The sequence below is a fragment of the Paenarthrobacter sp. NPDC090522 genome (genome assembly GCF_044769225.1).
In the GTDB taxonomy this organism is placed as follows: domain Bacteria; phylum Actinomycetota; class Actinomycetes; order Actinomycetales; family Micrococcaceae; genus Arthrobacter.
Map to the genome: position 1 here is coordinate 172,040 of NZ_JBIVXL010000001.1, position 56,501 is coordinate 228,540.

At 65.2% G+C, this 56,501-nt stretch carries 56 protein-coding genes (2 of these 56 running past the window's edge); 26 read left to right on the plus strand and 30 right to left on the minus strand.

From position 1 onward, the window contains the following. The 5 genes from ACIQT2_RS00770 to ACIQT2_RS00790 form a co-directional block, all read right to left on the minus strand. A protein-coding gene (locus ACIQT2_RS00770) for a hypothetical protein (protein WP_402942634.1) crosses the window boundary here: on the minus strand, positions 1–402 show its beginning. It extends 540 nt beyond the left edge of the window; only the first 402 of its 942 coding nucleotides appear in the window; its start codon is at positions 400–402; its stop codon lies off the left edge, out of view. Then, positions 399–1,385, minus strand: coding sequence for a hypothetical protein (locus tag ACIQT2_RS00775; RefSeq protein ID WP_402942637.1), 987 nt, complete (start codon positions 1,383–1,385; stop codon positions 399–401). Before ACIQT2_RS00775 ends, ACIQT2_RS00770 begins: the two co-directional genes overlap by 4 nt. A gap of 102 nt (positions 1,386–1,487) precedes the next feature. Next, positions 1,488–1,709, minus strand: a complete 222-nt coding sequence (locus ACIQT2_RS00780) for a hypothetical protein (protein WP_397321752.1) — start codon at positions 1,707–1,709, stop codon at positions 1,488–1,490. Beyond that, a complete protein-coding gene (locus tag ACIQT2_RS00785; RefSeq protein ID WP_402942640.1) occupies positions 1,706–2,893 on the minus strand; it encodes an anion permease in 1,188 nt (395 codons plus the stop codon). The genes ACIQT2_RS00780 and ACIQT2_RS00785 overlap by 4 nt, the downstream gene beginning before the upstream one ends. Before the next feature lie 175 nt (positions 2,894–3,068). Next, positions 3,069–3,572 carry an HAD domain-containing protein gene (locus ACIQT2_RS00790; protein ID WP_402942643.1) on the minus strand — a complete coding sequence of 168 codons (504 nt, stop codon included), beginning with the start codon at positions 3,570–3,572 and terminating at the stop codon, positions 3,069–3,071. 116 nt (positions 3,573–3,688) lie between these two features. Between ACIQT2_RS00790 and kynA the strand changes: the two genes are divergently transcribed. Genes kynA through ACIQT2_RS00805 form a run of 3 tightly spaced genes read left to right on the plus strand, consistent with a single transcriptional unit; the run spans position 3,689 to position 6,694 of the window. After that, positions 3,689–4,573: a tryptophan 2,3-dioxygenase gene (gene kynA, locus ACIQT2_RS00795; RefSeq protein WP_402942646.1), complete on the plus strand. Its 885-nt coding sequence runs from the start codon at positions 3,689–3,691 to the stop codon at positions 4,571–4,573. A 34-nt stretch (positions 4,574–4,607) separates the two neighbouring features. Beyond that, positions 4,608–5,846 carry a kynureninase gene (gene kynU / locus ACIQT2_RS00800; protein ID WP_402942649.1) on the plus strand — a complete coding sequence of 413 codons (1,239 nt, stop codon included), beginning with the start codon at positions 4,608–4,610 and terminating at the stop codon, positions 5,844–5,846. Further along, a complete protein-coding gene (locus ACIQT2_RS00805; RefSeq protein WP_402942652.1) occupies positions 5,843–6,694 on the plus strand; it encodes a PaaX family transcriptional regulator C-terminal domain-containing protein in 852 nt (283 codons plus the stop codon). The genes kynU and ACIQT2_RS00805 overlap by 4 nt, the downstream gene beginning before the upstream one ends. A gap of 21 nt (positions 6,695–6,715) precedes the next feature. On the opposite strand, the gene ACIQT2_RS00810 is transcribed toward ACIQT2_RS00805, so the two are convergent. After that, complete coding sequence (locus ACIQT2_RS00810) at positions 6,716–7,447, minus strand: GntR family transcriptional regulator (protein ID WP_402942655.1); 732 nt, start codon at positions 7,445–7,447, stop codon at positions 6,716–6,718. A gap of 151 nt (positions 7,448–7,598) precedes the next feature. Between ACIQT2_RS00810 and ACIQT2_RS00815 the strand changes: the two genes are divergently transcribed. From ACIQT2_RS00815 to ACIQT2_RS00835, 5 genes are all read left to right on the plus strand, one after another. Beyond that, the gene (locus ACIQT2_RS00815; RefSeq protein WP_402942657.1) at positions 7,599–8,504 is read left to right on the plus strand and encodes an N-acetylglucosamine kinase; all 906 of its coding nucleotides are present in this window, start codon (positions 7,599–7,601) and stop codon (positions 8,502–8,504) included. A 169-nt stretch (positions 8,505–8,673) separates the two neighbouring features. Continuing rightward, entirely contained in the window at positions 8,674–9,786 is a 1,113-nt protein-coding gene (locus ACIQT2_RS00820) for an outer membrane lipoprotein carrier protein LolA (RefSeq protein ID WP_402942660.1), read from the plus strand. Positions 9,787–9,790: 4 nt separating this feature from the next. Then, a complete protein-coding gene (locus tag ACIQT2_RS00825; RefSeq protein WP_402943108.1) occupies positions 9,791–10,759 on the plus strand; it encodes an ABC transporter ATP-binding protein in 969 nt (322 codons plus the stop codon). After that, on the plus strand, positions 10,743–11,606 hold the full coding sequence (locus tag ACIQT2_RS00830; RefSeq protein ID WP_402942663.1) for an ABC transporter permease: 864 nt from the start codon (positions 10,743–10,745) through the stop codon (positions 11,604–11,606). Before ACIQT2_RS00825 ends, ACIQT2_RS00830 begins: the two co-directional genes overlap by 17 nt. Before the next feature lie 20 nt (positions 11,607–11,626). Next, a complete protein-coding gene (locus ACIQT2_RS00835) occupies positions 11,627–12,247 on the plus strand; it encodes an L-threonylcarbamoyladenylate synthase (protein WP_397321741.1) in 621 nt (206 codons plus the stop codon). A 13-nt stretch (positions 12,248–12,260) separates the two neighbouring features. Here ACIQT2_RS00835 and ACIQT2_RS00840 read toward each other — a convergent pair whose 3' ends face one another. Beyond that, on the minus strand, positions 12,261–13,433 hold the full coding sequence (locus ACIQT2_RS00840) for a serine hydrolase domain-containing protein (protein ID WP_402942666.1): 1,173 nt from the start codon (positions 13,431–13,433) through the stop codon (positions 12,261–12,263). Position 13,434: 1 nt separating this feature from the next. Further along, positions 13,435–14,472: a non-homologous end-joining DNA ligase gene (gene ligD, locus ACIQT2_RS00845; protein ID WP_402942668.1), complete on the minus strand. Its 1,038-nt coding sequence runs from the start codon at positions 14,470–14,472 to the stop codon at positions 13,435–13,437. A gap of 102 nt (positions 14,473–14,574) precedes the next feature. Between ligD and ACIQT2_RS00850 the strand changes: the two genes are divergently transcribed. Then, on the plus strand, positions 14,575–15,309 hold the full coding sequence (locus ACIQT2_RS00850; RefSeq protein WP_402942671.1) for an alpha/beta family hydrolase: 735 nt from the start codon (positions 14,575–14,577) through the stop codon (positions 15,307–15,309). On the opposite strand, the gene ACIQT2_RS00855 is transcribed toward ACIQT2_RS00850, so the two are convergent. The 3 genes from ACIQT2_RS00855 to ACIQT2_RS00865 all read right to left on the minus strand — a co-directional run bounded on the left by ACIQT2_RS00855 (position 15,248) and on the right by ACIQT2_RS00865 (position 18,877). Then, positions 15,248–17,338, minus strand: coding sequence for an elongation factor G-like protein EF-G2 (locus ACIQT2_RS00855; protein ID WP_402943111.1), 2,091 nt, complete (start codon positions 17,336–17,338; stop codon positions 15,248–15,250). The genes ACIQT2_RS00850 and ACIQT2_RS00855 overlap by 62 nt on opposite strands. 124 nt (positions 17,339–17,462) lie before the next feature. Next, complete coding sequence (locus ACIQT2_RS00860) at positions 17,463–18,230, minus strand: M50 family metallopeptidase (protein WP_402942673.1); 768 nt, start codon at positions 18,228–18,230, stop codon at positions 17,463–17,465. A 29-nt stretch (positions 18,231–18,259) separates the two neighbouring features. Next, a complete protein-coding gene (locus ACIQT2_RS00865) occupies positions 18,260–18,877 on the minus strand; it encodes a TetR/AcrR family transcriptional regulator C-terminal domain-containing protein (protein ID WP_402942674.1) in 618 nt (205 codons plus the stop codon). A 162-nt stretch (positions 18,878–19,039) separates the two neighbouring features. Between ACIQT2_RS00865 and ACIQT2_RS00870 the strand changes: the two genes are divergently transcribed. Next, positions 19,040–20,497, plus strand: a complete 1,458-nt coding sequence (locus ACIQT2_RS00870) for an APC family permease (protein ID WP_402942677.1) — start codon at positions 19,040–19,042, stop codon at positions 20,495–20,497. Further along, on the plus strand, positions 20,487–22,124 hold the full coding sequence (locus ACIQT2_RS00875) for an amidohydrolase (protein WP_402942679.1): 1,638 nt from the start codon (positions 20,487–20,489) through the stop codon (positions 22,122–22,124). The genes ACIQT2_RS00870 and ACIQT2_RS00875 overlap by 11 nt, the downstream gene beginning before the upstream one ends. A 3-nt stretch (positions 22,125–22,127) precedes the next feature. Here ACIQT2_RS00875 and hrpB read toward each other — a convergent pair whose 3' ends face one another. The 6 genes from hrpB to ACIQT2_RS00905 all read right to left on the minus strand — a co-directional run bounded on the left by hrpB (position 22,128) and on the right by ACIQT2_RS00905 (position 29,510). Beyond that, positions 22,128–24,725, minus strand: a complete 2,598-nt coding sequence (gene hrpB, locus ACIQT2_RS00880) for an ATP-dependent helicase HrpB (protein WP_402942680.1) — start codon at positions 24,723–24,725, stop codon at positions 22,128–22,130. A 63-nt stretch (positions 24,726–24,788) separates the two neighbouring features. Next, positions 24,789–25,832, minus strand: a complete 1,044-nt coding sequence (locus tag ACIQT2_RS00885) for an NAD(P)-dependent alcohol dehydrogenase (protein ID WP_402942683.1) — start codon at positions 25,830–25,832, stop codon at positions 24,789–24,791. A 112-nt stretch (positions 25,833–25,944) separates the two neighbouring features. Beyond that, positions 25,945–27,195, minus strand: a complete 1,251-nt coding sequence (locus tag ACIQT2_RS00890; RefSeq protein ID WP_402942685.1) for an RNA polymerase sigma factor — start codon at positions 27,193–27,195, stop codon at positions 25,945–25,947. A gap of 33 nt (positions 27,196–27,228) precedes the next feature. Then, positions 27,229–27,648, minus strand: a complete 420-nt coding sequence (locus ACIQT2_RS00895; protein WP_400332183.1) for a YciI family protein — start codon at positions 27,646–27,648, stop codon at positions 27,229–27,231. Between the two features lie 187 nt (positions 27,649–27,835). Continuing rightward, positions 27,836–28,387 carry a hypothetical protein gene (locus tag ACIQT2_RS00900; protein ID WP_402942686.1) on the minus strand — a complete coding sequence of 184 codons (552 nt, stop codon included), beginning with the start codon at positions 28,385–28,387 and terminating at the stop codon, positions 27,836–27,838. 166 nt (positions 28,388–28,553) lie between these two features. Continuing rightward, entirely contained in the window at positions 28,554–29,510 is a 957-nt protein-coding gene (locus ACIQT2_RS00905; protein ID WP_402942687.1) for a 5'-3' exonuclease H3TH domain-containing protein, read from the minus strand. A 160-nt stretch (positions 29,511–29,670) separates the two neighbouring features. Between ACIQT2_RS00905 and ACIQT2_RS00910 the strand changes: the two genes are divergently transcribed. The 6 genes from ACIQT2_RS00910 (at position 29,671) to ACIQT2_RS00935 (ending at position 37,838) form a co-directional block, all read left to right on the plus strand. Beyond that, positions 29,671–31,584 carry an FAD-binding monooxygenase gene (locus ACIQT2_RS00910; protein WP_402942690.1) on the plus strand — a complete coding sequence of 638 codons (1,914 nt, stop codon included), beginning with the start codon at positions 29,671–29,673 and terminating at the stop codon, positions 31,582–31,584. Between the two features lie 212 nt (positions 31,585–31,796). Continuing rightward, on the plus strand, positions 31,797–32,672 hold the full coding sequence (locus tag ACIQT2_RS00915) for a MurR/RpiR family transcriptional regulator (RefSeq protein ID WP_402943113.1): 876 nt from the start codon (positions 31,797–31,799) through the stop codon (positions 32,670–32,672). Between the two features lie 46 nt (positions 32,673–32,718). Continuing rightward, a complete protein-coding gene (locus ACIQT2_RS00920; RefSeq protein ID WP_402942693.1) occupies positions 32,719–33,624 on the plus strand; it encodes an NAD(P)-dependent oxidoreductase in 906 nt (301 codons plus the stop codon). A gap of 40 nt (positions 33,625–33,664) precedes the next feature. After that, positions 33,665–35,212, plus strand: a complete 1,548-nt coding sequence (locus tag ACIQT2_RS00925; RefSeq protein WP_402942695.1) for an aldehyde dehydrogenase family protein — start codon at positions 33,665–33,667, stop codon at positions 35,210–35,212. Positions 35,213–35,238: 26 nt separating this feature from the next. Next, positions 35,239–36,465 carry an amidohydrolase gene (locus ACIQT2_RS00930; RefSeq protein ID WP_402942698.1) on the plus strand — a complete coding sequence of 409 codons (1,227 nt, stop codon included), beginning with the start codon at positions 35,239–35,241 and terminating at the stop codon, positions 36,463–36,465. Next, positions 36,462–37,838 (plus strand): DUF3100 domain-containing protein, encoded by a 1,377-nt coding sequence (locus ACIQT2_RS00935; protein WP_402942701.1) that lies wholly within the window; start codon positions 36,462–36,464, stop codon positions 37,836–37,838. Before ACIQT2_RS00930 ends, ACIQT2_RS00935 begins: the two co-directional genes overlap by 4 nt. A 15-nt stretch (positions 37,839–37,853) precedes the next feature. Here ACIQT2_RS00935 and ACIQT2_RS00940 read toward each other — a convergent pair whose 3' ends face one another. The 8 genes from ACIQT2_RS00940 to ACIQT2_RS00975 all read right to left on the minus strand — a co-directional run bounded on the left by ACIQT2_RS00940 (position 37,854) and on the right by ACIQT2_RS00975 (position 45,174). Continuing rightward, positions 37,854–38,624 (minus strand): DeoR/GlpR family DNA-binding transcription regulator, encoded by a 771-nt coding sequence (locus ACIQT2_RS00940; protein ID WP_402942704.1) that lies wholly within the window; start codon positions 38,622–38,624, stop codon positions 37,854–37,856. A gap of 82 nt (positions 38,625–38,706) precedes the next feature. After that, on the minus strand, positions 38,707–39,384 hold the full coding sequence (locus ACIQT2_RS00945; protein ID WP_402942707.1) for an SDR family NAD(P)-dependent oxidoreductase: 678 nt from the start codon (positions 39,382–39,384) through the stop codon (positions 38,707–38,709). Beyond that, positions 39,381–40,556: an exo-alpha-sialidase gene (locus tag ACIQT2_RS00950; protein WP_402943115.1), complete on the minus strand. Its 1,176-nt coding sequence runs from the start codon at positions 40,554–40,556 to the stop codon at positions 39,381–39,383. The genes ACIQT2_RS00945 and ACIQT2_RS00950 overlap by 4 nt, the downstream gene beginning before the upstream one ends. 60 nt (positions 40,557–40,616) lie before the next feature. Then, entirely contained in the window at positions 40,617–41,393 is a 777-nt protein-coding gene (locus ACIQT2_RS00955) for an HpcH/HpaI aldolase/citrate lyase family protein (RefSeq protein WP_402942710.1), read from the minus strand. Between the two features lie 47 nt (positions 41,394–41,440). Next, positions 41,441–42,430 (minus strand): aldo/keto reductase, encoded by a 990-nt coding sequence (locus ACIQT2_RS00960; protein WP_402942713.1) that lies wholly within the window; start codon positions 42,428–42,430, stop codon positions 41,441–41,443. 33 nt (positions 42,431–42,463) lie between these two features. Then, positions 42,464–43,294, minus strand: a complete 831-nt coding sequence (locus ACIQT2_RS00965) for an ATP-binding cassette domain-containing protein (protein ID WP_402942716.1) — start codon at positions 43,292–43,294, stop codon at positions 42,464–42,466. Continuing rightward, positions 43,287–44,234: an ABC transporter ATP-binding protein gene (locus ACIQT2_RS00970; RefSeq protein ID WP_402942719.1), complete on the minus strand. Its 948-nt coding sequence runs from the start codon at positions 44,232–44,234 to the stop codon at positions 43,287–43,289. Before ACIQT2_RS00970 ends, ACIQT2_RS00965 begins: the two co-directional genes overlap by 8 nt. A gap of 1 nt (position 44,235) precedes the next feature. Next, entirely contained in the window at positions 44,236–45,174 is a 939-nt protein-coding gene (locus ACIQT2_RS00975; protein WP_402942721.1) for an ABC transporter permease, read from the minus strand. 81 nt (positions 45,175–45,255) lie between these two features. Here ACIQT2_RS00975 and pdxA point away from each other — a divergent pair, with 81 nt between their 5' ends. The 3 genes from pdxA (at position 45,256) to ACIQT2_RS00990 (ending at position 49,117) form a co-directional block, all read left to right on the plus strand. Beyond that, complete coding sequence (pdxA, locus tag ACIQT2_RS00980) at positions 45,256–46,536, plus strand: 4-hydroxythreonine-4-phosphate dehydrogenase PdxA (RefSeq protein WP_402943117.1); 1,281 nt, start codon at positions 45,256–45,258, stop codon at positions 46,534–46,536. Positions 46,537–46,576: 40 nt separating this feature from the next. Continuing rightward, positions 46,577–47,737 (plus strand): serine hydrolase domain-containing protein, encoded by a 1,161-nt coding sequence (locus tag ACIQT2_RS00985; RefSeq protein ID WP_402942723.1) that lies wholly within the window; start codon positions 46,577–46,579, stop codon positions 47,735–47,737. A 78-nt stretch (positions 47,738–47,815) separates the two neighbouring features. Then, on the plus strand, positions 47,816–49,117 hold the full coding sequence (locus tag ACIQT2_RS00990; RefSeq protein ID WP_402943120.1) for an MFS transporter: 1,302 nt from the start codon (positions 47,816–47,818) through the stop codon (positions 49,115–49,117). A gap of 13 nt (positions 49,118–49,130) precedes the next feature. On the opposite strand, the gene ACIQT2_RS00995 is transcribed toward ACIQT2_RS00990, so the two are convergent. From ACIQT2_RS00995 to ACIQT2_RS01010, 4 genes are all read right to left on the minus strand, one after another. After that, entirely contained in the window at positions 49,131–49,484 is a 354-nt protein-coding gene (locus tag ACIQT2_RS00995; protein WP_400332129.1) for a TraR/DksA family transcriptional regulator, read from the minus strand. Positions 49,485–49,560: 76 nt separating this feature from the next. Continuing rightward, positions 49,561–49,989: a VOC family protein gene (locus tag ACIQT2_RS01000; protein ID WP_400332126.1), complete on the minus strand. Its 429-nt coding sequence runs from the start codon at positions 49,987–49,989 to the stop codon at positions 49,561–49,563. 89 nt (positions 49,990–50,078) lie between these two features. Next, on the minus strand, positions 50,079–50,534 hold the full coding sequence (locus ACIQT2_RS01005; RefSeq protein WP_402942727.1) for a VOC family protein: 456 nt from the start codon (positions 50,532–50,534) through the stop codon (positions 50,079–50,081). Between the two features lie 120 nt (positions 50,535–50,654). Further along, positions 50,655–51,032 carry a VOC family protein gene (locus tag ACIQT2_RS01010; RefSeq protein WP_402942729.1) on the minus strand — a complete coding sequence of 126 codons (378 nt, stop codon included), beginning with the start codon at positions 51,030–51,032 and terminating at the stop codon, positions 50,655–50,657. A 122-nt stretch (positions 51,033–51,154) separates the two neighbouring features. Here ACIQT2_RS01010 and ACIQT2_RS01015 point away from each other — a divergent pair, with 122 nt between their 5' ends. Both ACIQT2_RS01015 and ACIQT2_RS01020 read left to right on the plus strand, forming a co-directional pair. Further along, entirely contained in the window at positions 51,155–51,544 is a 390-nt protein-coding gene (locus ACIQT2_RS01015) for a DUF3054 domain-containing protein (protein ID WP_402942732.1), read from the plus strand. A gap of 73 nt (positions 51,545–51,617) precedes the next feature. Further along, positions 51,618–51,896, plus strand: coding sequence for an Lrp/AsnC family transcriptional regulator (locus ACIQT2_RS01020; protein ID WP_018777675.1), 279 nt, complete (start codon positions 51,618–51,620; stop codon positions 51,894–51,896). A 24-nt stretch (positions 51,897–51,920) separates the two neighbouring features. Here ACIQT2_RS01020 and trpD read toward each other — a convergent pair whose 3' ends face one another. Beyond that, on the minus strand, positions 51,921–52,991 hold the full coding sequence (gene trpD / locus ACIQT2_RS01025) for an anthranilate phosphoribosyltransferase (protein ID WP_402942736.1): 1,071 nt from the start codon (positions 52,989–52,991) through the stop codon (positions 51,921–51,923). A gap of 148 nt (positions 52,992–53,139) precedes the next feature. On the opposite strand from trpD, the gene ACIQT2_RS01030 reads away from it, so the two are divergent. From ACIQT2_RS01030 to ACIQT2_RS01045, 4 genes are all read left to right on the plus strand, one after another. Further along, entirely contained in the window at positions 53,140–53,778 is a 639-nt protein-coding gene (locus ACIQT2_RS01030; protein WP_397321701.1) for a heme-copper oxidase subunit III, read from the plus strand. A gap of 86 nt (positions 53,779–53,864) precedes the next feature. Beyond that, positions 53,865–54,653, plus strand: coding sequence for a c-type cytochrome (locus ACIQT2_RS01035; RefSeq protein ID WP_397321700.1), 789 nt, complete (start codon positions 53,865–53,867; stop codon positions 54,651–54,653). 97 nt (positions 54,654–54,750) lie between these two features. Then, positions 54,751–55,821, plus strand: coding sequence for a Rieske 2Fe-2S domain-containing protein (locus tag ACIQT2_RS01040; protein WP_397321699.1), 1,071 nt, complete (start codon positions 54,751–54,753; stop codon positions 55,819–55,821). Then, positions 55,799–56,501, plus strand: the 5' portion of a protein-coding gene (locus ACIQT2_RS01045; RefSeq protein ID WP_402942740.1) for a cytochrome bc complex cytochrome b subunit. Its footprint extends 971 nt past the window's final position; only the first 703 of its 1,674 coding nucleotides appear in the window; it begins with the start codon at positions 55,799–55,801; its stop codon lies beyond the right edge, outside the window. Before ACIQT2_RS01040 ends, ACIQT2_RS01045 begins: the two co-directional genes overlap by 23 nt.

Consider the following 56,501-nt stretch of genomic DNA (forward strand, 5'->3'; position numbering starts at 1 on the left):
CACCACCATGGCTGTCCGATGGAGCAGAACCCTGTGCCGGGCTGCGCCCAAAAGCCGGGAGACCGCGCGGTCCAGCATCAGCCACAGCAACCCCAGCACCACGAGCCATGCGAGGGGTTGGAACAGCGACTGGATGCTCCGCAGGATGAAATCCTGGACCGTGTAGCCAAACAGGCTCACGTCCAGGCCCATGGCCTTGGCCTGCGCGTCGGTGCGCGCCCAGCCAAAGTAGACCAGGAGGGCCGTGGCTACCGTCAGGGGTGGGCCGATCACGGACAGCACGTCCAAAGTGCGCTGCCAGCGGGTATTGACCAGATTGAGGTCCGCTGTTTCGGTGGTGGCTGTTGGCCCTGGTTGCGGATCCGCTTCCCGGGCGGCGTCCGGCACTGCGCCTGCGCTCATGGCGTTGCCGTCGGTGACGGCGTCGCGGAAGGGCTGCCGGGTGAGGGACTGGAACTGACCGCCGAGGGGCCCGGGCTTGCCGTGGGATCCGGCTGGGCGTTGGCCGCGTCCTCATAGAAGAAGGTCACCGTGCCGGTGATGTCCACCGTGTCAGTGATGGAGACCTTGACGGTATCGCTGCCGGGTGCTGCCGGCGGCATCTGGATGTACATCGTCTGGTAGTCGCCGTCGTATTTGACCACCGGGTCCTGCTGCGCCGGACTGCCGTCGAACCGGACCTCGCCCACGCGCACGTAGTACCCGTCCAGGCGGACGATGGTGCCGCCTGCGCGCGGCCCCGCTGCGCGTTGCAGCCCCGGCACCGGCACCAAATTTTGGTCAACCACCGTGAGGCCACTGAGGTGGCGTGGACAAGCTTGGCCGGGAGCCGCCGTCGGCTGCAGGGTGAGCGAGGGACTGACCCGGTGTTGGGCAAGCACCGCAGCCGATGTGGCTGCCACAGTCGACTCGAGGCACTGGGTTTGCGGGATGCGCGGCGTCGCGGCTACCGCAGTGGACGCTTTCGCCCAGTCCTGCTGGCTGCCGGTCTGGAGCGCCTTGCAGACAGCAGCCGCGGCCTGCCACACGGCCGCCTCCTGGTCGCCGTCGACGTTGAGGGCGAGGGCATCGCACTGCAACTGCTGTAAGAGGAGGTAGCGCTGGCCGGATGTGGGGTCGTTGGGGCCAACGGGTCCCACCGGGACCCAGCGGACCACGGGCGCTTCAGCTTGGGGGGCTGCCGGGCCGGCGGGTCCCACGGGCTGTTGGGCGGTAGGTCCGACGGCGGTGGGCTGGGCGGCGGCGGAAGCGGTGGTTGCCGAAGGCGCCGGGTTGGGAGACGGACTGTCAGGATTGCCGGCGGGCGGCAGGCACGCAGTGAGTCCCAGCATCAGGACCGGGACCAAGGCCAGTCCGATGACGTGGCTTAGGGATTGGCTCTTCATGACAGCCCCACATCTGCCGGATCACCATCATGCAGTGATGTAAGTTCACTGCTGATTATTCTCCCGAATGGACTTTACTGCCAGAGCGGCCGCGGTCCCCCGCTACTTTCCGAAGTAGGGCACGATCAGGTAAATCCCGAACAGTACGGCCAGGCCGCAGACGCCGAAGCAGACATAGGCGAGGGACCTGACCAGGGCGGGCGATTTTTGCTGGGCGTCACCGGCAATGGCTGTCAAGCGCACACCCAGGGAATACAACACCACGAGGGTCACGGCCGCCACGAGCGTGACACCGGCTACTTCAAGCAGTTCCAACCATTTCATCGCTGAGCACCCTTGGCTTTCTTCTTCTTCCGGAAGCGGACAGCGTGGCCTGCCTCTTCGACTTCCACGGCGTTGTGGTGGCCCACGTGGGATTTCCGGGAGGCGACAAACATGAACAGGATCGCGGCCGTCCCTGCGACCGCCGCGATGACCACACCTACCACACCGATGTTGACCAGCAGGGCGGTGAGCGCGCCGACAATGGCGGCGGCCGGAAGGGTGAAGAGCCAACCCAGGGCAATCTTCCCGGCAGTGCCCCACCGAACCGAGGTGCCCTTGCGGCCGAGTCCTGAACCAATGACGGATCCGGAAGCAACCTGCGTGGTGGAGAGGGCGAAGCCAAGGTGCGAGGAGGCGAGGATCGCCGACGCCGTACTCGTCTCAGCCGAGAAGCCCTGGGCGGGCTTGACCTCGGTAAGGCCGGAACCCATGGTGCGGATGATGCGCCAGCCACCTGCATAGGTTCCGATGGCGATTGCGAAGGCACAGGCTGCGATCACCCAGAACTGCGGCCCGGAGCCGGGCGCCTGCGTACCGGCTGCGATCAGGACCAAGGTAATGATGCCCATGGTCTTCTGGGCGTCGTTGGTTCCATGCGCCAAGGCGACGAGGCTGGAGGTGAAGATCTGGCCCGTCCTGAAACCACCGCGCTTTTGGGTGAGCTTGTCTCCCGTCTCGGGATCGTGGCGCGAGGTCAGTGCATAGGCGAGGCGGGTACAGATATAGGCCACTCCACCGGCAATCAACGGAGCGAAAACGGCCGGAAGGATGACTTTGAGGAGCACGGTCTCGAAGTTGATCGAATGCAGGCCTATGCCCACCACGGCAGCTCCTATGAGGCCACCGAAGAGTGCGTGGGAGGAACTGGACGGGAGGCCCTTAAGCCACGTGACCATGTTCCACAGGACAGCGCCCATAAGCCCGGCGAAGATGATGTCCGGGGTGATGTGGATGCCATCGGACCCTTCCCGGATGAGGCCGCCGGAAATGGTCTTGGCTACCTCCGTTGAGAGGAAGGCGCCCACCAGGTTGAGGACGGCCGCCAAGGCTACCGCGGTCTTGGGCTTGATGGCCCCCGTGGCGATAGGCGTGGCCATCGCATTGGCTGTGTCGTGAAACCCGTTGGTGAAGTCAAAGAAAAGGGCCAACGCTATTACCAGCGCGACCATGAAGGTGATTTCCACCTGTTGCCCAATCTGCAGAGTCGACGTTCAGCAGTTTCACTTCCCCGTACCTGCCAAGCACAGCATAGTTCAGCAACTGTTCACAGGCTGGACATGCAGAAATATCGTGGCGGGCTTGAAACCTTAAGAATCCTACGTGCCAGCCCCCGAGGGGACAAACGAATCCCGGGCATGCTCAGCCGAGAAAATCCCTGACCGCCGCCAGGTCGCGCCGGGAAAGCCCTCGCCGGGGATCCGGTGAGATACACAGCACACGGTCCTGCTGGTAGTCGGCCCAGGACTGCGCTTCCGCCTCCTGCCCGAGCTGGTCATCGAGCCAAATGAAGCGGTCGGCCCCGGCAGTGGCGAGATCCTTCTGGAGGGCCGTCAATTTCCACCATTCGGGACCCGCGTCCCATCCCTCACTGGACAGAACGGGCCACTCCCGGCCATTGAGGCCGATCGCCGGGCACAGGAACTCCGGAGCGAGCCGCTCCCACGTGGTGAGCCACACAAAGCGCGCTGCCGGGTGTTGGGCGATGAGGTTGAGTTCGGCAACCAGCTCAGGCGCGTAGGCGACGTCGAGAATGCCGGCATCGGCGATGTGCCACTCGCCGCCCCAGTCCGTGACGCCCAACGGACTGAACGGATTCACCACGCCGTCGACATCCAGATAGATGGACACCGGCAAAATGGACATCGGCATCGTTCTCCCTTCCCCAAAGGTTCACGTTCAGCGTACGGCACGCTTTCCGGACGGAAAAACCGCCAAAATCACTTCCTTGACGTGCGTCATGTGAATGATATTCTTGCTTCATGGAAAAGCCTGCGGCAAAATTGCCGAACGCCCACTCGCACCGAAGCGTCCGCCCTATCGAGGAGTCGGTGCGGACGGATTTCCGGCATGCGATGTCTTATGGCGGTTATCTGGACCTGGACCGGTTGTTGAGTTCCCAGCATCCGTTGAGCCAGCCGGAGCATCATGATGAGTTGTTGTTCATCATCCAGCACCAGACCAGTGAGTTGTGGCTCAAGCTGGTGCTCCACGAATTGCTGGAAGCCCGCAGCCTCTTTGATCAGGACCAGCTTGGCAAGGCTTTGAAGTGCATCGCCCGGGTGAAGGCCATCCAGCGGACCATGACCGAGCAATGGTCCGTGCTCGGCACGCTCACGCCCCGTGAATACGCGCAGTTCCGGGGTTTCCTTGGCAGTTCCTCCGGCTTCCAGTCCTACCAGTACCGCGGGGTGGAGTTCCTGCTGGGCAACAAGAACCGGGGCATGCTCCGGGTCTTCGAAAGCGACCCCGAAGCACACGCCCTCCTGGGCAGGCTCTTGGACGAGCACACGCTCTACGACGCCTTCCTTCGCGTCCTGGCCCGCGCCGGCTACGAGATTCCCGCGGACATCCTGGACCGGGACACCAGCGAACCCTGGTCCTACCGCTCGGATCTTGTCCCCATCTTCCAGAAGATCTACGAATCCGATGACACCCCGTGGGGCCTGTACGAGGCCTGCGAGGACCTGGTGGACGTCGAAGACAACTTCCAGGCCTGGCGCTTCCGCCACCTCCGCACGGTCCAGCGCACCATCGGCTTCAAAGTAGGAACCGGTGGGTCCTCCGGCGTCGATTTCCTCAAGCGCGCCCTGGACCTGACCTTCTTCCCCGAGCTCTACGCCGTCCGCACCGAGATCGGCAACTGAAATCCTTCCCCCACCCCGCCCGCAGGAGCAACCATTGAGCACCACACAGCAAACACAGCGGCCAACGTCCGCGGAACTGGACGCCGCCGATCCCCTCGCCACCCAGCGTGAGGCCTTCTACACCCCCGACGCCGGCCAGCTCACCTCGTACTTGGACGGGAACTCCCTGGGGCGGCCGCTCAAAGCCACTGCCGCCTCCCTGCAGTCCTTCGTCCACGAAGCGTGGGGCGGCCGACTGATCCGCGGCTGGGACGAACAGTGGATGGACGAACCCACCCGCGTCGGGGACCGGATCGGCGAAGTCACCCTCGGCGCCGCCCCCGGCCAAGTGACCGTGGGCGATTCGACATCGGTGATGCTCTACAAACTGATCCGCGCCGCCGTAGATGCGCAGCCCGGCCGGAACGAGATCATCATCGACCGGGACAACTTCCCCACCGACCGTTTCATCATCGAAGGCATCGCCGCCGAACGCGGCGCCACCATCACATGGATCGCACCCAACCCGGCCAGCGGCGTCCGCGCCGCTGACCTCGACGGACTCCTGGGTAAGCGGACCGCCGTCGTGGTCCTCAGCCATGTCGCCTACCGCTCAGGGTTCCTGGCCGACGCCAAAGCCATCACGGCGAAAGTGCAGCAGGCCGGTGCGCTCATGCTCTGGGACCTCTGCCACTCCGTTGGCTCCGTACCCTTGGAACTGGACGCCTGGAACGTGGACCTCGCTGTCGGCTGCACCTACAAGTACCTCAACGGCGGTCCCGGCTCCCCCGCCTTCGCCTACGTCAACACCGCCCGCCAAGACCTCCTCCAACAGCCCATCTGGGGGTGGATGGGCGCGGCCAACCCCTTCGGCATGACCGACGCCTACGAACCAGCCAAGGGCATCCGCCGCTTCATCACCGGAACCCCACCCGTCCTGGCCATGCAACCACTCAAGGACATGGTGGAACTCATCGCCTCCGTCGGCATGGACGCCGTCCGGGAGAAATCCATCAAACTCACCAACTACGCCATCGAACTCGCCGAAGAACTCCTGGTCCCCCTCGGCGCCGAGATCGTCAGCCCACGTAACCCGACCGAACGGGGATCGCACATTACGGTGGACCACCCCCTCTTCGCCGACGTCACCGCCCGGCTGTGGGAACGCGGGGTCATCCCCGACTTCCGTCCCCCACACGGCCTCCGCATCGGCCTGTCCCCCCTCAGCACCAGCTACGCCGAACTCGAACTCGGCGTCCAGGCCATCCGCGACGCCCTCACCGAACTCCAGTGAGCGCCGTCCTCGACGACATGGACTCCCGACCAGGGAGTACGACGTCATTGCTGCGCACCGTGATCGGGCTCTACCTGCGTGAGGCCGGCGGATGGATGTCCACCAAGGACCTCGTGCTCCTGATGGACGCCCTGGGGACGTCCGGGACCGTCACCCGGACCGCTCTGGGGCGGCTGCGGAAGAAGGAAGTGGTCCGCCTGGAAACGCGCGACGGCAATCCCGGCTTCACCTTGACGGGGGGCGCAGCAACCATGCTGGCCCGTGGCGACCGCCGGATCTTCACACCCCGCTCCATGGAGCCCGGCGATCCATGGTGCCTCGTCTCCTTTTCGATCCCGGAAACCGAACGGGAAAAACGCCACCAGTTGCGCCGCAGACTCCATTGGATCGGCTGTGGAACCGTCGCCGCGGGCCTGTGGATCTGTCCCGACTCGTTGCGGGACGAGGTGGAGGAAATCCTGGCCGACCTTGGCTTGCGGAACATGGCCACGCTGTTCGTCACCGGCTCCCCGATGGTGGGCGGGAGCCTGCCGGATGCCGCCGCCAAGTGGTGGGACCTGGACGCGATCGCCGGCCTGCACCGGGATTTCCTCCACCACCACCGCCCTGCAGGCACAGGAGCCATGGGTCAGGACCTTGAAGGCGGCGCCGCCGCGTTTGCCACCTACGTCCGGAGCATCGACCGGTGGCGGATCATTCCGTACCTCGACCCGGGACTGCCCGCCGACTTGCTGCCAACGGACTGGCCCGGAGCCGAGGCGGCAGCACTCTTCGGCCGGATGGTGGAAACACTCTCAGCTCCCAGTGCGGCGTTCGTCCGGAACACGCTGGGCGCCACGGTCTCCTGACGTCACGGCCGACGGCGTGCATCAACTGCCGGATTTCACCCGCGACACAAACCGGAAGCGGTCCCCCCTGAAGGCACTTCGCGTCCACTCCACCGGACGGCCAGCGGCGTCCCGGCCCAGACGGTGGACCACCAGCAGGGGCGCACCCATTTCAATGCCGAGCAATTGCACGTCGCCGGGCCCGGCGAGGGCAGTCTCCACGGTGTCCTCGACGTCGGAAATCCGGATGCCATACACATCGGCCAGGGCTGCGTAGAGCGAACTCGCTTTGGACAGGTTGCCCTTGAACCGGGGCAGCTTCCCGGGAAGGCAGGCAACTTCGTGGGCCAGCGGCTCACCATCGATAAGCCTGATGCGTTCCAGGCGTGTCACGGGGTCTCCGTGGTCCAGCCCCAGGTGGGCCGCCACGTCGGCGTCGGCTCTCACTACCGCCAGCGCCAGGAGCTTCGAGTCGGGGCGGAGCCCTTGGCTGCGGGCATCGTCCGAAAACGACGTCAATTGGCGGACATGCGTCATTTTCGGAGGCGCCACGAACGTTCCATGCCCCTGGACACGGCCAAGCTTGCCTTCGGCCACCAGTTCGCTGATGGCCTGCCGGACGGTGGTGCGCGAGGTCTTATAGGTCTCGGCGAGTGCGCGTTCGGTGGGGATGAGGGTGCCTGGCTGGAGTCCCGAGATGAGTGCAAGGACCTCGGTCTTGAGCACGTAGTACTTCGGAGCACCGGGCACGACATCTGTCGCCATATTGGACATCCTACGTGTAGACACAAATATTGGTCTATGCCAATCTAGTCCGAGTTGGCCTGAAGCGGAAGGATCATCCCATGAAGTTCGCCACGCACCGCCCTCATTCCCTCGAAGTCCCGGGTTCCCTCGATGCCCCCGTGTTCCAGGCGGCACGCGCATGAGCCCCGCCGTCCTAGGCCTGCACATCGGCGGATCCCGGACTCACGCCCTGCGTGCCGAATTGAACCATGCCGGCAACGGCGATGGCGTCGACCTTCCGGAAATCACCGAGTCAAGCGCCAACCTCTCGTCCGTTGGACACCAGGGGGTGGACGCCGTCCTGCGCCGGATCGCGGGTGCCACGGGCAGCGACGTCCGGGCCGTGTGCGCGGGAGCGGCCGGCGCCGATACCCCCGCCAGCCGCGCGGTGCTTTCGGGGCTCCTGGCCGAGCACTTTCCGGGAGCCAGGATCGACGTGGTCCATGACACCCGCATCATCCTCGCCGCCGCTGGCCTCGACGCCGGTGTGGTGCTGGTTGCCGGAACGGGCTCGGTGGCCTGGGGACGGAGCCGCGAAGGCCGGGAGGCCCGCAGCGGCGGCTTCGGCTACTTGCTGGGCGACGAGGGCGGCGGCTACTCCGTGGTCCGGGACGCCGTCAGGGAGGCTCTCCGCGAGCACTACGCGGGGCTGGAACCAGGAACTTTGGTGCAGGCACTCCTGGCAGCCACAGCCAGCGGTGATGCCTTGCAGTTGATGGACTTCTTCTACGCGAAACCCGAGCCCGACCACTGGGCAAGCCTCGCTCCGCTCGTCCTGGAACTGGCAGTGGACGGCGATCCGGCTGCCCTGCGCATCCAGGCGGAGGCAGCACACTCGCTCGCCACCATGGCGCGCCAGGTGCTCGGCGAACTCGGCCTCGACCTGCCCTTGGTGATGGCCGGAGGTTTGCTGGTCAACCAACAACAGCTTGCCGGCGCCGTGGCCCGGAAAGTGGCCCTCGAGGATCCCACAGCCGTGCGCATCCTTTCCGAGTCTCCGGTACGCGGTGCCGTGCGGCTTGCAAGCGAACTCCTTCGGGCCTGAACCACTGGGGTCTGCCCTCCCAACAACCGACAGGAACCATGACCACGGCCGCCAGCAGGTTGCAGCCCTGGCGAAGACCATCCGTTTCCAGCTACCGACCCACCCGTGATGCGGGCAGTCAACCGGAGTAGTCTGGAAACATGCCTCACACGGACGGTGGTCGGTAGCAATGGCACGGATTAAGCAACGATGGCTGCCCGCCCTCTTGGTGCCGCTTGTGCTGATTGCCGGGATTCTGGTGGGTTCCATCCAGGCGGGCGCGGCTCCCTCCCTGCCGCCCAAGACGGCCCAGGACCTGATGGCCATGATCGCCAACAGCGCGGTGCGGTCGTTATCCGGGACGGTGTCGCAGGAAGCAAACCTTGGTTTACCGGATCTTTCCGGCACCAGTGGCGGACCCGGCGCCGGCTCACCCCTGGAGTTCCTGACAGGTACGCACACGGCCCGCGTCTATCTCGATGCGCCCGGCAAGGCGCGCCTACAGATCCTGGACCAGTTGGCCGAACGCGACGTTGTGGTCAACGCAACCGATGCCTGGTACTACAACTCGACCGACAACAGCGTGGTGCATACGGCCTTGCCGCCACGGCCCGGCACGGGAAGCACGCCTTCGGAGATTCCCAGGCCCCAGGCCGCTACCCCTGAGGCCCTCGCCACCCGCTTCCTGGCGGCCATTGACTCCACCACGGAGGTAACTGTGGGCCAATCGGCAACTGTTGCCGGTCGAAGCGCCTACAGCCTGACGCTGACTCCCCGCAGCGACGGAACCCTGGTGGAATCGGCGTCCCTCAGCGTCGATGCTGAAACAGGCCTCCCGCTTGGCGTCACCGTGCGAGCCAAAGGACAGGCGGAACCCGCCTATTCCATCGCTTATACGGACCTGAACCTGGCCACCCCGGATGCGTCGCTGTTCACCTTCACACCACCGCCTGGGGCGAGCGTGACAGAGAAGGCATTCCCCGCCAAGCCCGCTCTCCCGGTACCTGCCGTTCCAGCACCCGAAAAAACGGTTCCAGCCCCCGGCACAACTCCAGCGAACCCGTCCTCCCATGCCCGTCCGGCGGTGACCGGCAAGGGTTGGGACGCCATAGCAACCTTGCCGGCGGGTTCCGCACCCCCTGGGCTCACAAGCAACCCCCAGCTCACCCAACTGCTCCAACCGGTTTCCGGTGGACGGGCGTTGACCACCTCGCTGGCCAGCGTGCTGATTCTCGACGACGGCCGCGTGCTTGCGGGCATGGTTCCCTTGGACCGACTTGAGTCAGCCGCTGCCGCCGGTTGAGGGGCTGCGTGCCACGGAATCGCCCGGCGCGGCCGGCACTGACCTCGCCCTGGAGACGCGGGGATTAGCCAAACGCTTCGGCCACCGCGCTGCCGTGGACGGCATTGACCTGGCCGTACCCCGCGGTTCCGTGTTCGGTTTCCTGGGCCCGAACGGATCCGGCAAGACCACCACCATCCGCATGCTCCTGGGCCTGGTTTCGGCTGACGCGGGCACCATCAAGGTCCTGGGGCGGGATATGCCCCGGAGCCTTTCAGAGGTGTTGCCGGATGTTGGCGCGTTGGTGGAAGGACCGGGCTTCTATCCATTCCTGACCGGCGCAGGAAACCTGCTGAGGCTTGATGCCGCGGACAGGCACGCTCCGCCCGCAACACGACGGCAGCGCGTGGATGATGCCCTGGAACGGGTGGGCCTGGGGCACGCCGCGGGAAAGAAGGTGCGGGCTTACTCGCTGGGCATGAAGCAACGCCTTGGACTGGCCAACGCCATGCTCCGGCCTCGAAAGCTCCTGGTCCTGGACGAACCCACCAACGGCCTGGATCCCCAAGGCACCCGCGAAGTCCGCAACCTGGTACGTTCCCTGGCAGCAGGTGGCACCACGGTTTTCGTGTCCAGCCACCTGTTGGCCGAGGTGGAACACATGTGCACCCATGTGGGCATCATGAGCGCCGGCCGGCTCGTGGCCCAGGGTACCTTGGACGAACTGCGCTCCACGGGGCAATCTGCCGTCCTGGTGACAACGCCCGACGTCGGACATGCCACCCGGGTCCTGGCCCGGCTGGGGCTGGTTCCCGGCCCGGCACCAACGCCCGGCACCGTGCTGGGCGGCGGCCTCGACGGCATGGCACCCGAGGCGATCGTCGCTGCCTTGGTTGGCGACGGGGTCCGCGTGCGTGGCTTCTCCGTGGAGAACGCCAGCTTGGAGGAACGGTACGTGTCACTCACGGGAGAGGGGTTTGACGTTGTCGGCTGACGCTGTATCCGGGCCAACTGTCCGCCCAGGCGTGGGCTGGCGCCTCCTGGGCTCCGAACTGGCTGTCCTTTTCCGCAGGCTCCGGACGTGGGCGATGCTGTTGGCGCTTGCCGGCGTGCCCATCCTGATTGCCGTGGCAGTCAAGCTCTCCTCGCGGCAAGTGCCGCCCGGCCGTGGCCCCTTGTTCCTTGACCGGGTGAGCCAAAACGGCCTGTTCGTGGCAGTGACGGCCTTGGTGGTCTGCGTCCCGTTGTTCCTCCCGCTGACCGTTGGCGTGGTAGCCGGAGACACCATTGCGGGCGAAGCCAACCTTGGCACCCTGAGGTACCTTCTGCTGGCACCGGCCGGCCGGATACGGCTCCTCCTGGTCAAGTACGCCGGGGCCGTCGCTTTCTGTATCGCCGCCACGGCAACCGTCGCCGCTGCCGGTGCGCTGGCCGGCGTCGTGCTTTTTCCGATCGGCCCTGTGACGCTGTTGTCCGGCGACACCATCAGCGTGGGCGAATCCGTGGTGAGGTCGTTGCTGATCGCCGCTTACATCGCCGTCTCGCTGCTGGGCCTGTCCGCGATCGGACTGCTGATCTCCACGTTCACGGACGTGCCGGTAGGTGCCATGGCTGCCACGATCGTCCTGGCTGTCGTCTCGCAGGTATTGGACAACCTCCCCCAGCTCGAGTGGCTCCATCCGTGGTTGTTCAGCCACCATTGGCTCGGGTTTGCCGACCTGCTGCGGCAGCCCATGGCGTGGGGATCCTTTGCTGACAACGCGCTCCTCCAAGCCGGCTATGTGGCAGTGTGCGGTGCCCTGGCGTACGCGAAGTTCTCCGCCAAGGACGTCCTTTCCTAGCTTTGGCGTAGGCTCGTCCCATGGCCAGATTCTTTGACGTGCACCCCGTAGATCCCCAACCCCGGGCCATCGGCCAAGTGGTGAACATGCTGCAGGACGGCGGGCTGATCGCCTACCCCACCGATTCCTGCTACGCGTTGGGTGCACAGATCGGGAACCGCGAAGCCCTGGACCGGATCAGGGCGATCCGTCACCTGGACGACAAGCACCATTTCACGTTGGTCTGCAAGGATTTTGCCCAGCTGGGCCAGTTCGTGATGCTGGACAACGACGTCTTCCGCGCCATCAAGGCCGTGACCCCCGGCAGCTACACGTTCATCCTTCCCGCTACCCGGGAAGTGCCCAAGCGCTTGCTCCACCCGAAGAAGAAGACTGTTGGCGTGCGTATTCCGGACCATAAGGTGGTCCAGGCGATCCTCGCCGAGCTGGGCGAGCCGCTCCTGTCCAGCACGCTCCTGCTGCCTGACGAGGAAGAACCGTTGACCCAGGGCTGGGAGATCAAGGAGCGCCTGGACAATGAGGTGGATGCCGTCATCGACTCAGGAGACACCGGCTCCGAACCCACCACGGTGATTGACTTCTCCAGCGGCGTGGCCGAGGTGGTCCGCCGCGGCACCGGGGATCCTTCCCGCTTCGAATAGGACGACGCCGCCACTAGCCAAAGCGGAAACGGCAGCTTGAGTTGAGGACTACCTGCGCGAGGTGGGTCAGTTCAAGGACGATGGCCGAGGGCTGGCCGGTGACCGGCTCCGGCGGAGTGGCGACAGCGATGGTGAGTTGGCGGTTTCCGTCCGCACTGCTCATGGTGATGGTTCCGAAGCCGGGAAGGTCGCCGGCATGGCCGTAGTAGTTTCCATTGGTGCACCTGTCATCCCATTGGTCCAGTCCCAGCCCATAGTCGGCCGACACCATGCCCTTCATCAGGAGCAGGCTGGACGGCGCCAGCAGGCGTCCGCCAAGGAGGGCCGCTTGGAAGGTATTCACATCCGCCGCTGAGGACACCAGCCGCGGCGGCGACTGGCCTGCCGTTGGTGGGGTCTCTGTGATGTCCACGGTCCCGCCATCGGTGGAGGCATACCCGTGGACGAGGTTGGGAATGGCCCCGGCGTCGTCCAGCAGAGCCATGGATCGCAGCCCCAGGGGACCCCACACCTCGCGGCGGAGCACGTCGATGAGGGCAGCTCCCCTGAGCCGCTCCACCACACGAATGAGCACCGTGTCCGCCCATCGGCTCGAATCGCGGCCCGACGAGTCGGCCAACAGGTGGCGGAGGGAAAGGTCTCCCACGGGACCGCCGCCGCCCCCGGCCACCCCACCGGTCAAGTCCGGCAGGTAGGCGCTGACGGGGAGGTCGAGGGCGGCTTTGCCTTCCTCCACCAACTTAAGGACGGACACGGCAAGCATGCTCCGGAGCACCCCGCCCACCACGATCGGATCGCTCGCATCCACCGGCAGTCCACTTTCGAGGCTGCGGACCCCTGCCGCAGACGTCCAGCTTTGCTGGCCGGAGCGTGCTTCCATCAGCACCGCCGGAGCCCCCTGGCTGATCAGTTCCCTGCTGAACACTTCCAGTGAGGCTTGGAGTTCCAGGAACACCATGGAGTTGGTGGCATCCGCGGACGCCGACGGTATTGGGGAAGTGGGAACCGGCGGTGTGGTCCGGGCGAAAGGAGGGGCCGACGTCGTGCCCGTCACCGGCGCCGGTGACGGCGCTGTTGACGGCGGCGGGAGCGGCCCCGGTGGATCAGTGCACGAAGACGCCAGGCAGGCGGCGAGCAACAGGCCGCAGCAGAATCCGGCGGCCCCGGGTGCAGACGCCCGCTTCATATCACTTCTCCGGTTGCTCCTCCGGCTTGCGTGCGCGGCTCGGCTGGACCCTCATGGGCTCGCCGGGCATCTTGGGAAATTCCGGCGGGAACGGCATCTCGCCTTGCCCGTTCTTCACGTCGCGTTCCCACCACTGCAGCAGGACATCGATCTTGCCGGGCTTTTCATGCATGGTCGCCCACGGATCGCCGGTGGTCCTGAGCCGGTCCGGGACCGTCTGGATGGTGTACTTTGCGGGGTCGGCATTCTCCAGTTCGTCCCACGCCAGCGGGCAGGAGACCTGGGCCTGGGCCACGGCGCGGGGACTGTAGGCGCCGGCAATGGTCCTGTCCCGGTTGGCTTGGTTGAAGTCCACGAAGATCCGGGAACCGCGTTCCTCCTTCCACCACGCCGTGGTGACGTGGCGGGGCATCCTGCGCTCCAATTCGCGGCCTGCGGCAATGACGGCGTGCCGGACGTCCAGGAATTCGTGCTGGGGATGGATCGGCGCATAAACGTGCAGGCCCCGGTTGCCGGAGGTCTTGATGAAGGCCGTCAGGCCGGCCTCGTCCAGGACGGAGCGCAGCTCCTGGGCTGCCGGGATGGCATCGGCGAAATCCGTGCCTGGCTGAGGGTCGAGATCGATCCTCAGCTGGTCAGGATTGTCGGGATCGTTGGCCCGCGAAGCCCAGGGGTGGAAGACCACGGTGTTCATCTGGGCCGCCCACACGGCGGCGGCCGGCTCGTCAATCACCAGTTGCGGATGGGATCTGGCGCTGGGATAGGTGACCATGACCGAGCGGATGTAGTCCGGGGCACCCTTGGGAGGGTTCTTCGAAAAGAACATGTCTCCTTCGATGTTGCCTGAATAGCGCTGCAGGCTGACCGGCCGGTTTCCATTGGCAGCCACGAAGGCTTCCCCCACGTCCGAGAGGTAGCTTGCCAGGTCCAGCTTGGTCAGCCCTGCTTCGGGCCAGATGACACGGCTTGGACTGGAGATACGGACCTCGCGGGGGCCGTCGGGGCCGGGCACGGTCAGGGTGGTGGATTCACTCGCCATGGCCACAAGCTACCGTGCGGGGACCCTGCCCGTCAGCAGGTGGGGATCGTTTTGGGCGAAATTGATGCGCGTCCCCACGTAAACCTGCTCCATGATGGATGCATGCCAAACACCGAAACCGCCCTGACCATTTCCGTGGACGACACCGATGTCCCGGGCATCCACCTCAGGCCGGAAGACCCGTCCGCCACCCTGGTGGTGGCCCACGGCGCCGGGGCGGGCATGGAGCACCCGTTCCTGCAGGGTTTCTGCGAGGCAATGGCGGCAGAGGGTGTTGCGACGCTCCGCTTCAACTTCCCCTACCGGGCCGCAGGACGCCGGTTCCCCGACCGTCCACCGCTTGCCATCGCCACGTGGCGGGCCGTGGTGGCCAAAGCCGTCGAAGTCTCCCACGGTATGCCGCTCGGGGCGGCGGGGAAATCGTTCGGCGGACGCATGGCATCCATGGCCGTGGCCGAGGGCATGGACGTCCAAGGCCTCGTGTACCTCGGCTATCCCTTGCATGCTCCGGGCAAACCCGAAAAGCTCCGGGACGAGCACCTGTACGGGATCACCACGCCCATGCTTTTCCTGCAGGGCACCAGGGACACGTTCGCAACACCCGAACTGCTCGAGTCCGTGGTGTCCCGCATCGGGCCAACGGCCACCCTTCAATGGGTGGAAGGCGGGGACCACTCCTTCGGCGTCAAAGGCGTCAAACGCACGGCAGCGGAAGTCGGCGCATCGCTGGCACCTGCCGTGGCGGGCTTCATGCGCACCGAGCGCCCGGCGGGGGCTACTTCGCCAGGGGCTCGTGGCGCAGGTACTCCCGGCGGAACCGCCCAGTACCCGCAGTGAGGGCCCGGAGTTCGATGGCGTAACGCAGGAGTTCCTGGTCCGGCACTTCGGCACTGACTTCGGTGCCTTCGCCGCCACCACTGTCGGTGCCGGTCACACGCCCCCTTCTGCCTGAAAGGTCGCTCATCACCGTTCCGACATATTCGTCAGGAACGCTGATAACCACCCGGGACACGGGTTCAAGGAGTTGGATCTTTGCCGCAGCAGCCGCTTCGCGAAGGGCCAGAGCCCCGGCCGACTGGAAGGCCGCATCCGAGGAATCCACGCTGTGGGTCTTTCCGCCCACCAGCGTCACTTTGATGTCCACCACGGGGAAGCCCTCAGAGACGCCCTTGAGCATCTGGGCGCGCACGCCCTTCTCGACTGACGCCACGAAGGTTCCGGGAATGACGCCACCCACAATCCTGTCGACAAACTGGAAGCCCTCGCCGCGCCCCAGGGGTTCAACCTCGATGTCGCAAATGGCGAACTGGCCGTGCCCGCCGGACTGCTTCACGTGCCGGCCATGACCGGCGGCCTTGCCGGCGAACGTTTCCCGCAAGGGCGTGATCACCTCCACAGTCTGGAGCTTGACTCCCTGTCCACGCAGGCGGTCCAGGACCACCTCGGCGTGCGCCTCCCCCATGCACCAGAGGACCAACTGATGGGTGTCCTGGTTGCGTTCCACCCGCAGTGTGGGATCCGCAGCTGCCACCTTGCCGATGCTCTTGGCCAGGGCGTCCTCGTCGCTGCGGGACGCCCCTTCCACGGCTACAGGCATCAAGGGCTCGGGAATGTGCCAGGTCTCGAGAAGCAGCGGTGCTTCCTTATCCGACACGGTATCCCCGGTTTCTGCGCCGGCGAGCTTGCTGATGGCGCAAATATCCCCGGCAACGCATTCCCGGACGGGCTTCAGGCTGGACCCCACCGGCGAGTACAGATGCGTTACCCGTTCGTCGGAGTCGTGGTCCTCATGGCCTCTGTCCGCAAGGCCCCTTCCGCCGATATGGATGGAAGAGTCTTCCCTCAACGTTCCCGAAAACACCCGGACCAGGCACACCCGGCCGAGGAAGGGATCCACTGTTGTGCGCACCACCTCGGCAGCCAACGGTCCGTCCGGGTCGCAGGCAAGGTCCTTGAGGGAAGACCCGTCGAGCTGCATGGCCGGCGGGGCAGGACGTTCCAAGGGCGACGGCAGCGCGTCGGTGAGGAGCGCCATCAGTTCCGGCAGCCCCCGGCCCGTTTCGGCCGACGTTGGCATGACCGGGAAGAAACTGCCCCGGGAAACAGCCTTCTCCAGGTCCTCGATCAAGTCCCCCAGCGGCAATTCCTCGCCGCCGAGGTACCGGTCCATGAGTGTCTCGTCTTCGCTCTCCGCAATGATGCCCTCGATCAAGGGCCCGCGCGCTTCCTCGAGCACGGCGTCATCGGCCTGGCCGACGCCGTGCAGGACTCCTGCCACCCCGTCAGCGTCCGGAAGGTACAGCGGCAGCACCGACTCGCCGAAGGCTTCCTGGCAGCGCGCGACGGCGGCACTGAAGTCTGCGCGCGGATGGTCCAGCTTGCTGACAACCACGGCCCGCGGCAGACGGACCCGCTCGCACTCGCCCCACAGGGCGATGGTGGCGCCGTCTATTCCGTCGATGGCCGAGACAACAAAAAGGGCCGCGTCCGCGGCCCGGAGACCGGCACGCAACTCGCCGGTGAAGTCGGTGTAGCCCGGGGTGTCGATCAGGTTGACCTTGATGTCGCCCACCAGGATCGGCGCCACGGACAAGGAGACGGAACGTTGCTGATGAACAGCTGAGGGATCCGAATCGCTGACCGTGGTTCCTTCGGTGATGGAACCCATCCGGGAGATCGCACCGGTGGCTGCAAGAAGGGCTTCCACCAGCATCGACTTGCCTGCTCCCGAATGTCCCACCAGGGCGACGTTCCTGATCCGGGCCGGGTTCCTGGCGGTCAGTGCTGCACCATTCTCGCTTCGTCGGGGTTCCGCGGCGCTTGATCCCGTGGCCTTGGCTGTCTCGCGCGTGCCCTTCGCGGACATGGGCGCCTCCCGGTGTTCGTATCCAGGCTCGGAGTCCGAACGCATGGCTTGGTTCGAACGTGTACAAGGATTGGACACCCTCAAGCAACCACAGGGCAAGAGGCAGCAGCGCAGATTCGAGGCGCTATCCCGCCACTATCCCCAGCATTCCCCAGAGCAGCCCTGCGGAAACAGCGGCACATCCGGTGATGACCAGCGTGAAGCCCGTCATCCAGACGAAGCTGGGGACGCCCGTGGTGCGACCCAGGATCCAGGCGTCCGAGGCTTGGATACGCTCCCTCCGCCTGGTGTGCACCCCCGCGAGCTTCAGCAGGTCACGGACGCCACCCACCGTGAGCGCAATACCCAGCGCCAGCACCACGTAGTTCACGGCCTCGGGTGAAGCGAAGATGATCAGTGACTGGGCCGTGGCAGCACTGACCACTGCTACCAGTATCCCCGTCAGGTTCCGCAGGAAGACCAGTGAAACCAGGAGGATGAGGGCGCCGATGGACATGGCAGCACCAGACCGTCCGGCGGAGAAGGCGGCGATCAGGGCAAGGCCCACCACCGCCGGGGCCGGATATCCCCAGAACCCGGACCACGCCGCACCGAAGGCACTCCGCCCGCTGCTGACGAGGCGGCCGGAATGGTCCAGGCCGATCCGCAGGCTGTGCACGAAACGACCGGTCATGAGGGCCGCGTAGGCGTGGCCGAGTTCGTGCACGAACGTGACGTACAGGCCGAACCACCGCCACGTCGCCCTGGGGACGCTCAGCAGCGTGGCGCCGGCAACGATGGCCAGGAGCACGGGCAGGGGCACGGCAGTGGTGTGGACGTCGGTGAAGCCGCGGACGACGGCTGCCCACCAGGTTTCGGGCATGGAAGCGGGATCGAAGGCGGTGAGGGTCACCGTCGAATGGTACGCAAGAAATCTGGGAGTCAGACCAACGCCTGTTTGAGGCGGGAGCGCAGGCCGGCCATGAGGATCTCCAGGCCGAAGTCGAAAGCCGCTTCACCACGTTCCACTGACGGGCCCGCCTGCGCCAGGGCACCGGACAACGCCGGGTATCCGTCCACCGGCGGAGCCCAGACCACCTCCGGCGCTGCCAGGTCCAGGGCGAAGCCCAACGCGAAACTGTCGATGGTGGAGATGGCGGACACCACGTCCTGCCCGCGGAACCCGGCCTCTTCGAGGGCAATCGCCAGATTTTCGTACAGGGCCAGCACCTGTGGATCCTGCACCGTTTGAAGGACCATGAGCGGTGCCAGCCGGGGGTGCCTGGCGAACGCGTCCCGGTAGCTGCGCACGATGGCCCGGAGCGATTCTTCCCAACCCTGGCCCTCATGAAGCTGGTAGGGGCTCTCGGAGATGATCCGTCCGCGCATGAGCTCGAGGATTTCGTCGCGGCCGCTGACGTGGTTGTAGATGGACGATTGGCTGACGCCGATTTTCCTGGCCAGCTTGGGCAAGCTGAAATCGCCGGCTTCGTCCACCAGTTCCAAAGCGGCCGTCACCAAGGCGTCGATGGATATGAGTGGGACAGGCGGGCGTGGCATGGGTACTCCAATCGGTTGTTGCTACGACTCTAGCCACAACTCCCATGACTTTGCAGGAAAGTATTGTGCGGCGGATCACAACGCCCTACGATAAAACGAAAGGCTTTCGCTAACGCCTCGATTCCCACCACTTCCCAGCTTCCAGACCCCTCGAGGACCCCCATGTCTGACACCGAAACCCGCCCGCCCGCAGCCGAGGCTGCCAATGGGCTCAAACGCAATGCCATCGGAACGGGAGGCATCGCCTTCCTCGTCATCTCCGCAGCGGCACCACTGACCGTCATGGCCGGCGTGGCCCCGGTAGCCATCGGCATCGGGGGCATTGGCGCTCCCATGGGCTACCTCATCGCCGGCGCTGTCCTGCTCGTTTTTGCCGTCGCCTTCATGGCCATGACCAAACACGTCAAAGCCGCCGGCGGCTTCTACACCTACATCACCTTGGCCATGGGAAAGACCGTGGGGCTGGCCTCCGCCATCCTGGCGATCGTGTCCTACAACTGCCTCCAGATCGGCGTCTATGGACTGTTCGCCGTCCAGACCCAGGCCATGCTCCGGACGCTCTTCGGCCTGGACGTGCCTTGGCCCGCCGTGGCCCTCGTGGCGATCGGCGCCGTGTGGTTCCTCGGATACCGCGGCATCGATGTCGGAGCGAAGGTCCTTGGTGTCCTCCTCATTGCCGAAACAGCCATCCTGGCCATCATGGGCGCGGGCATCCTTGCCTCCGGTGGGGCGCACGGCATCAGCGGGGCATCGTTCGAACCCGGGAACGCCTTCACGCCCGGCGTCCTCGCGATCCTGGCCATCTGCTTCGCCGCATTCATGGGCTTTGAATCCACGGTGCTCTACCGCCGCGAGGCCCGGAATCCCGACAAGTCCGTACCCCGCGCCACCTACATTGCGGTGGGCTTCATGTCTGTCTTCTACGCCTTCGTCGTCTGGACGGTGGTCCAGGCCTTCGGCGACGGCGACGTGGTGGCGGCAGCGGGCGAACTGGCCGACGGGATGTTCTTTGCCACCATCAACCACTACGTGGGGCCTTGGGCGGAAGTGGTGATGTACGTCCTGATCGTCACGAGCGTCTACGCATCGCAACTGGCGTTCCATAACGCCATCAACCGTTACGTCTACATGCTCGCCAAAGACGGCGTCCTCCCTGCCTTCCTTGGCAAGACCCACCCCACGTACAAATCCCCGCACCGCGCCGGGCAGATCCAGACCGTGCTTGCCGCCGTCGTGATTGCCGTGTGCGCCCTTGCCGGGGCCGACCCCTACAAGCAGTTGCTGATCTGGGTGAACACCCCCGGCATCTTCGGAATCGTGGCGCTCCAGGGACTGGTTTCCGTGGCCTGTTTCATCTACCTCCGCCGCACCCCCGCAGCTGTCACCAACCGGCTGCTGGTTCCGGTGAGCGTGGCGTCCGCAATCCTTCTCTTCGGCGTTGTGGTGCTCATTGCCGTCAACATCGAACTCCTGACGTTCGCCGACGCCCTGACCAACACCATCCTCCTGCTGGTCTCCCCCGTTGTTTTCCTGGCCGGCCTGCTGATCGCACGCCGCCTGCGCACTGCCCGCCCACACGTCTTCAACCGCATTGGAAGCTTTGAAACCCATGACTCCTGACCTGATCGTCCTGGCAGATACCGTCCACACCCTCAGCAAGGGTGCCGACGGGAAGCAGCCCGTCCAAGCCGTAGCCGTCAATGGCGGCGTGATAGCCGCCGTCGGGAGCCGAGCCGATGCGCACGACTGGCGACGGTCCGGCACCGAGGTGGTGGACCTTGGCGAGGCCACCCTGACCCCGGGTTTGGTGGACTGCCATATCCACCCGGTGTTCGGGCTGGACCTGACCATCGGCGTCGACCTTTCCGCAGCGGTGGGCCTGGAAGATGTCCGCGCGATGCTGAAGGCGGAGTCGGAACGGACCAACGACGGCGGCTGGTTGCGCGGGTGGGGGCTGAACCCGAACGCTTTTGGAACAGAACCGCTGCACCGCTCGGTGATCGACGACGTCGCAGGTGGCCGTCCCGCGATGATCCGCTTGTTCGACGGTCACTCAGCACTTGCCAACAGCCGTGCCTTGGAGATTGCCGGCGTCGACGGTCGCCGGGACTTCACGCAAGCGGCCGAAGTCGTCTGCGATGCCGGTGGCACTCCCACCGGGTTGCTCCTGGAGGCGGCCGCCATGGAACTCGTGCAGCGGTACATTCCCCGGGAATCCTTTGCGGAACGGAAGGTCCGGCTGGGCCGCTTGCTGCAGGACTTCGCCCGTTCGGGCCTGACCGGCGGACATGTCATGGACCACGGGGACGAAACAGCCGCCCTCCTGAATGCCTTGGAGGCCGACGGCGGTTTGCCGCTGCGGCTCCGGACCGCACCCTGGTGCATGCCCGGCTCGGGAGAAGCGGAGTGGGGGCAGTTGGCCGCCTCCATCGGGACAGGAGGGCAACGCTGGTCCATCGAAGCCATCAAACTCTTCGTGGACGGCACCATCGACAATGGAACAGCATGGCTTGACGAGCCGGACCTTTACGGCCAATCCACGGCGCCCTTCTGGCCGCGGCCGGAAGAATATGCCGCGGCGGTCCACTACTTTGCGGCCCGCGGAATTCCGACCGCCACGCACGCCATCGGTGATGCCGGAGTGGAGCATGTGCTCAACGCCTTCGGCTCGCTCCCCCGGTCTGTCCGGTCCCGCTACCAGCACACGGTGCACAGGATTGAGCACATCGAGACGGTCCCCGACGCACTCGTGGAGCGGTTCAAGGACGCCGGAGTGGTGGCCAGCATGCAGCCCACGCACTGCACCCACTACTCGCTCGCCGACCACAGCGACAACTGGTCCACCCGGCTCGGCCCGGAGCGCGCGGACCGTGCCTGGCGCTGCCGGGACCTCCGGGACGCGGGCGTCGTCCTGGGCATCGGCTCGGACTGGCCCATAGCCCCCTACGAACCCCTGCCCATCCTGGCCGATGCCCAATTGCGCAGGCGTTCCGGGCACCCCGGGCAGGAACCGATCGCTCCGGCGCAAGCGCTCACGGCCCTGCAGGCTTTGGAGGGATACACCTCCCATGCCGCCAAGGCTGCCGGGCTCTGGGACGTCTCAGGCTCCATCGACGTGGGCAAGCGGGCCGACTTCACGGTATTCGACCTCGATCCCCTCACCACGGCGCCCGACGAACTTGCGGCAAGCGCCGTCCTGGGCACGTTTGTTGAGGGCGAGGTCCAGTTCATGCTGGACAGGTTGTAGGGGCTACATACGGTTCTTGGTCCTGGCCGTCGCCCGGGCTGTCCATGGATCCTCGGGCCAGGGATGCTTGGGATAGCGTCCCCGCATCTCGGCCCGGACCTGGGCGTAGGGACCGGACCAGAACGACGCGAGGTCGTCCGTCACCGCCAACGGACGGCCCGCCGGTGACAGCAGATGGAAGAGGACCGGCACCCTGCCGTCCACCAGCCGCGGCGTCCTGTCCCAGCCAAAGCATTCCTGCAGCTTGACCGCCACAACCGGGCGTCCGACGTCGTGGTCCTCCCCAGGGTGGCCGGAAACGTCAGGGTAGTCGATCCGCACCCGGGAGCCGCTCGGAACCTGCAGGCGCTCGGGAACGAGGTTGTCCAGGTGGACAGCCTCGGGCCACGGGAGGAGCCGGCGCAGCGGCTCGGAAAGGTCCAGTGCCGTGGCCGGTTTGCCGTTGGCGAGGGCCTCCAGCTCGGGGCCGAGCCACTCGTCAAGGCGGGAGAGGAGTGCCTCTTCGCCGACGTCCGGCCACGGTTCGCCGAGCACGTTGTGGAGGAGGGCCAGGCGGCGCCTGAACGCATCGGCGGCATCCGACCACCCGATCATGGACAGCCCGCGCTTGGCGAGGGCCTCGCCCACGGCAGCGCGGCTGGCTTCCGGGCCCGGCCGGACCGGTGTGGACGATAGCACGATGGCACCGAGGCGCCGTTCCAGCCGTGCGGAGACTTTGCCTCCGTCAAAGCGTGCGCGGACTCCCTCTTCCAGCAGGTCCGGGGCCGCCGAGAGCGCCAGGTCCGCGGCAAGCGGGGCCGCGGACGTGATGACGGCCCCCGTACCGGCGGCATCCCGCCCGTGCGCCCGGGAGACCTCAGCCACGGCGAGCCACTCTTGCCCCGCGAGGGGGCTTCCTCCCGGGAGTCCGGCGCGCGTGCCGGAGGTGAGAAGGTAACTCGCTGGCCCGTCCCCCGCCACGCGGCGCGCGATGCGGTCCGGGAACGCCAGCGCCACGACGAACCCCGGCTCTTCGTCCCGCGTCGGGCTGCGGTGCGGTGCGGAATGAACGACGGCGGTACCGCCCTTCCGCGCGATCGCTTCGAAGCGCTTGGCCTCCTCGGCGAACCGCTTGCCGGCCGGACCTGAACCGGAGACGAGGGCCACTGTTTCCGCCGCTGTCCGCGGACCGACCACGGCTGCCCCATCCAGCAGTGCCCGGGCGAGGCGCGGATCCGCCGGGATCCCTGCCAGGGTCCTGCCAAGGCCCGTGGCCTTGCCTTCCGCGGTGACCGCCCCGAGCTCACGGAGGACCTCCACGGCATCGTCCATGGACACCGTCGGCGGCGCATCGGGGAGGGCCAGTCCCCGTCCGCGCGGAGCACCCCAGCAGGCCAGGAGCAGCGCGGCTCCGGTCAGGTCCGCGACGGCAATTTCCGGGGTCTGGTGTTCCGGGGCTGCGGCAAAGGCTTGCTGGTCATAGCAGCGGACCACCGTTCCCGGGCCTTGGCGTGCGGCACGCCCGGCCCTTTGCCCGGCCGAAGCCCGCGAGCAGGAAACCGTGACCAGCCCTGACATTCCCCGGCCCGCGTCCCTGCGTGGTTCCCGCGACAAGCCCGAGTCGATGACCAAGCGGACGCCGGGGACGGTCAGCGACGATTCGGCAAGGGCCGTGGACACAATGATGCGCGCGGGTCCGCCTGGACCCCGGCCGGACACTGCCCGGTCCTGTTCCTGTGGCGATGCCTGGCCGTGCAACTCAAGGACCTCCGTGCCATGGTCCGCGCGATCGCGCAGGCGGGCGGCAACGTGGGCCACTTCGCGGACACCGGGCAGGAAAACGAGCGCGTCAACCTGCGGATCGTCGTGGAGCATCCGCTGGTGGGCCTGCGCCGCGGTGTCCGCAACGTGGTCCAGGAAGCTCCGGGCCACACCGCGGTCATCCAGTCGAAGGGAAGGCCCCGGAACCCATTCGACGCTCAAGGGGTGCAGCGCGGAAGGACAGTCAACCACCGGTGCCGGTGATCCGCCGTCGGGGTCCGCTTCCCCGAGGAGGGCAGCGAAGCGCGGCGCGTCCAGGGTGGCGGACATGGCCACCAGCAGCAGGTCTTCGCGTACCTGGCGGACTTCGGCCAGCATGCCGAGCAAGAGGTCCGTTTCGAGTCCACGTTCATGGACTTCGTCCAGGATTACCGCGTGGGTGCCTTCAAGGGCCGGGTCCGACAGCAGCCGCCGCAGCAGGATACCCGGCGTGACGAACTCCACCAACGTGTCCTTGCCCGTCCGCGATTCACCGCGGACGGTGTAGCCCACGCGGCCTCCGGGACTACCGCCACTCGTCCCGCCCTTCACGGGCGCGAGGCTGTCCAGGGCAGCGAGGCGGCGCGCCGCGGAACGGGCAGCGACGCGCCGGGGCTGCGTAACCACCACGCGGGGCCGGAGGTGGCCTTCATGGTGCAGCAGATTGACCAGCAAGGGCGGCACCAGGGTCGTTTTACCCGTACCGGGCGGCGCCTGCACCACGGCCGTGCCGCCGGGTTTGGCCTTGAGGGCCGAGGCCAGCTTGTCCAGGGAATCGGCGAAGACCAGGCCCTTGCCGATGGTGTCCAGGTTGAAAGTCACCGAACCATTTTCCCTTGGACGCACTGCCCCGCCACACAGCCCACCCGGGGCCGGGCTTGACGCCTAGGCGATGGTGGCGGCGTCGATGACGAAACGGTAGCGGACGTCGGATGCCAGGACCCGCTCGTAGGCTTCGTTGATCTTCTCCGCGGGGATGACCTCGATTTCGGCCCCGAGGTGGTGTTCGGCGCAGAAGTTGAGCATCTCCTGGGTTTCGCGGATGCCTCCGATGGCGGAACCCGCGAAGGACCGGCGGCCCCCGATCAGGGCGAACGCATTGACGGGCAGCGGCTCGGCCGGCGCACCCACGTTGACCAGGGTGCCATCAAGGGCGAGCAACTGGAGGTAGGCACTGATGTCGATGGAAGCGCTCACCGTGTTGATGATGAGATCGAACGTGCCGGCGAGCTGTTCGAACGTGGTGGGATCGCTCGTGGCGAAGTACTGGTCTGCGCCCAGCTTGAGCCCGTCTTCCATCTTCTTCAGCGACTGCGAAAGGACAGTCACCTCGGCTCCCATCGCGTGTGCCAGCTTGACGGCCATGTGGCCCAGGCCGCCCAGTCCTACCACCGCCACCTTTTTGCCGGGGCCAGCACCCCAGTGGCGAAGCGGCGAGTACGTGGTGATTCCAGCGCAGAGCAACGGCGCTGCGGCGTCGAGCTCGAGGCCCTCGGGGATGGTGACCACGAAGTCCTCGTTAACCACCACATCGCTGGAGTAGCCACCCTGGGTGATGGTGCCGTCGCGGTCCACCGAACCGTAGGTGCCCACGTTGCCGTTCAGGCAGTACTGTTCTTCCCCGGTCTCACAGTTTGCGCATTCCTTGCAGGAATTGACCATGCAGCCCACGCCAACCCGGTCGCCCACTTTGTGCTTGGTCACCCCGGCGCCCACCTTGGTGACGATGCCGGCGATCTCGTGGCCCGGCGCCAGCGGGTATTGCTGTGGACCCCACTCGCCGCGGACCGTGTGGATGTCGGAGTGGCAGATGCCCGCGAACTTGATATCGATGTGGACGTCACGCGGTCCCACCTCGCGGCGCTCAATGGTGGTCAGGACCAGATCGCCCGTGGCCGAAGGGGCGGCGTATGCGGTAGCGGAAGGCATGTTTCTCCTGTTGATCATGATGTGTGGATGATTCCATCAAAGCTGCTTTTTTCGACGGGAGGGAGTGTCTGTTGAGACTGGGATTGGGAGTCCTACCCATGCGCCGCCCCGATCAAGCGCCCAGTTCCTCGATTTTCCGCGCGAGCACGAACCGTTCGGCAGCGTTGGAACAACGGCCATGCGCCAGCAGGAGCGCTTCCCGGGCCTCGGCTGTCCTGCCCATACGCGTTAACAGCTCCCCGCGAACCGCCGGCAACACATGGGAGCCCTGCAGCCCGTCGTCGTCCGCCAGCCCATCCAGGACGTCCAGGCCCGCCGCGGGTCCCTGGGCCATGGCGACGGCCACGGCCCGGTTCAGTTCGACGATCGGCGAGGGGGTCAGCCTGCCAAGCGCCTCGTAAAGGATCACGATGCGGGCCCAGTCGGTATCGGCGACGCTGGCAGCGGCAGCATGGCACTCCGCAATCGACGCCTGCAGTCCATACGCGCCCAGCCCGCGTCCGGCGGCAACCGCGGTGGCAAGTGCCGCCCGGCCGCGCCGAATGGCGGACTGGTCCCACCGCCGTCGGTCCTGGTCTTCAAGGAGGACCGGGCGACCGGCAGCGTCCAACCGTGCCGGGAACCTGGCTGCGGTCAATTCCATCAGGGCCAGCAGGCTGAAGGCCTCAGGCTCGGGCGAAAGCCGCACGAGAATGCGGGCCAGCCGGCGGGCTTCCCCGGCCAGATCCTTGCGCATCCAGTCATCGCCGGCACTGGCGAAGGACCCTTCCGAGAAAATGAGGTACACCACCTGCAGCACGGAACCCAGCCGCTCGGGGAGTTCGTGCTCTTCCGGCACGGCGAACGGAATGTGGGCAGCGGCAAGCGTCTTCTTGGCCCGGGTAATGCGGGCCTGGATGGTGGGCACAGGCACCAGGAACGCTTTGGCGATCTGATCCGTGCCCATGCCGGCCACCACACGCAGGGTCAAGGCGATGCTGGACTCCTTGGACAGGACGGGATGGCAGGAGATAAACATCAGCGCCAGGACATCGTCCTGGACCGCTTCGGGGTTGAACAGCGCATCCACTGAAGAGTCCTCTTCCGACAGCCCGCTGGCCAGCACCGCATATTTTTCGTCACGGGCGGCGCGCCTGCGGAAAGCATCGATCGCACGACGCCGGCCGGCAGTCAGCAGCCAGGCAACCGGTTCGGTGGGGACGCCATTGACGGACCACGACACCAGTGCCTCGGCGACTGCTTCCTGGGCGAGGTCTTCAGCCAGCGGAAAGTCGCCTGTGTACCTGGCAAGGGCGCCGACGATGCGGGCGGATTCACTCCGCCATACAGCTTCGACGGCGGCCCTTGCCGCAGTGTTGCCCACGTCGGGTATCGCCCGGAGAGTCAGGCCCGGCGATCAGAGTTGCCCGGTCTGTTCCCGCCAGGCACGTTCCTTCTGGATCCATTCGTTGTCCTGGGGAAACTCGTCAATCCCCGGGACCCTGCGGATTTCGGTTTTGGTGCCCGCCGTCATGGGCGCCCGCTTTGCCCATTCCACCGCTTCCTGCTTGGACGCCACGTCAAGGATGTAGTAGCCGGCGAACAATTCCTTGGTCTCCCCGTAAGGGCCGTCGGTCACCACGGGAGTCTCGCCGGTGAAGTCCACCACCACGCCCTCCGCGGGGTCGTCGAGTCCTTCCGCCGCCAGGAGCACCCCGGCGCGGATGAGCTCGTCGTTGAACTTGCCCATGACCTCGAGCATTTCGTTGAAGTCGGCGGTCTGGAGTTTCTCCATCGACTCATCGGTTGCCCGCATGATCAGCATGTACTTGGCCATTGCACTCAATCTCCTCGGTTGTGGAAGGTCGCTTTCCGACCTTCTCACTGATAGGTCGAACGGATCGAGGAAGAATCGACACGGAAACCAATATTTCTCAAAAGAGGGGCAGGATCCTTCCGGTGGCCCGGCGGATCCTGCCCTCATGTGGTGTATCTGTTGTCGGTTTTCGGGCGCGGGCCGAAAACTACCGGCCGCCGCCCCCAATGACTCCCGCGTTGACTGCCTTGGTGACGGCGTCCGCTTCAGCCTGCGTCAGTTTGCCGTCGGAAACAGCCTTGTCCAGGCGGGACTTGAGCTCTGCGGAGCGGTCGGCCTTCGCCTCGGAACGGATTTCCTCAAGCGCCGTCGTCACCTTGGACTCATCGATTCCCAGGGCCTGGGCCAAGGACTTGGCCAGGGCCGCTTCCCGCGCCGTACGGTCCGGCTTCGTGCCTTCGGTACCTTCGCTGGGCGGAGTAGTGGGCTTGTTGGCATCACGGAACGCCTTCAACGCCTCGGTGACCTTGGCTTCGTCAACGCCCAGCTTGGTGGCGAGCTTGGATGCGAGCTGGGCACCGTCACGACCGTGGCCGCCATGGCGTCCCGGGCCGTTGCCCTGCGTGGACCCGTCAGTGGACGAGGTGGCACTGGGCGTCGGGGTGCTGGTGGCCGAGGCAACGCTCGTGACTCCCAGGCCAGCACCCAAAGCCAGCGCTCCGGCGGTTACGCCCAGCGTGATCTTCTTGGTTTTTGACATATGCCTCTCCTGATTCGGCAGCCGGAACAGTTGCTGCACCGTAGTACGGCTGGTGACATGCGGACAGCAGGTTGCGCCGTCCTTTTCCCAGCATCCTGCATGGAACCCAGTCCGCCCTGTCGCGAAGCTGTTGATTAGCTGTGAAAGCAGCCCGCAAAGCTGTGAATCAGCCCCGGCCCGCTGCGTCGAGGGAGTCCATCAAGCGCTTGACGGCGCCACCGAGGTTCCAGTCCGAAGCCAGGCCTTCCAGTTCCTCCCTCGCCTTACCGGTCACGGGCCGAAGGGCCGCGCCGGCTTCGTCGAGTGCTGGAACGTCAAGGTCGCGGGCCACCTTGACCACGGTGGGCGCCACGGCCAAATAGTCCGCGGCGGCGGACAGCTTGGCTTTCACCCCGGCCGACAACCCGCCGTCGGGGCGCCCTGCCGCTTCGAGGAGGCCGTCCAGCGTGCCGTGCGTTGCCAGGAGCGAGGCTGCGGTCTTCTCCCCTATGCCGGCCACCCCCGGCAGGCCATCCGAGGAGTCGCCACGGAGCGTCGCGAAGTCCGCATACTGCTGGGGCAGGACACGGTACTTTCCCACCACGTCCACCTCGGTCAGCACGTCGAGGTTCCGCATTCCGCGGGCGGTGTAGATGACCCGGACATCCCGCTGGTCATCGACCAACTGGAACAGGTCCCTGTCCCCTGTCACGACGTCCACGGGAAGCGTTGCCTGGCTTGCGTAGCTGCCGATGACGTCATCAGCCTCATGGTCGTCCACGCCGACGACGGCAATCCCTGCCAGTGACAGGACGTGCCGGATCAGCGGAATCTGGGCCTCCAGGGCGTCCGGGACTTCCTCGATGTCCGGTCCGTCCTCCACCTGCCGCGCAACCCGGTGGGCCTTGTAGCTGGGGATGAGGGCGACCCGCCACGACGGACGCCAATTGTTGTCCCAGCAGGCGACCAGATGCGTGGCGCCGTAGTCGGTCGTGAGGCGGGCAATCATGTCCATCAATCCCCTGACGGCATTGACGGATGTCCCATCGGAGCGGCGGATCGTGTCCGGCACGCCGTAGAAGGCACGGAAGTACAGCGAGGCAGTGTCCAGGAGCATGAGGCGAGGCATACCTGATCCTGACATGCCGCCCACCGATTTGGCGTCGGACGCGCGCGCCGCGGGGACTTGAACGTCCCTGTGAGCCGGATTACCATTGTGTGAGCGATAATCGAACAAGGAATTCTATTATCGAACAAAGTTAGCACCCCAGGCAGTTGTGCCCACGAAGAAGTGAGGAAAGCCCGTGCAGTTCCACCATTACGGTTATGTATCCGGTGACCCGAGAATCGAGCCGGCAGCCGGCGTCGGCGTTGCCCGCTCAGAGGTGCTTCCCGACGAGGTCGCTGTCCTGATCGTGGGCACCGGCCCTGCGGGGATGTTGACCGCGGCCCAGCTGGCTCAGTTCCCTGACATCACCACGCGGATCATTGAACGCCGCCCCGGCCGTTTGGCCATTGGCCAGGCCGACGGGATCCAGGCCCGGAGCGTGGAGACGTTCCAGGCTTTCGGGTTTGCCGAGCGGATCATTGCCGAGGCGTACCGGATCACGGAGATGGCGTTCTGGAAGCCGGACCCGGCCGATCACTCCAAGATCGTGCGGGCCGCGCGGGCGGTGGATGACCCTGCGGGGATCAGCGAATTCCCGCACTTGATCGTGAACCAGGCCCGGGTGCTGGACTACTTCGCGGAGTTCGCGGCGAACTCCCCCGCCCGGATTCGCCCGGATTACGGGTACGAGTTCGTCGGCCTGAACAACACGGGCGAGGGCGGGTACCCCGTGGAGGTGACCCTGATGCACACCGCCGGACCGGACGAGGGCCAGGAACGTGTGGTGCGGGCCAAGTACGTGGTGGGTGCCGATGGCGCCCGGAGCAAGGTCCGTGAATCGATCGGCTGCCACCTCGCCGGGGACCAGGCCAACCATGCCTGGGGTGTGATGGACGTGTTGGCGGTGACGGATTTCCCGGACATCCGGACCAAGTGCGCCATCCAGTCCGGCACCGGTGGGAGCATCCTGCTGATTCCGCGTGAGGGCGGGCATTTGTTCCGGATGTATGTGGACCTGGGCGAGGTCGCGGCCGATGATCATGGTGCGGTGCGCAAGACCACGATTGAGCAGATCATCGCCAAGGCCAACGCCATCCTGCACCCCTACACCCTGGATGTGCGGAACGTGGCCTGGCACAGCGTCTACGAAGTAGGCCACCGGCTCACGGACAGGTTCGACGACGTCCTGCCGGCCGAGCGCGGTACGCGCACTCCGCGGGTGTTCATCACCGGGGACGCGTGCCACACGCACTCGGCGAAGGCCGGGCAGGGCATGAACGTGTCCATGCAGGACGGGTTCAACATCGGCTGGAAACTCGGCCACGTCCTGGAGGGCCGGTCCCCCGAATCGTTGCTGGATACCTACTCGGCCGAACGGCAGGTGGTGGCGAAGAACCTGATCGATTTCGACAAGGAATGGTCCACCCTCATGGCCAAGAAACCCGAGGAATTCAAGGACCCCACCGAACTGGAAACCTTCTACACCAGCACAGCGGAGTTCCCGGCCGGGTTCATGACCCAATACGCACCCTCCATGCTCGTCGCCGAACCCGCCCACCAGGACCTCGCCACCGGATTCCCGGTCGGCAAACGGTTCAAGTCCGCCCCCGTGCAGCGGGTCTGCGACACGAACCCCATGCACCTGGGCCACCACGCCAAAGCCGACGGCCGCTGGCGGATCTACGTCTTCGCCGACACCGAAGCCGCCGGCACCCCTGGAGCCGTCGCGGACCTGGCCCAGTGGCTCGACACCGCACCCGACTCCCCGCTGGCCGCGACGCCGTCGAGCCTTGACCGCGACGCCTGGTTCGACGTCAAAGTCATCTACCAGCAAGACCACACCGGCGTGGACATCAACGCCGTCCCCGCCGTGTTCAAACCCACCGTCGGACCCTTCAAACTGACCTACCTCGAAAAGGTCTTCGGCACCGACCCCGCCAACGACATCTACGAACAGCGTGGCCTCAGCCGCGACGGCGTCGTGGTGGTCGTCAGGCCAGACCAGTACGTCGCCAACATCCTGCCCCTGACCGCAACCACCGAACTCGGAGCCTTCTTCGCAGGCCTCCACACCACACCCACAAACACCAAGCAACTCAGCAACGCCTGACCAAAACGCCATGACGAGGTTGCCGGGAGCCATGCAAGGCTCCCGGCAACCGTGCTTTAACGGGCCTTGCCTGAACGGCCGGAAAGTTTTACCTCGCGGAAACGTTATCCACTAGCGGCAATCAAAATTGCAGAGTATCTTTATTGCAATGCAGATTGCAGAGTGATGTACGTTACAGGAGGATGGCCGTGAAGAGCGAGCAGCTCGAAACCGTGGCGGGCAACGCGGGCGTAAGCACCTGGGAATCCACGGACTATGCGTGGCTGGGTGACGCCCTTCCCAACATCACGCTTTCAAAGTCACAGGCCCGGGTAGTGGAAGTCATCGCCCGCAACCCGCAGTTGTCCTCTTACGCGGACATCGCCGAAATCGCCCAACGCTCGGACGTGAACAACTCGACGGTGGTCCGCACGGCCCAACGCCTTGGCTACCGCGGCTGGCCGGACCTGCAGCGTGAATTGCGGTCCAGGTACTTGGTGATGATCTCCACCGAAGACACCCTCAATGAACACGGCGAACACCGCAGCCCCCTGCATGACGCCCTTAACCACGACATCGAGAACCTGCGGCTCACCCTTGATTCCAATACCCCGGACGACGTCGAAGCCGCCATCGCTGCCTTGGCAACGGCGAAATCCATCACCGTCATTGGCCTCGGTTCGTTCGCCGGACCGGCCAGCGTCATGGCCCACCTTGGCTCAACCATGGGCTACCCCATCACCTTGGAGAACCGGGCCGGCGTGCACTTCGCCTCGGCAGCCAACAACCTTGGACCCGGCGACGTCCTGGTGGTCATCAACATGTGGCGTTCGGTCAAACAGATCATCCTCACGGCAGAGGCCGCCAAGGAGGCGGGAGCCACCGTCGTCGGCATCAGCGACATGCGCCGCGGCCGCCTCGCCGCAGCAGCCGACCACCTCCTGATCGTCGCTTCGGAAGGCATCTCCTTTTTCCAGTCCGTCACCGCGGCCAACTCCATGGTCTACGGGCTCCTCGCCGGCATGGAAGCGGCACACCCCGAACGAAGCCGTGCCGCCATCCGCCGAACCCAGCAGTTGTGGAAAGACCTGGACGTCTACCTCGACTAGGAACTGCCTCCCCCTCGCTACACCCTCAAGACCCAAGGAGTACTTCATGAACACCAACCGCCGCGTCGCCGTGATCGGCCTCGGCTCAATGGGCGGAGCCATGGCCTCGACCCTGCACACCGCAGGGTGGGACGTCATCGGATTCGACCCCTCCGAAGGTGCCCGCGCCACCGCCGCCGAGGGTGGAATCACCACTACGGCCAGCCTGGAAGACCTGGCCGGGACCCCGTATGCGGTCCTGTCCCTCCCCTCGGCTGCGATCGTGGAGGCCACCGTGCCGACGCTGCTGGCGACGCCCGGCGTGGTGGCCATCGTGGACACCACCACCTCCGAACCCGGCACCAGCAAGGCAATGGCAGAACTGGCCGCATCCAAGGATGCCGCTTTCGTGGACGCCCCCGTGTCCGGCGGTCGGGCCGGCGCAGCCACAGGGACCTTGAGCGCCTTTGTAGGTGGAACGGAAGCTGCCCTCGCCAGTGCCGAACCGGTCCTCCAGGCGCTGACCGGAGGGAACTTTGCCCACATCGGCGGACCCGGCAGCGGCAACGTGGTCAAGCTCCTCAACAATGTCCTCGCCGCGGCCAACCTGGTCTCCGTGGGTGAGGCCTTGGGAGTGGCCAAGGCGTACGGCATCGACCCCGCAGTGGCAGCTGAGAGCATCAGCAACGCTTCGGGCGGCAGCAAGGTCTCGGCAAACATGTACCCCAACTGGGTCCTGAGCGGCACCCATGACTCCGGTTTCTCCCTTGGCCTGATGGCCCGCGACGCGGCCCTGGCCATTGACGTGGCCCGCGAAATCGGCGAACAGCCGGAACTCCTCGCCGCGGCCGCGGGCCAATGGCAGGAGGCCTTGGCGCTCCTCGGTCCGGCAGCGGACTTCACCGAAATCGCCCGGACCGTAGCCCCGGCAGTCACTCCTGCAGGAGCCCCCGCAGCCGGTGACGCCGCCTAGCCAGCCCCCGAACATCCCCCACGCACCAAAAGGAACGATTTTGAGCATCACCACAGTCCCCTCCGCATCTTCCACGGCCACGGCCCGGGCAGTCCTCGACGCCGCCTTCCCCTCCGGCCTCGGTGCCTTCGTCGACGGCGCCGTCGTGACCGGCTCAGGCGCAGACATCACCCTGACGTCCGCCGCAACCGGCGAGCCCTTCGCCAGCTACGCCGACCCCGGAAAGGAAGGTGCCGACGCATTGCTGGCCAGTTCCGTCCGTGGCGCCGCAGCCTGGGGAAAGCTGAACGGATTCGAACGGGCAGCCATCCTCCGCAACGTGGGCCGTGTCGTCGAACAGCACGCCGAAGAGCTCGCCATCCTCGAGTCGGCCACCACCGGCAAGCCCATCCGCGACGCCCGCGCAGAATCCGCCAAAGTCGCAGAAATGTTCGGCTACTACGCGGGTTGGGCGGACAAACTCACCGGCCAGACCATCCCGGTTCCCGGCAACTGGCACACCTACACCGAACGCGTGCCGTGGGGCGTCGTGGTAGCCATCACTCCGTGGAACGCTCCGCTCTTCACGGCCGGATGGAACTCCGCAGCGCCCCTCGCAGCGGGTAACTCCGTGATCATCAAGCCCAGCGAATTCACTCCGGCTTCAACCGTTCGCCTGGCGCAATTGGCCCATCAAGCCGGGCTCCCGGATGGCGTCTTCAACGTGGCAACCGGGTTGGGACAGACGGTGGGACCGGCCCTGACCACGGACCCGCGGGTCGGCAAGGTCAGCTTCATCGGCTCGGTACCCACGGGCCGCCGCGTCGCCGTCGCCGCTGCCGGAGCAGGTATCCCCGCGTTGCTGGAACTGGGTGGCAAGAGCGCCAACATCGTCTTTGCCGACGCGGACCTGGAACGTGCCGCTGACGGTGCCATCTCCGCCATCTTCTCCGGCGCGGGCCAATCGTGCGTCGCCGGTTCTCGGCTCCTGGTGGAACGCACCGTCCACGCCCGCTTCGTCGAGTTGGTGGCCGACCGCGCTGCCCGCCTTCGTGTCGGAGACCCCCTGGACGCCAGTACCGAGGTTGGTCCGATCATCACTCCCCAGCAGTTCGCCACCGTCACCTCGTTGATCGAAGCAGGAATGAACGACGGCGGACGCCGGGTCACCAGCGGAAACCTACCGGATTCCCTGGCTGGCTCTGCCCTGGCAGGCGGCCACTGGGTCATGCCCACGCTGCTGGACGGCGTGACGCCGTCGAACCGGCTCGAAACAACCGAGGTGTTCGGTCCGGTAGTCGGCGCGGACGCCTTCGACACTGAGGAGGAGGCGATCGCGAGGGCCAACAACACCAACTTCGGCCTGGCAGGGGCCGTCTGGACCTCGGACGTTTCCCGGGCGCACCATGTGGCCCGCAAAGTGAAGGCGGGAACCTTCTGGATCAACGCGTACAAGACCATCCACGTAGCCGTTCCCTTCGGTGGTTTCGGCGATTCGGGCCATGGCCGTTCGTCCGGTCCCGGCGTCCTGGACGAATACACGCAGACAAAAGCGATCTGGGTGCCCACGCGGGCCGCGGGCTCCCCGTTCCCGTCCCTGTCGTACTAAGACGGCCGGTTGAGGAAAGGAAGAACATGGAACCGACCGGAACGAAACCGGCGATGGAGGCCCTGCGCAGGACACTGAGGGACGGAGTGGACGCCTGGCGCCCCCAGGTCCAGTCGTTGTCGCAGTACTTGCACGCCAATCCCGAACTTTCCTTCGAAGAAGTCCGGGCCGCCGCATCCATCACTGCTGTACTGGCTGAAGCCGGCTTCGAGGTGGCAACCGGTACAGCCGGTCTTTCCACAGCCTTCACGGCCACTGCCGGCAGCGGCGATCTGACGGTAGCCCTGTGTGTGGAATACGACGCGCTGCCGTCGGTAGGACACGCCTGCGGGCACAACCTCATTGCAGGGGCATCGGTAGCCGCAGCACTCGCCCTCCTCCCCCACGTGGACGAGCTGGGAATCACGTTGAAGGCCATAGGTACACCCGCAGAGGAACACGGCGGCGGTAAAGCCCTGATGCTGGAGCGGGGCGCCTTTGACGGAGTGGGACTGGCACTCATGGTGCACCCCGTACAGGACGGCGTGACTTACAACCCTGCCGGGACCACCGCACAGGCCGTAGGAAGGTATGAGGCGGTCTTCACCGGCAAGGCAGCGCATGCCGCCGCGGCCCCGCACCTTGGCGTCAACGCCGGGGACGCGGCTGTGCTCAGCCTAGTGGCCATCGGGCTGCTTCGCCAACAGATCCCCGGGGATCACCGGATCGCCTGCTACGTGGCTGAGGCCGGCCATGTCACCAACATCATCCCGGACCACGCGGTGGTTCCCTTCGAATGCAGGGCGTTCACCCTGCCGGAATATGAAGCACTCCTGGAACGCGTCAAGCATTGCTTCGAAGGGGCAGCCCTCGCCACCGGGACAACCCTGGAGATCAGCGCCGCGGAACCACTGTACGAACCGTTGATCCAGGACGACGACCTTGCCGCCTACTGGACCGAAGCCATGGACGCCTTTGGCAAGGACACCTCACCGTCCGCCGGAATGGGCGGCGGATCAACCGACATGGGCAACATCTCCCAAGTCATCCCCTCGCTCCACCCGTGGCTCAGCATTCCTGGCGCCAACGTACCCATCCACTCGCACGGTTTCGCTGCCTTGGCCAACACCCCTGAGGCCTACGACGTCATGTTCGAGGCGGCCGTGGCACTTGCCTGGACCGTGGCCGGAGCCGCAACCCATCCCCAACAAAGAGAACGCTTCGCCAACGCGGCCTACCGCGGCGGAGCCCTGATTCAGGAAGCAACATCATGAGCACCCGCATCGAAACTGCGCGGACGGACAAAGCCGGTATGCGGCTGACCCTCCCCATTGCCGCGCTGGCGTTTGTCATCGCCCTTGCTGTTCAATTCATCGGCCAGGCCAAGATCGATCTCGGTATTGGCGCAATCATCATCTTCCCCATGGTGTGGGGCCTGATTTTGGGCCTCCTCGTCTCCATCCAGAAATTCAAGCCCCTTGGCCTTGACCTCCAGCGCGTCGCCTCTGCCCTGGTGGGTGTGGCCGTCCTTCTGCTGGTGGCACGCCTGGCCTTCAATATCGGCCCCAGCCTGCCCAGCCTGATCAAGGCGGGACCGGCACTGTTGCTGCAGGAAGTCGGACACCTCCTGGGGACCATCGTCCTGGCACTCCCCCTTGCCGTGCTGCTCCGCATGGGCAAGGCCACGGTAGGTGCGACCTTTTCCCTGGACCGCGAGCCTTCCTTCGCCATGGTCTCCGAAAAGTACGGTCCCGACTCGGACCAGTACCGCGGGGTTCTGGCGATGTACGTCTTCGGCACTCTGTTCGGCGCCGTGTTCATCACGCTGCTGACCTCGCTGGTCTCCAACTGGAAGATCTTCGATCCGCTGGCCCTTGCCATGGGTGCCGGCGTTGGCTCCGGGTCCATGATGGCGGCTTCGGCGGCCAGCATCGTGGCCGCCTACCCCGGGGACCAGGATGCCATCCTGGGCATGGCCGCCGTCTCGAACCTCATCACTACGGTCCTCGGCGTGTATGTGGGAATCTTCATTGCGCTTCCGCTGGCAGACAAGTTCTACAAGTTCCTGACCCGGAACAAGGACGGGCACAAAGTGGCAGCAGGCGTGGCGGACGCACCCAAGGCGGGACGCGCCGTCGTCAGCGACCACGATGAGGCCCAGGCGGAAGAGAACCGTCGCTTCCGTGAGGAAGTCGCGAAATCCTCGGCACACATGCAGTTGCCACTGTGGCTTTCACTCTCTGTCCTGACCGTCCTGGGTGTCGGAACCGCGGCTGTTGCGGCCAAGGGCCTGAGCCTGTCCATCCTCGCCGGTTACGGCATCATGCTGGCTCTGGTCCTGGTGAGCCTCCTGCTCGCGAAGATCACGCGCAAGATCTCGGCGATCGTGTTCATCACCACCATCGGTGCCTACATTTCCAGCCCCTGGTTCTTCGGTGCCGGCGTGCTGAATGAGGCCGTCAAGACCGTGGACTTCCTGTCCATCGCCACTGTGATGCTGACCTTGGCCGGCCTTTCCCTCGGCAAGGACATCCCGCTGCTGCGCAACATCGGTTGGAAGATCATCCCGGTGGGCCTCGTGGCCATCACGGCGTCATTCCTGCTGTCTGCCGTCATCGCCGAATTCGCCCTGGGGCTCTGGCACTAGCCCGAAGAGAGCACTTTACGCCAAGCCTGCAACCTCAACCTTCACTCCCGCGGTCCGGAACAGCGCCAGCTGTTCCTCCGAGGCGCCGGCATCCGTAACGAGCGTCCACGGCAGCGGCAACCGGACCCAGGAATGGAACGGACGCTTGCCAAGCTTGGACGAATCAGCAAGGACGTAGACGGCTTCGCCGCGGCGCGCCATCAGTTCCTTGAGCCGGGTTTGCTCGTGGTCGGCCTCGCACAAGCCGTCGTCAGCGGTCACGGCATCGGCACCGAGGAACACCCTGTCGAAAGTCATCCGCTCCAGTGCTGCCTCGGCGAGGGGACCCACAAACGTTTGGCTGACTTCGCGGAACCTGCCTCCAAGGCAGTTGACCACCACCCCCGGCGCGTCCTGCAGTTCCTGCAGGGTATTCACGCCGGGGGTGGTGATGGTCAGCGCCTCTGAGCCGCGCAGTGCGTGTGCCAAGGCACCCACCGTGGATCCGCCGTCGAGCAGGACGCTCTCGCCGGTCCGTACCTGGCCGGCGGCCCACGCCGCAATGGCGTGTTTCTGTTCATACGCTTCGCCCGTGCGTTGCCGCAGTGACGGCTCGGGGTGGGCGCCCAAGGGAAGCGCCCCGCCATAGGTGCGGGCCAGTTTGCCCTCTGTGTGCAGCTGCGCAAGATCGCGCCGGATGGTGGACGGCGTGACGTTGAAATGCTTGGAAAGCTCCTCGACGGAAGCAAGCCCAGTGGTAACGGCGAGGTGGTAGATCTCCTCGCGCCTGGTCCGGGCGGTGGTCATGGTGGGCTCTCCTTTGGCCTGTGCATGGCTGCTTGTCACATCGTAGGGGCACGGCGTCCCGTTCGCCGGGAAGGGACCGGTCCTACAGCGATGCGCCTCCGCAGATGACGTAGTTCTGCCCCGTGATGGATTTGCCGTGCGGCCCCAACAGGAACGCCGCAAGTGCCGCGACGTCCTCCGGGTCCACCAAGGAACCAAGCGCGGGCATGATGGGCGGCGTGGCGGACCTGCCGGGATCGGCCAGCATCGGGGTGTCGGTGGGTCCGGGAGAGAGCACGTTGACGGTGATCCCCCGCGGAGCCAGTTCCTGCGCCCACGATCTTCCCAAACCCATCAGGGCGGCCTTCGTCGCGGCGTACTGGCTCTTGCCCGGTGCGCCGGTGGAGGTCCGGCTGCCCACCAACAGGACCCGGCCGCCGTCGGGCATCTCCGGCACCACCGCGTTGGCGAGGACCTCGGCAGCAGCGACGTGGACCGTGAACATGCCGGCCAGGGCCGCGGCGTCCAGCTCGCCGAGGCGCGCGGTCCGCTGGAACCCGGCGGCATGGACCAGGGCATCGAAGGGTCCATGCGGGCTGACGGCCGCAACGAGCGATTCAGGCTGCGCCAGGTCGGTCTGCACCCAGCTGAAACCTTCCCCGAGCGCTGACTCGCCACGGCTCAGCCCCGTCACCCGCCAGCCATCCGCCAGCAGCTTGGCTGCGATCGCCTTGCCGATGCCGGAGCTCGTCCCGGTGACCAACGCGTGTTGTTGCGTCATTCCTGTCCACCCGGGGTGGACGTGCCCTGGTAGGCCCACTCCGGGCCAACCCGGACAAACTTGATGGCCTGGCGGAAATACGTGTACGCGATGTTAACCGCGCCATCCGGTCCCTGGTGGATGGAAGGATAGGAGTACTCCCGGTTCAGGCCGTCGCGGGAGTTGTTGGACAAGCAATAGCCGTCTCCGACGTCCAGGTTCCGCCGGATTGGCCAGCTGCGTCCGCCGTCCTCGGAGATCGCGAGGGTCATGGGCGATCGCGGAGTTCCCCAGAAGGCCTTCCGCTCGTCGCCTGCCTCCGTGGTGGGTTCCACGGGAGCCAGCTGTCCCTGTTCCTCGGCCAGTCCGTCGTCGTCGATTTCGTCGTAGAGGGAGAGCCGGCGTTCGGTGCCCTCTTCGGCGCGGCTGTGGTTGTAGACCAGCGCCAGGCGACCATCCGCCAAGGCCGTGAACTGGATGGAGGAGTTGTTGTTGGGCAGCTCCGTGGGGACGGGCTCGCTCCACGTGCTGCCATCGTCGGTGGAACGGGACTCATGGATGGCGTCGGCCCAGCGGCTCCTGAAGAGCGCCAGCAGGCTGCCGTCCTGGAGAACCTGGATGTTCATGTGCACGCAGCCGAGGCTTCCGGGCAGCACCTGTTCGGACCACGTGGTTCCGGCGTCGTCGGAGATCATCACGGCGCTGTCGTCGCTGTTGCCCACCCATTTCTCGCCGGGTGTGGTGATGCAGCGGAAAATCGGGATGATGAGGCGCCCGGACGGCAAGGCCACCGGCAGTTGCCGGACGAAGACACCGCCCGTTTGATTGGCGGCAAAGAGGGTTTCCACTGCGCCCCAGGTGCGGCCACTGTCCGTTGACGTACGACGCCGGACCTCGGCTGTGTCCTGGTTGCCCGCCTTTTGGGCGGTGTACAGGAGCCACAGCTCACCGTTGGGAGCGTTGAAGAGGATGGGGTTCTGCTCCGAACGGCTGGAGTCGTTCGAGAGCTGCTCCGGCGCTGACCACTGCCGGCCGCCGGGGTCCAGGGTGGCGAACCAGATGGAAATGTCCGGGACACCTTCCTGGGTACCTCCGAACCAGACGCAGGCGAGGCGTCCGTCTGGCAGTGTCAGCAGGTTGGCGGCGTGGCTCTGGACCGTGGGCGCGGGCAGGTAGGCAAACTCCGCATCCATGGCCTCCTTCACGAGTCCGTCCGGGGTGATGGTGCTGTAATCGGTGGTGGTCTGCACGGTTCAGTCCTTGGCTTTTGCGGCGTCGAGGTGGGACTTGGCGATCTGTTCCAGGTGCGTCAAATCGGAGGCCACCGTGGTGAAGGTGTATCCCTGCTTGAGGCGCTCCGCCGCCACGGTTCCGGCAGGCGTGTGGATGCCCGCCGCGATGCCTGCGGAAGCTGCAGCGTCCGCAATGGTCTCCAGGGCCGCGTTGAATTCCGCTTCCACGGCGGGGTCGCCCGGGAAGGCGCCACCCACGGCGATGGCCAGGTCCGATGGGCCAACGTAGATGCCGTCGAGGCCGGGGGTGGCGCAGATTTCCTTGACGTTCGCCAGCCCGTCCGGGGTTTCGATCATCGCGAAGACAAGCGTGGCGGCGTTGGCATCGGCAGGGACCGGACCAATACGCAAGGCCGAGCGCATGGGGCCGTAGGAACGGCCGCCCATCGGCGGATATTTGGCTGCAGCCACGGCCGCGGCAGCATCGGCCCCGGTGTTGACCAGCGGAACAATGACGCCGACGGCTCCGGCGTCCAGGGCTTTGCCGATCGCCGTCAGGTTGTTGTCTTCCACCCGGACCATTCCGACGGCGGTGTGCCCGGCGTCGATGGCCATGAGCCCGTTCAGGACGCCCGAGTATCCGAGCAGGCCATGCTGGGCGTCCAGCGCAACGTAGTCGTAGCCGAGCCGGCCGATGCGTTCCGTGGCCACCGGGGCGTCCAGGACTGCCCAGTATCCAACGGCCTGTTCGCGGGACCGGATCTTCCGGGCGAATTCGAGGGCCAGTTCCGAAGTCATGTTCTCTACCTTTGGTTCGTCGTGGGTTGCGTGGTCAGGAGTGTGTGTCAGCGGTTGTAGGCCGGCATGGGTCCGCGGAGCCCGGCCCCCACCGTGTCGCATGCGGCCACCGTGTCGGCGTCGAGCGGCCCCTTGGCCACTGCGGCGATGTTGGATACCAGCTGCTCCACTTTGGAACCGCCCAGCAACATTGAACCGACGCCGTCCCGGTAGGCAAGCCACCGCAGGGAAAGCTCCGGAAGTCCAATGCCGGCGTCGGAGGCAATCCCTGCGAGCGCTGCCACGGCGTCGAACAGTTGCTTGTCCCAGTAGCGCTGGGTGTACATGGCCGCGAGCTTGGAGTCACCGAAGCGGCCCTCTGAAGGTTTCGAGTCGAAGCTGTGCCGACCGGTCAGCAGGCCGCCGCCCAGGGGGTTGTACACCATGGTGTGCACGTCATGCGTGGCCGCGAATTCGAGGTACTCCTCTTCCAGGCGGCGGGCCACCAGGTTGTACAGCTGTTGGGCAACGACGGGCCGCGGGGCGCCGACTTCCCGGGCAACATGGATCACGTCCACGATCTGCCAGGCCGCGAAGTTTGAGACGCCCAGGGCACCGATCTTGCCCTCGGCAACCAGTTCGGCCACGGTCCCCAAGGTTTCCTGGAGCGTCGCCGCGCGGTCCGGCTGGTGGAGGTAGAACAGGTCGATGCTGTCCACGCCGAGCCGGCGCAGGCTGCCTTCGACGCTGGTGCGCAGGCCTTTGGCGGACAAGGGAGAAGCGTCACCGTGGTCTGCGTGCGGCATGCCGGCCTTGGACGCGAGGAGCACTTGTTCCCTGCGGTCCTTGAGGAGCCGGGAGAGCATCTCCTCGGTGGCGCCTCCCACGTAGGCGTTCGCGGTGTCGATGGTGGTGATCCCGGCGGCGAGCGCTTCATCCACCATGCGCCCTGCGGTGGCTTCGTCCGCTGTGTCGCCGAAGGTCATGGTTCCCAGGACAAGCTTGGAAATCGGCAGGCCCAAGCCTTCGATGCTTGTCCCTGTGTGCTGGTTGCTCATGTGCTGTGGTTCCTCGGGTTTGGATGGTTGGTTTCAGGCGCTGGCTTTGAGGGCCAGGGAGGACACGATGTGGCGGGGCTTGAGTCCGTGCATGCCGGACGGGTCCAGGGCGGCGCGGCGCAACCGCCGTGTGTAGTCTTCCGCAGGACTGGTCAGCACTGATGCGGTGGGGCCGGCTTCCACCAGTTGGCCACGCCGCATCACCATGACGGTATCGCTGATCTCCTGCACCACGCCCAGGTTGTGGGAGATGAAGACGTAGGTGATGCCGGTTTCTTCCTGGATGGATTTCAGCAGCCTGAGCACTTGGGCCTGTACGGAGACATCGAGCGCGCTGGTGGCTTCGTCGCAGACCAGGAGTTCCGGCTTGGAGGCCAGGGCTCGGGCGATTCCGATGCGCTGCCGCTGGCCGCCGGAGAATTCTGCCGGGTGTTTCTGCAGCGATGCGGCGGGCAGGCCCACTTGGTCGATGAGTGTGGCTGCTGCCTTGTGGCGTTCGGCTTTGGACCTGATGCCCTGGAGTTTCAGCGGTTCCGCCACGATCTCCTGGGCGGTCAGGTGCGGGTCCAGGGAGCCGTAGGGATCCTGGAAGACCATTTGGAACTTCGAGCGGAGGGGGCGCAGTTTCGACTCGCTCAGGGAGGCGAGGTCTGTGCCGTCCAGGTTGATCCTGCCGCTGGTGGGGGTTACCAGCCGCATGAGCGCCTTGGCGATGGTGGATTTGCCGCAACCGGACTCCCCCACCACGGCGATGGTCTTGCCCTTGTCCACGGAGAACGAAACATCGTCCACGGCCCGGAACGTTCCGCCGGGCACGTGGTAGTCCACCACGAGGTTTTCTACGGTGAGGAACGGTTCAGTCATGGCGGACTCCTGTCCGGGTGAGCGTGGTGGGTGGAGGCTCGACGGCGGCACCTGGCGTGGGTGCCTCCGTGCGGGCCGTCCGGGGTTGGGTTTCATCCGGGGTTTCATCCGGGGTTTCGTCCCACGCGCCGAGTACCGGAACAGCGGCCAGCAGGCTGCGGGTGTACTCCGTGGCCGGGCTGTCAACGATTTGCTGGACTTCCCCGGACTCCACAAAGGTCCCGTTCTTCATGACGTGGATCCGGTCGGAGATGAGGCGGGCCACTCCAAGGTCGTGGGTGATCATGAGGATGCCGATGCCCCGCTGCTCCTGCAGTTCCAGGAGCAGGTCCAGGATGCCTGCCTGGACCGTCACGTCCAGGGCTGAGGTTGGTTCGTCGGCAACCAGGAGTTGCGGTTCGCTGGCCAGGGCGATGGCGATCAGCACGCGCTGCAGCATGCCACCGGAGAGTTGGTGCGGGTACTTTTTCAGTTGCTGTTCGGGCAACGGGATGTGGACCTGCTGCAGCAAGCGGATGGCACGGGCCCGGACAGCATCCTTGTCCTTGGCCGATGCGGCACCGGCGATGCGGATGGCTTCGAAGAGTTGGCTGCCAATCGAGTGGACCGGACTCAAGGCAGTCATGGGGTCTTGTGGAATGAGGGCAAGCGTCTTTCCCCGGACCTTGTTGATGGCTTTCGGGTTGGCCACCACGTCCACGTCTTCGATCTTTACCGTTCCGGAGAGTACGGCGAGGTCAGGGGGCAGCAACTGGAGGATGCCCATCGCCGTCGTTGATTTGCCGGAACCGGACTCGCCAATGATGGTGACGGTCTCGCCCCTGTGGATGCTGAAGCTGACATCGTCCACGGCGCGGATGATCCCGGCTTCGGTGATCAATTCAACCTGGAAGTTCCGGACATCCAGCAGGGCGGGTTCGGTGCGGGTTTGCGTGTTCATCTCAGGCACCCTTCTTCTTGCGGCGCGGACGGTCGCGGAGGCCGTCACCGAGGAGGTTGACGCCTACCACCATCAATACGATCACCAGGCCGGGCAGTGTGACCATCCACCAGGAGGTTGTGATGTAGTCCTGTCCATCGGAAATGATGCGACCCCAGGTGGCGAAGGGACGCTGCGGACCGGCGCCGAGGAAGCTGAGGGCGCTTTCCAGCAATACCGCCTGGGCCAGGAGCAGCAGGACAACCAGCGTGGCCTGCTTGATGACGTTGGGAATGATGTGCTGGATCAGGATCTGGATGCGGTGCAGGCCCAGGATGCGGGCTGCGGAAACGTAGGGTTTCTCCCGTTCCACCAACACCATGGACCGGGTGAGCCTGGCGACTTCAGGCCATTGGGCGATGGCGATCACGAACGTGATCACCGGGATGGAGGGGCCGAAGAGCGCCACCACCAGCAGCAGCATCATGAGCAGGGGCAACGACATCTGTGCTTCCAGGATGCGCGAAACCACAGTGTCCACCCAGCCGCCAAAGTAACCCGCGGCGGCGCCAAGGATGATGCCGATGGCACCGGACACCACCACGGCGAGGACTCCGATGGTCAGCGAGACCTGGCCACCGTGGAGGACGCGGGACAGCAGGTCGCGGCCGAGTTGGTCGGTGCCGAACAGGTGGCCATCCACCAAGGGCGCCAGGCGCCGGGCGGACAAGTCCTGGTGGTTGGCGTCCGGGAGGGGAAGTACCTGTGCCAGCAGGATGGGGATGATGACGATCAAGGTGCACACGGCACCGATGCGGATCTTCCATTTGGCGGCGTTCCTGCGGCGCGTGGCACCGGCCTTGGCGATGATCGCCTTGGTGACCGCGCTGGGGGAAGGCCTGCGCTCCGGCTGTCCGGCCGGGACTTCGGCCGGGGTGGTTGCGGTAGGACTGGTGCTCATGCTGCTGCCGCCTTTCCAAGACGAACACGGGGATCCAGGAGGGGGTAGGCCGCCCATGACGATCCTGCACCCGACCTCATCCTGACCGGGGGCGAGACGGCGCGGGAGGTGCTTGATGCCCTGGATATCGCTTCGCTCCAGCCCCTCGCTTCAGTGCAGCACGGCGCCGTCATCAGTGTGGCCGACGATGGCCGGCTGGTCGCCACCAAACCCGGCAGCTTCGGCACCAAGGATGTCCTGTCGCAGCTGTACCTCAGTATCCGGAACCTTAGGAGCGGCTCGTCTCCCCAGCCGCCCGCAGACAACCATTCCCCCTCGAACGACGGAGCAACCATGACTTCAACCTCTGCCCACCACGACAACCGGCCGTTTATCGCCGTCACCATGGGTGACGGCGCAGGCGTAGGCCCCGAAGTCACCGTCGGGGCCCTGCTGGCCGAAAATGCCTACGACGACTGCCGGCCGGTTGTCATCGGCGACGCGTACCGGCTCCGCCTCGGGGCACAAGCCCTGGGTGCAGCTGCGGACATTGTGGAAATCACGTCCGTTCCGGACGCCGTCTTCGAACCGGGCCGCATCAATGTCATTGACCCCAAGCTCCTCTCTCCCGATCTCGAGTGGGGCAAGGAATCAGCCGAAGCGGGCAACGCCGCCTACCAATACATCCGGATCGCATGCGAACTGGGGATGGACGGGCAGGTGCAGGGTATCTGCACCGCTCCCCTCAATAAGGCCGCATTGCACATGGCCGGCCATGTGTACCCGGGACATACGGAACTTCTTGCACACTTCATGGGAATCGACGAGGTGTCAATGATGCTCTCCACCCCCAAGGTCAAAGTCATCCACGTCACCACCCACATCGGGCTCATTGACGCCATCAACAAGATCGAACCCGGCCTGGTGGAACGGACCATCCGCCGCGGCCACGGCGCCATGCAGCGGGCAGGTATTGCTGATCCGAAGATCGGCGTGTGCGCCATCAACCCCCACGCCGGCGAGAACGGACTGTTCGGTTACGGCGAAGAAGCGGAGAAAATTACTCCTGCCATCGAGAAGGTCCAGGCAGACGGTATCGACGCCCGTGGCCCCCTTCCCGCCGACACCGCATTCTTCCTGGCCGGACGCGGCGACTACGACCTCATCGTGGCCATGTACCACGACCAGGGCCACGGCCCGGTCAAGGTGCTGGGCATCGAGGCCGGCGTCAACATCACGGTTGGACTGCCCGTTATCCGCACCTCAGTGGACCACGGCACGGCCTTCGATATTGCCGGAAAGGGCGTCGTTGAGGTCGGCAGCATGATCGAAGCACTGAGGCAGGCCGCGGAAATGTCTCCGAGTCCAGCACCCCGCATGTAAGGCGCTGGATTTTGCTGTGCGCCCGGCGTAGAACGGGCTTATGGCCACCAGGCGCGGGCGGTTCCTGCTGGCCCTTTGCCTCAGTTTGTGGTTCCTGGGCGGATGCACGGCCGGCCCACCGGAGCCGTCGCCCCTGCCTGCCCCGGCGCCCGGTACCACAGACTCGCTTGAGCGGACGGTCCTGCATTTCCTGGAGGACGGCGTCACGTCCGTTGTTGTCCAGGTCCGGTGGCCCGGGGGTGAATGGTCCAAGGCATACGGTGTCCGGAACCTGTCCACCAACGATCCCGCACGGCCATTGGACAGGTTCCCGGCCGGCGGCCTGACCCAGTCCATGGTGGCCGCCGAAGTCCTCAAATTGGTGGATGAACACCGGCTGAGCCTCGATGGGCCGATCAATGATGCCCTCGCCCGCGTGGCACCGGAACTGAAACCACCAGGCGTTGTGACACTGCGGCAATTGCTGAACCATACGTCAGGTTTGCCCGACTTCTCGGACGAGTCATTCCGCGGGTCCAGGGCGGGCGGGACCCTCCAAGCACACATCAGCTCGCAGGATGGCCTGCGGTTGGCTGCCAGACTGCCATGGGAATCCTTCAACACCGGATTCTTCAACTATTCGGAGTCCAACTACCTTGCCCTCGGGTTGTTGATCGAGGACGCCCGCTCGCGTCCCCTGGACGAGATCCTCCAGAACGATCTGTTCCGTCCGATGGGCATGGAAAAAACCACCCTTTCCGGGCCTGACCGGGGAGCCCGGGACAACCTTCACGGCTATGTCATGGACGGCAACCGGCAGGTTGATGTCACACAGGCCGACTATTTGGTGGGCTCCCCCGCCGGTGGCGTAGTGTCCACCACCGCGGACATCAACAACTTCTACCGCAGCCTGTTGTCGGGCCGCATCGCTTCCCCCGGGCTGGTCCGGGAAATGAAGGAAACGGGCAACGGCAACTACGGCCTGGGGCTCCAACGCTTCAGCATTGGTTGCTCCGGCGAACACAGGTACGGCAGCACCGGCCGCGTGTTCGGCTACCTTTCTGCGTCGATCAGCAGCGACGACGGCGGCAGCCAGGTCACCATGGGGCTGGCCCTGCCGCCGCTGCCCGTTGATGACCCCGTGGCGGACCGGCGCATAGGACTTTACGCCTCGCAAATGGTCTCCGCGGCGCAGGAAACGCTGGATCACTTGTGCCAGTGACAAGCTCTGGCGGAGCACGCACATCGGGACGAGAATGGGCACGTGGCCCACCCTCGTGCTGAAGGAAGCGGCGACACCATGAACGATGCCGCCCGGAAAATCCAGCGTGTCTATCTGACGCTGACGCTGGGAAACACCATCGCCGCGTCGTTCATTTGGGGCATCAACACCCTTTTCCTGCTTGACGCCGGCCTCAGCAACCTCGAAGCCTTCGCCGCAAATGCTTTCTTCACCGCCGGCATGGTCCTGTTCGAAGTCCCCACGGGAGTGGTTGCCGATGGCTGGGGACGCAGGGTCTCCTTCCTCCTGGGCACCATCACCTTGGCGGCGTCCACGTACTTGTACTACGTGATGTGGCAAATTTCGGCGCCGTTCTGGATGTGGGCCGTCGTTTCAGTGCTCTTGGGACTCGGCTTCACGTTCTTCTCCGGCGCGGTGGAGGCCTGGCTGGTGGATGCCCTCCGCTTCTCGGGCTATGAAGGCGGGCTCGAGACCGTGCTCGGCCGGGGCCAGATGGTCCAGGGCGTAGCCATGCTGCTTGGGTCCGTGGCAGGTGGCGTCATTGCCCAGGCCACCAACCTTGGCGTGCCGTTCCTGTTGCGCGTCCTGGTTTTGGTGGCGATGTTCGCCGTGGCTTTCTGGTTGATGCACGACGTCGGCTTCTCGCCTGAGCGGTCGACGCACCCCTTGGAGGCCACCCGGGCAGTCCTGGCCGCTTCGATCGACAACGGCCTGAAAAACCCGCCCGTCCGCTACGTGATGCTCGCCGCGCCCTTCAGCGCCGGCGTCGGAATCTATGTCTTCTACGCACTGCAGCCATATCTGCTGGACTTGTTCGGCGATCCGCACGCGTATTCGATTGCGGGGCTCGCCGCCGCGATCGTGGCGGGTTCGCAAGTGCTGGGAGGGTGGCTCGCACCGCTCGCCCGCAGGCTCTTCCATAAGCGGACCTCGGTCCTGATCCTCGGCAGCGTGGTGGGCGCCGTGATCCTGCTGGTCCTCGGATTCACCCGCGTGTTCTGGATTGCGCTGGTGCTGCTCGCCCTGTGGGCTGTAGTGGGGTCCGCTGCCACCCCCGTGCGCCAGGCCTATGTCAACGACCTCATCCCGTCCAAACAGCGTGCCACGGTCCTGAGCTTTGATTCCCTGATGGGATCCAGTGGCGGCGTCGTGGTGCAGCCCCTGCTGGGACGCGGCGCCGACCTCTATGGCTACCCGGCCTCACTGGCCATGGCTGGAGTCATCGAGATCATTGCCGTCCCGTTCCTCATCGCCAGCCGGCGGCAGTCCGCCTCAGCCGATCGGTCGACTTCCACTCCGGCCGGCACTGACCAACAGGGGCCAGCAAAGGACGAATGGCAGCCCGGACCGGCGGCCTAGCAGGACGGAACTGTCAGCGACCGGCTGAGGCGTGATTGACGCAGTACGGCGTCCACGGCCGGGCATCAAGCCGTCCCTCCGGTATCTGCACCCCACAAACGATGCATATCCCGAAGGTACCGGCTTCGATGCGCGCCAGGGCTTCCTCGATCTGGCCCAGTCCGGCGCGGCTTTGCTCCATCAGCGCTGAGGCCTGCGAGAGCTCAAAGGCGATCGTGCTGCCCTCGGGGTCGTGCTCGTCGTCGACATTCGAGTCCAGCCTCGCCGCACTGACCGAGGCAATGTCACCGCGAAGGGCGCCCAGCAAGGCCAGCTTCGCGTCCCGCTCACGCTCCAAAAGGACGCGGAAACGCTGGACATCAACCATGGTCCTCCTCGGTACCCAGATAGGTGTGCCCTCCCCGGAACTCCGGGAAGGGCACCTCGACTGCCTGCGGTAGAAACTACTGGGCCGGCTGGTCTCCGGCAATATTCACCAGCCAGGCAATGCCGAACTTGTCAACGCACATGCCAAAGACGTCACCCCAGGGGGCGCTCTCGAGGGGCATGGTGACGGTGCCGCCATCAACCAGCTTGTCCCAGTAGCCGCGGAGTTCTGCTTCATCCGACGACTCACCGCTGAGGGACACGGAGATGTTGTTTCCCGGGTTGTAGTCCATGCCGTTGGGCGTATCCGAAGCCATCAGCGTCAGGCCATTCGGCGAGACAAGCATGCCGTGCATCACTTTGTCGGCTTCGGCGGGATCCTGGCTGGCCTGGTAGTCGCCGAACGTACTGATGGTCAGTTCTCCGCCGAAGACGGTTTCGTAGAAAGTGATGGCGTCACGGGCGTTGTCGCGGAAAGAGATATAGGGGTTGAGGCGCGATGTCATGGCAGTGTTCTCCTCATGGTTGTGTTGGGCGCGCTGGTCGCCGTGCGGCCATGCTAGCAGCGGCATCAGGTGCCTGTCGCGCAGTCTTTTCAGTCGCCGTCGTAGGCCTTCCGAAGAGCTGCGATGTCAAGCTTCCGCATCTTCATCATGGCTTCCATGGCACGGCGCGCACCCTCGGGATCCGGTCCGGTGAGGACGTCCGTAAAGCCTTTGGGAATAACCTGCCAGGAGAGCCCGTACTTGTCCTTCAGCCAACCGCACATGCTTTCCTCCCCGCCCACCAGCAGGGCCTCCCAGTAGCGGTCCACCTCTTCCTGCGAATCGCAGTTGATCACCAGCGAAACAGCCTCGTTGAAGGTGAAGGCCGGGCCGCCGTTCAGGGCCATGAACTGCCGCCCCTCAAGCTCGAACTCCACCGTCAAGGGCTGGCCGTCCGGCCCCGGCATGGACTGCCCCATGACTGCGTTGTCAAAGGTCGAGGTGTAGAACCCGGCTGCTTCCGCTGCCTGGCCGTCGAACCACAAACACGTGGAAATCTTCTGCATTGCCTTGGTCCTCCCATGTGACTCGGGACAAGCCGTCCCCGGTTGAGGCTAGCGCTCCGGCGCGTTCGGGACAATGCCCGACGGCGGCACGGGTCACCGGCCCTGTTCCGCGAAATGCTCCTAGTCGCCGGACGTCCGGATCCGGCTCACCAGGCCCACGGTATTGCCCTCGCTGTCCTCCACGAACGCCATCCATTCCTCCGATCCCGCCGGGCCTAGCCGATCGTCCTCGTGGACGAAGATGACGTGCGGTTCTGCGAGTATCCGCACTCCCTTGGCGCGAAGCCCTTCAACGGACGAGTGGAGGTCTGCTACCTCCAGGTAGACCAACGCCGACGGCGCGCCCTTCTCCAGCAGGAGACGGACGCCACCGACATCGAAGAACAAGAGGCCGGGCGGATCAAAGACGGCCTGGGGTTCCCTCCCGAGGAGCGAGGAATAGAACTCCGCTGCCCGTTCCAGGTCCTCGGCGCGTTGGGCGACTTGGATGAACCGCATGATCAACCTCCATGATGGCCTGCCAGGCTTCTTCCGCAGCCATCGTCCCCATAAGGAGCCCGCCGATCAAGGGAAGTTCCCCTGCTTCGCGATATTCGCCGCGCACGGATAGTGTCGGTTGCATGCCTACCCCCAAGAGCCGGTGGATTTTCGCTGCCACCGGTGACCTCATCCTGATCCTTGTTTTCGCCGCCATAGGACGTGACGCCCACGCCCGGGGCGACATCATCGGCGGTGCTTTCCTCACCGCCTGGCCGTTCCTCGTGGGTGCCGCCGCAGCTTGGCTGGCCCTGCGGGTGTGGTCCAGGCCTTTTGCACTCTGGCCCTCCGGTGTGGCCGTATGGATGGGCGCGCTCATTGGAGGAATGCTGCTCAGGGCACTCACCGGCCAAAGCGTCGTATTGCCCTTCGTGATCGTGGCACTCCTTGCCCTGGGCATCCTGTTCCTGGGTTTCCGCGGGATTGTGGCGATCGCCAGCAGGCTTTCGAGGAAACGCCACAGCCGCTCCTGACAGGGACCGGAACAGACCATATGCACTAGGCTGGAGAACGTCCGCAATGACGCTTTTTTCGGAAAGGCCCCCCGTGATCACCGCATTTGTCCTGATCAAGACCGACGCTTCCCGTATCCCGGAAACCGCCGAACAAATCTCGGCCATCCAGGGCATCAGCGAGGTCTATTCAGTGACTGGCGAATGGGACCTGATCGCGGTGGCACGCGTGTCCAAGCATGAAGACCTGGCAGACGTCATCGCGGACCGTTTGTCCAAGGTTCCGTCGGTGGTCCACACCACCACGCACATCGCCTTCCGCGCCTACTCGCAGCACGACCTCGACGCTGCCTTTGCGCTCGGATTTGAGTAAATCTCCGGGGATCCTGTCCGGAAATTACCCCGGAGCCTGGCTCCGGCTGAGGTCCGTCCATTTTGCCAGGACGCCGGCGGCCGCACCGGAATCGACGGACTCGGCAGCACGGCCGAAAGCAGCCCGCATCCGGTCCGCGAGCGTTCCCTCCGCGGCAAGGTCAGCAGCGACAAGCCCCGCGGCCGCGTTCAGCAGCACGGCATCACGTACGGGGCCGGTCTTGCCGTTGAGGATGTCCCGCACCACCTGGGCATTGGCCGCGGCATCACCGCCGCGGAGGTCCGCCACGGTGGACGGGCGGATTCCAAGGTCCGTCGGCGAGAAGACCTGTTCGGCAACCACACCGTCTCGGATCTCCCAGACAGTCGAGGGGCCCGTTGGAGTCAGTTCATCCAGTCCGTCGTCACCACGGAAAACGAGTCCGCGGCTGCCACGCCGCGCAAGAACGCCTGCCACCAGGGGTGCCATGCGGACATTGGCCACACCCACAGCGGAAGCCTGCACGTGGGCAGGATTGGTCATGGGCCCCAGGAAGTTGAAGGCCGTAGGAACGGCAAGTTCCCTGCGGGGAACAGCGGTATGCCGGAAGGACGGGTGGAAGACCTGCGCGAAGCAGAAGGTGATTCCTGCCTCCTCCGCATTGCGGGCCACCTGCTCTATGGACAAGTCCAAACGGACCCCGAGCGCTTCGAGGACGTCGGCGGAACCCGAGGCGGAAGATGCGGCACGGTTGCCGTGCTTAACGACCTTGGCCCCGGCGCCGGCAGCAACAAGGGCCGCCATGGTGGAAATGTTCACCGTGTTGAGGCGGTCGCCGCCGGTACCAACAATGTCCAGCTTCTCACCGGAGATTTCTATGGGGTTTGCGTTCTGGACCATGGCTTCCACCAGGCCCGCAAGTTCTTCCACGGTCTCACCCTTGGAGCGCAGGGCTACGAGGAAGCCGGCGATCTGCGCCGGAGTCGCATCTCCGGCCATGATCGTGTTCATGGCCCACTGCGTGTTCTCCACCGCAAGGTCGTCGCCATTGATCAGTGCAGAGATGAGCCCTGGCCAGGTGTTGCTGGCTGCAGGTGCCGATGCCGGAGAAGTCACTCCCCGATGCTATCGACCGAGCAGCGCCGATGACCAATGTGAACCTGCCCGGGAACTTTTCCGCGCGATTTCGCGTCTTTGTAGAAAAAGTCTCCCCAAACGGTGGTTTGCATTGGGAACTCTGGACTTTTACAGACATAATGTCCTTGTGACATCTGCGACCCATGCCCCCAGTACCCCGGCGCACCCGACGCTGAACCGCCCCAACCTGGTTTCTGTTGGAACCGTTGTTTGGCTGTCCAGTGAGTTGATGTTCTTCGCCGGCCTCTTTGCCATGTACTTCACCCTGCGTTCCACGTCCGGAGCGCTGTGGGCCGAAGAGACGGCCAAGCTCAACTTCCCGTTTGCGCTCGTAAACACCATCGTCCTCGTGGCCAGTTCCTTCACTTGCCAGATGGGCGTGTTTGCTGCCGAACGGCTCGAACCGCGCCGCACGGGCGGCCCTTTCCAGTTCACCCGCTGGGGCATGAATGAATGGTTCATCCTCACCTTCATCATGGGTGCCTTCTTCGTAGCCGGTCAGACCACGGAATACGCCATGCTCGTCTCCGAGCACGTTTCGTTGTCCTCTAACGCCTACGGTTCCGCCTTCTACATGACCACCGGCTTCCACGGCCTCCACGTCATCGGCGGTTTGATCGCGTTCCTCTTCATCATTGGCCGCGCCTTCGCAGCCAAGAAGTTCGGACACTTTGAAGCTACCTCGGCGATCGTCACCTCGTACTACTGGCACTTCGTCGACGTCGTGTGGATCGGCCTCTTCCTGGTCATCTACGTCCTCAAGTAGCCGGCCTTGACTCTTTTTCTACAAGAGGCAGAATTTCAAGAAGCGGCTCACGGAGCCGACGCAGGATCGAATAAAGGAACCACCACGTGAAGGCACTCTCGCAGAAGCGACGTCACCCACTGGCAGCCATTGCACTGCTGCTGATGGGCCTCCTCCTCACTGGTGGGCTTTACGCCATTGCCACTTCCGTCAACCAGGCCAAGGCCGACACCACGAGCTACAGCGCCAGTGACGTAGAGGAAGGCGGCAAGCTCTTTGCCGCCAACTGCGCCACCTGCCACGGCATGGGTGCAAGCGGTACCCAGGACGGCCCTTCGCTGGTCGGTGTGGGTGCAGCAGCAGTTGACTTCCAGGTTGGCACCGGCCGTATGCCCATGCAGATGAACGGCCCGCAGGCCCAGAAGAAGCCCGTTCAGTTCAACGACGAGCAGACCAAGCAGCTCTCGGCCTACGTCGCATCCCTCGGCGCTGGCCCGGCCATCCCTGAGGAGCACCTCCTGGATGAGAAGGGTGACGCTGCCAAGGGTGGCGAGCTCTTCCGTGTGAACTGCGCCATGTGCCACAACGCCGCAGCCGCAGGTGGTGCACTGACCCGCGGTAAGTTCGCACCCGCCCTTGCCGATGTCACCGGCAAGCACATCTATGAGGCAATGGCCACGGGACCGCAGAACATGCCCGTGTTCAACGACTCGAACGTCACCCCGGAAGACAAGCGCGACATCATCACCTTCCTCAAGACCATCGAAGCAAACGGATCGCCCGGTGGAGCCGACCTCGGCTCGCTCGGTCCGGTGTCTGAGGGCCTGTTCGTGTGGGTGGCCGGTCTTGGCGTGATCATAGCCTTCACCATCTGGCTGACGTCCCGTACGTCCTGATCCAGGCGGAAACAATCTTCTGCTGCACTGACAGCAGTTTTGAACTGAAAACAAACCCGGCGCAGGCCGGGACAACGAGAGAAGGATGAGGCGAATTATGGGCAACCATAGTGACGGCAGTCCGAACCACTCGGGCACCGTAGCTACGGCTGGTCAGAATGAGGTGGAGAAGTTCCAGGATCCTGGTCTTCCTCCGCATCGTTTGCGCCTGGCTGACACGGACCCGGTAGCCGCAAAGCGCGCCGAGCGTCAGGTAGCCATTCTGTTTGGCATTTCCGTCATCGGCACCCTGGTGTTCCTGGTGGCGTACTTCGCCATCGATCTGGGCGAGGACTCCACGATCGCGACGATCCGCACGCAGAACCTGCTGCTTGGCCTGGGCACCGCCTTCGCCATGCTCGGTATCGGCACCGGAATCGTCCACTGGGCCAAGGCACTCATGCCGGACCACGAAGTATCGGAAGAGCGCCACGCCATCCGCACGGAGGAAGACCGCCAGGCGGCCGTCCGCATCGTGGATGACATCGTCGAAGAGACCGGCATCAAGCGCCGCCCGCTGATCCGCAACACGCTCCTTGGAGCTGTAGCACTGGCTCCCCTGCCGGCGCTGGCCATCTTCGGGGACCTCGGCCCCCGTCCGGATGACAAGCTGGCGCACACCATGTGGGCTCCGCAGGATGGCAAGCTCAAGCGCCTCACCCGCGACCCCGATGGCACCCCCATCAAGGCATCGGACGTCACCATCGGTTCTGCCTTCCACGTCATTCCCGAGGGCCTCAACGAACTTCACGAGGGCAAGCTCAACGAGAAGGCCAAGGCCGTCGTGTTGCTCATGCGCCTCGACCCGAACTCGTTGCACCCGTCCGAGGGCCGCGAAAACTGGAGCTACAACGGCATTGTTGCCTACTCCAAGATCTGCACGCACGTTGGTTGCCCTGTTGCTCTCTACGAGCAGCAGACCCACCACCTCCTGTGCCCCTGCCACCAGTCCACGTTCGACCTGACGCAGGAATGCAAGGTCATCTTTGGACCGGCCAGCCGTCCGCTTCCCCAACTGCCCATCGCAGTTGACGCAGAGGGCTACCTCGTCGCCACAAGCGACTTCAAAGAACCTGTAGGACCGAGTTACTGGGAGCGTGACGAGCATGAGCGCCTCATCAACAGCTGAAGCCCCCTTCGTAGCGAAGACCAAGGTTGGCCGTTTTACTGACTTCGTGGACGAGCGTGTAGGTGGCTCCGGTATCCTGCGCGAATTCGGTCGCAAGGTCTTTCCCGACCACTGGTCATTCATGTTCGGTGAGGTGGCGCTGTATTCCTTCGTCATCCTGCTGATGTCCGGAACGTTCCTGACGTTCTTCTTCGATCCCTCCATGGCGGAAACGCACTACCAGGGTTCGTACACGCCGTTGTACAACGTCGAAATGTCCGTGGCCTACAACTCGTCGCTGAACATCTCCTTCGACGTTCGCGGCGGCCTCTTCATGCGCCAGGTACACCACTGGGCGGCCCTGCTGTTCGTAGCCTCCCTCGGTGTCCACATGCTGCGCGTCTTCTTCACGGGTGCATTCCGTAAGCCGCGTGAAATGAACTGGGTTGTTGGTGGCGTCCTGCTCATCCTGGCGATGGCCGCAGGCTTCACCGGCTATTCCCTCCCCGATGACCTGCTGTCCGGCAACGGCCTGCGCATCATCGACGGCGTGATCAAGTCCATCCCGGTCATCGGCACGTACATCTCGTTCTTCCTCTTCGGCGGCGAGTTCCCGGGTACGGCCATCATCGGCCGCCTGTACGTCCTGCACATCCTGCTCGTGCCTGCCCTGATCCTCCTGATGATCGTCGTGCACTTGT

Coding starts and splice junctions, on each gene's coding strand:
- ACIQT2_RS00995 (WP_400332129.1), bottom strand. CDS start 49,484: ATGGTTGATGTCCAGCGTTTCCGCGTCCTTTTGGAGCGTGAGCGGGAC.
- ACIQT2_RS00985 (WP_402942723.1), top strand. CDS start 46,577: ATGGCCACCAGGCGCGGGCGGTTCCTGCTGGCCCTTTGCCTCAGTTTG.
- ACIQT2_RS00970 (WP_402942719.1), bottom strand. CDS start 44,234: ATGAACACGCAAACCCGCACCGAACCCGCCCTGCTGGATGTCCGGAAC.
- ACIQT2_RS00960 (WP_402942713.1), bottom strand. CDS start 42,430: ATGAGCAACCAGCACACAGGGACAAGCATCGAAGGCTTGGGCCTGCCG.
- ACIQT2_RS00950 (WP_402943115.1), bottom strand. CDS start 40,556: ATGGATGCGGAGTTTGCCTACCTGCCCGCGCCCACGGTCCAGAGCCAC.
- ACIQT2_RS00955 (WP_402942710.1), bottom strand. CDS start 41,393: ATGACTTCGGAACTGGCCCTCGAATTCGCCCGGAAGATCCGGTCCCGC.
- ACIQT2_RS01040 (WP_397321699.1), top strand. CDS start 54,751: ATGGGCAACCATAGTGACGGCAGTCCGAACCACTCGGGCACCGTAGCT.
- ACIQT2_RS00815 (WP_402942657.1), top strand. CDS start 7,599: ATGAGCCCCGCCGTCCTAGGCCTGCACATCGGCGGATCCCGGACTCAC.
- ACIQT2_RS00935 (WP_402942701.1), top strand. CDS start 36,462: ATGAGCACCCGCATCGAAACTGCGCGGACGGACAAAGCCGGTATGCGG.
- kynA (WP_402942646.1), top strand. CDS start 3,689: ATGGAAAAGCCTGCGGCAAAATTGCCGAACGCCCACTCGCACCGAAGC.
- ACIQT2_RS00940 (WP_402942704.1), bottom strand. CDS start 38,624: ATGACCACCGCCCGGACCAGGCGCGAGGAGATCTACCACCTCGCCGTT.
- ACIQT2_RS00920 (WP_402942693.1), top strand. CDS start 32,719: ATGAACACCAACCGCCGCGTCGCCGTGATCGGCCTCGGCTCAATGGGC.
- ACIQT2_RS01010 (WP_402942729.1), bottom strand. CDS start 51,032: ATGCGGTTCATCCAAGTCGCCCAACGCGCCGAGGACCTGGAACGGGCA.
- ACIQT2_RS00905 (WP_402942687.1), bottom strand. CDS start 29,510: ATGTCAGGATCAGGTATGCCTCGCCTCATGCTCCTGGACACTGCCTCG.
- ACIQT2_RS00965 (WP_402942716.1), bottom strand. CDS start 43,294: ATGACTGAACCGTTCCTCACCGTAGAAAACCTCGTGGTGGACTACCAC.
- ACIQT2_RS00895 (WP_400332183.1), bottom strand. CDS start 27,648: ATGGCCAAGTACATGCTGATCATGCGGGCAACCGATGAGTCGATGGAG.
- ACIQT2_RS00835 (WP_397321741.1), top strand. CDS start 11,627: ATGGCCAGATTCTTTGACGTGCACCCCGTAGATCCCCAACCCCGGGCC.
- ACIQT2_RS01000 (WP_400332126.1), bottom strand. CDS start 49,989: ATGACATCGCGCCTCAACCCCTATATCTCTTTCCGCGACAACGCCCGT.
- ACIQT2_RS01005 (WP_402942727.1), bottom strand. CDS start 50,534: ATGCAGAAGATTTCCACGTGTTTGTGGTTCGACGGCCAGGCAGCGGAA.
- ACIQT2_RS00780 (WP_397321752.1), bottom strand. CDS start 1,709: ATGAAATGGTTGGAACTGCTTGAAGTAGCCGGTGTCACGCTCGTGGCG.
- ACIQT2_RS00775 (WP_402942637.1), bottom strand. CDS start 1,385: ATGAAGAGCCAATCCCTAAGCCACGTCATCGGACTGGCCTTGGTCCCG.
- ACIQT2_RS00810 (WP_402942655.1), bottom strand. CDS start 7,447: ATGTCCAATATGGCGACAGATGTCGTGCCCGGTGCTCCGAAGTACTAC.
- ACIQT2_RS00990 (WP_402943120.1), top strand. CDS start 47,816: ATGAACGATGCCGCCCGGAAAATCCAGCGTGTCTATCTGACGCTGACG.
- ACIQT2_RS00885 (WP_402942683.1), bottom strand. CDS start 25,832: ATGCCTTCCGCTACCGCATACGCCGCCCCTTCGGCCACGGGCGATCTG.
- ACIQT2_RS00975 (WP_402942721.1), bottom strand. CDS start 45,174: ATGAGCACCAGTCCTACCGCAACCACCCCGGCCGAAGTCCCGGCCGGA.
- ACIQT2_RS00840 (WP_402942666.1), bottom strand. CDS start 13,433: ATGAAGCGGGCGTCTGCACCCGGGGCCGCCGGATTCTGCTGCGGCCTG.
- ACIQT2_RS00855 (WP_402943111.1), bottom strand. CDS start 17,338: ATGTCCGCGAAGGGCACGCGCGAGACAGCCAAGGCCACGGGATCAAGC.
- ACIQT2_RS00870 (WP_402942677.1), top strand. CDS start 19,040: ATGTCTGACACCGAAACCCGCCCGCCCGCAGCCGAGGCTGCCAATGGG.
- ACIQT2_RS00865 (WP_402942674.1), bottom strand. CDS start 18,877: ATGCCACGCCCGCCTGTCCCACTCATATCCATCGACGCCTTGGTGACG.
- ACIQT2_RS00850 (WP_402942671.1), top strand. CDS start 14,575: ATGCCAAACACCGAAACCGCCCTGACCATTTCCGTGGACGACACCGAT.
- ACIQT2_RS00820 (WP_402942660.1), top strand. CDS start 8,674: ATGGCACGGATTAAGCAACGATGGCTGCCCGCCCTCTTGGTGCCGCTT.
- ligD (WP_402942668.1), bottom strand. CDS start 14,472: ATGGCGAGTGAATCCACCACCCTGACCGTGCCCGGCCCCGACGGCCCC.
- ACIQT2_RS00945 (WP_402942707.1), bottom strand. CDS start 39,384: ATGACGCAACAACACGCGTTGGTCACCGGGACGAGCTCCGGCATCGGC.
- ACIQT2_RS00790 (WP_402942643.1), bottom strand. CDS start 3,572: ATGTCCATTTTGCCGGTGTCCATCTATCTGGATGTCGACGGCGTGGTG.
- ACIQT2_RS00875 (WP_402942679.1), top strand. CDS start 20,487: ATGACTCCTGACCTGATCGTCCTGGCAGATACCGTCCACACCCTCAGC.
- ACIQT2_RS01015 (WP_402942732.1), top strand. CDS start 51,155: ATGCCTACCCCCAAGAGCCGGTGGATTTTCGCTGCCACCGGTGACCTC.
- ACIQT2_RS00900 (WP_402942686.1), bottom strand. CDS start 28,387: ATGTCAAAAACCAAGAAGATCACGCTGGGCGTAACCGCCGGAGCGCTG.
- ACIQT2_RS00930 (WP_402942698.1), top strand. CDS start 35,239: ATGGAACCGACCGGAACGAAACCGGCGATGGAGGCCCTGCGCAGGACA.